The following is a 57003-nucleotide window of genomic DNA, read 5'->3' as shown; positions in this document are numbered from 1 at the left end:
CGTGCGCACCCACGCAGCCACGACTTTCGCACCGGCCGGCCCGGCGCGCGTCACGTGCGCGACGCCGGCCGGCAACCGGAACGTCTCGCCCGCGTGAAACGTCGCCGGCGGCTTGCCGTCCACCTGCACGACGACTTCGCCTTCAAGGACGTAACACAGCTCGGGCCCGGTGGCCGCATGACGCGGCTTGAGCGCATCGGGCGGGAATTCGGCAAGCCCCATCCCCATCTCGCGACCGGTGTCCGGCACGGGCACACGCTGCAGCACGACCGTTGGCTTGCTGTCGGGGGCCTTGCCGGCCGCCGGTACGGACTGCGCGAACGCGAACGTCGCGAACGCCAACGCGCCGCGCGCGAGCGTGCGCATCGCAGCCACACGTCCGTGGTCCGCGCCAGTCACCCACGTTGTCATGCTTGACGGCTTCATTGCCGAATTCCCTCGTCAGTGTCGATATCGAACAGCCGCTAATGTCGCGATTTCGGCGCAAGACGACAAGCAAGAATAAATTGCGCGCGACCCTGGATAAACTTATGGAAAGACAATCCGCCTTCATTCATTCGTTTCAAACGAATTCGGGAGATTCAGTCCTGCCAGTTCCCGTTGACGCCACGGCCCCATACGCCCACGTCGCTCTCCGGACGGTGTTGGTCCTTGTCGGGCGCGCCGCGTGATACGTCTGGGCCGCAACGACTGGGCATCGCCGTTGCGCGACTTCATGATCGTCGCATTTCATGCCAGCGTCCCCGCAATTGCGAATGCGCGTCCCTCAAAACGCAGCGGCCTACCCGGGCGGCGACGCTGCCCGTCACGCCCGCGCTTCGGGCTGCCGGGGCCAATTCCGGTCCAGCCGGTCGGCTTCGCGCGGCGACAGCTTCAGCGCGGCCACTTCATGCTCGCCGCGCGCGCCTTTCTGCACCGCGATCTGCAGCCCCAGCCGCAGCCCTGCCGTGATTTGCCGGTCGGTCGCCTGCACGGTCAGCAGTTCGGTCGGCAACCACGAGTCGGCGCGCCGGAGCAGCGCATCGCGCCGGTCGAGCAACATGTCGATGTCGTGCTCCGGCGGGTCGCCGCGATGCCGGGCGCGCAGTGACGCAATCCGGTCGTCGAGCGCGTCGGCTTCGCGGGCCGCATGATCGCGCAGGCGCCGCCGCAGCACGAAGCGCAGGTTCTGCACGCGATTTTCGGCGATCTGCGACAGGTACTGCTCGATGCGTTCGCGGCCGGCCGCGAGCGCCCGCTCGTAGTCGGCCGCCGCGGCCGGCAGCGGCTGCCCGGGCGTCGCGCCGAACGCGAGCAGCCAGGCCGGATCGTTGCGCAGCGCGTTCTTGTACTGCGTGAAGTTCGCGAATTCGGTGTCGGCATTCGACGCGCGCACCTGCAGCCTGCCGCGTTCACGCACGAGCGTCGCCTTCGCCTGATGGAACGAGTCGTGCACCGGTACCTCGACCCCGATCAGCTTCGGCGAGAAGATCGACACGGTCGCGACATCGGCGGGGTCGGCGCTGCCCGTCTGCGCGTTCTGCAACTGATCGCTGATGCTGACGTTGATGCCGGCCTCCACGCCGGCCCGATGGCCGCTGCCGACGCGATGGCCTTCGATCTTCGTCTGGCCGCTCGCGTCGACCGAATCGAGTTCGGCGCGGTGCACCCACTGGTAGGTGTCGCCGAGCGCCGCGGTCGCGCGCGCCGAGTACTGGCCCGCGCCGATCTTCACGCCGGCCCGCAGGTCGGTCGCCACCTGGACCTTCCGCAAACTGGCGGTCTGGTTGTTCCATGCAACCGAGAAGTCATCGTTGTCGAAGAAGCGGCTGCCGAGTTCGTTCCAGAGCGCCCGTTCGCCCTTGCCCCTGCCGGCGTTGTCGAACAGGTAGCGGTTGACCGACTTCAGTTGCCGCCTGCCGGCCGAGTCGTCATAGGCGTCGTTGACCGGATGCAGCCGCCGCGCGATGCACAGGTCGACCGTGCATTGTTCGGTGTCGTCCCACTCATGCCCGACCTCGACGTTGCCGGCCGCACGCACGATACTGAAGTTGTGCCCCACCTGAAGGCCGCCGCCGGCCTCGAAGCGGTTCCGGCGCTGCGTGCCGATGCCGATCTTGTAGGCGGCCGTGCTGCGGCTGAATTCGAGTACCGACTGACGTCCGTGCGACGCCTGCACGTTGAGCCGCGGTGCAATCCACGGGAACGATGCGGCGGTCGCGCTGACGCCGCGCGTACTCGCGCCGATCACGCCGCCTTCCGTGACGATCGCCTTGCCGCTGCCTTCGAGCGCGTCGATGATGCGATCGCCCGCGTCGCGGTAATCGTCCGTCGTCGTGCCGCGCGGCTTCACCGCTTTCCCGAGCGCGATGCGGTCGATCGTGTCGAACCGGGTGGCAACGGCCGGCGGCACGTCGTCGCCGACGTGTTTGCGCCACAGGCCGATTTTCTTCGCGTCGAGCACGTCCGAGCCGCCGATCAGATGCTTGCGCACGCGTTCGAGCGCATCGGCTCGCGCCTGTGGACTTCGGTCGGCGCCCGCCAGCGTGTCGCGGAATGCCGCGAGCATGCGCCGCACGCGCGCTGCGCGCAGCGTCGACCGAACGGAAACGGGCGCTGCGCGTGCACCGGGCCGTTGCACGGCGCGGCGCGCGAGCCGGTCGATGGCGGCGTCGTCGAGCGTGTGCACGACACGTGCGGCGATGAGGCCGACCGTGGCATCGTCGAATTTCATCCCGTACCCGACCGGTTGCCGGCCGGCGCCGGGCGTACGCGACAATTCGGCCAGCACCGCGAGTTCGGCCGCGCCAACCGTTTCGTGAATCGCGCGGCTGTCCTTCTTCAGCTTCGCGGGGCCAGCCGCAGGTTCGCGCACCGCGGGGTGTTCGTCCATCGCGACGAAGGCATCGCGAAGCGCGGCGTCGAGCACCTGTTCGTCCTTCGACCATGCGCCGAGGCTCGCGCCCGGCACACCGTCCTGCATCGCCGCGACGGCGCTCTTCCGGTACCCGAACGGCCGCACCGCGGCCGCGAACGCCGAGCGTTGCGCCGCGACCGGCACCGCCTCGTCGCGTTCGTCCTGCGCAGGCTCGAAGTGGTCCGACGTGGCGCGCGGAATCGTGTGGTTCAGGAAACGCGCGAGCCGGTTCTTCGTCGCGGCAAACGGCGTGCCGGGGCCATCGCTGAAAAAGCCCTGCCGGCCGGCGAGCAACGCGCCCTTGTCCGACGCGTTCAGCCCGTCCGCGTTCTGGCTGCGCCACAGCCGCGACGCCGCACGCACGAGCCACGCGGCATGCGCGGGCTTCGTGGCCGACGTATCGCCGGCCAGTGCCCGCGCGTGACGTTCGACGCCCGCGGGATCGGCATCGCAGCGCGTCGTGTCGACCAGCCGATCGGCGGCCTGCAGCCACACGCGCGGCGCATATCGCGCCGCGCCGTCCGCCGGCGGCCAGGTGCGACCGGCCAGCGCGTGCACGCAGTCGTAGCCGCTGGCCGTAACCGCGAGCTTCTGGGCCGTTCGCCACGCAAGCGCCGTCAGATGGTTGTCGATGAAGCCGGCATCGCGTGCCGGTTGCGACTGGATCGACAGGCCTTGCTGCAGGCGACGCAACACGTCGCGGGCGAGATCGGGCTGTCCGTAGCACACGTCGGCCAGCGCATCGATCAGCAGTTCCGCCTGACACGCGCGGCCTGCCGGCGGCAGCCCCGGCGCGGATGCGAGCGCGTGCCGTAGATCCGTGACGAGACGGTCGATGCTGGCCGGGTCGCGGCTGGCGAAACAACGGCGCGCGGCCGCGGCAGGATCGCCGATGCCGTCGTCGCCGCCAGCGGGTGTCGTGTCGGCCGCGTGCGCGCTGAAGCCGCCGAGCGCCTGCTGCATCGATTGCGCCGGTTTGCGCATCGCGCCTTCGGGCCGCACATAGGCGAGCGAATCGGGACGCGTCGCGCCGGACAACGCGGGCGGCGGAACGGCAACGTCGCGGGCGGGATCGTTCGTCTGATGCGGAAGAACCGGCCGGCCCTTCGTGCCGACCTTGAGCACCGACAGCGCGGTGAGCTCCATCGGGAGATTCGGCCGCTTCGGGTGGGCGATCGCGTGGCCCGCCGCCCTGGCGCGCGATTTCAGTTTCGACGTCAGGCCGGCCAGCACACCGGTGACCTGGCCGGGCGCCGGCGCCGGATCCGTTTGCGTCGACGGGCCCGGTGAGGGGGTGGCAGGCGTATCGGCCGCGTGATCGGCAGCCCGTGCTGGCGGCATGCCGTTCGATCGATTGAGCGCGGGAGTCGACATCTCGCTGGAGCGGTCACGTAATGGGATACGCCTACTATCGCTACCGGACATGAAACTGACGTGACTCGCCGGCATGAATTCTGTCGAACCATCCAGTTATTAAGGAAACCGATTTGATTGCGTTGACCGGCATGACTGTCGAATGCGCCGAGGCTCGCGCCATGACACGGCTGGACGTTCGGATTTCCGCACCGATGTTCGCGTGACGCGCGCGGCCTGCGTCGCGCCCGGCTAGTCTTTGAACCGTGCGCTGCATCTGGCGGGTACGCCGCTGCAGCGCGGCATCGACGCGTCCGGCGACCGAACGGCGAGGGGCGGCGTTCGGTGCGCAGACTTCGCTCACGGAGGCGTAATGATTTCGACCCGGTACCCCGATCCGGTTTCGATCGGCGCAACGTTTCGCAACGGCGAGACCGGCAAACCCGCCGACATTTCGTCCGTCATCAAGGCGATCCTGCAGGACATCGAGTCACTGCTTGCCACCGAGTCGGGCGGCTCGTCGCCGCCGATTCCCGAGGGCCAATACCGGCAGGCGTCGGTATCGCCGACGCCGGTCGACCTTCCCGTCAATTTCGCGCAGACGCAGACCGTGACGGACACGACGACATCTGCCGCCTCACCCGCGCCCGCCGAAAACCAGAAGCCGTGTGCCGCGTCTCCGGATCCCCGGATGGCGCCCTACGCGACACAGGCGCCGAACGACCAGACGAAGCGGCCGCCTGGCGACAACCGAACGGCCCAGCAGATCATCGACGACAACCCGCTGCTGAAAAACCTGGGCAACCAGGGGGGCATCAAGGACAACCTGAACAAGTTCGTCGGCGGCAACATGTACAACGATCCCGACCAGGCGTTCAAGGCGGCCGCGTTGCTCACGAACATCAAGAGTTCGGCAAACCGGAACGGCGACGCGCGCGATCCATCGCAGGTCGGCAACGGCAAGATCGACGGCTTCACGAAAGACGGCGACGCGCGTCACGGCACGGAAGCGGGACTGTTGCAGGACGTGGTCGGCGCCGGCGGGCATCCGGGAGGCGGCTGGGCCCACCTCGAGAAGACGGGGCACAAGCTCGACGAGACGAACGATTCCCACGTGAATCTCGACGGCACCAACAAGGACAATCTGCAGTGGGGGCTCGAGCAGGCCGGCAAGTATATCGGCGCCTTCTTCAAGGCCATCGGCAAGAGCGTCATCGACATCATCACGAAAGGCCGTCTCAATCCGGTATCGGCAATCCTCACGGTCATCAAGAACGTGGGCGTGTCGGAAGCCAAGACAGCGATCGAGAACAGCAACCTCGGAAAGGATGCGAAGCAGACGGCGGACAAGGTCTTCAGTGTGCTCGACAATATCTGATCGCACCACCGGATTGCCACGGCAATCCGTGAACGGTGCGATCAGGCAGGCGCCGGTCAGGGTCGCCGCGACGTGCGCGGCGTGATGCGAAAGACGATCCTGCCGTCGCTGGCCGGCACCCCGGTCCAGCCGTTGCGCGTCATGAATTCAAGGCAGACGCGATTGTCGGCTTCCACGATCCCCCATGCCTCCGGCGTCATGCGGAACAACCATTCGAGCGCGGGCTTCCAGAGAATGGCCCACCGCCCGTGGTAATCGGGCAGCACGGCCAGGTGCGCATGATCGCGATCGAGGATGATGCCGCCGATCGCGTTGCCGTCGCAGACGAAACCGATGGACGGGCACCCGCTGTAGTGAGAGACGAACACGTCCTTGCTGACGAGCTGAAGCATGTCCTCCCTGCCTGCGGCGCGAAAGCAGGCAGCATCGGCCTCGTAAAAGACCGCCAGGTCCGCGCGGTCTGCCAGTCGGAATCGCTTCATCGCGCGGCTCAGACGCCGTGGGCCTGCCGTTCGATCTCGAGCAGGCCGCGCATGGTCTTGCGGATGTCGGGATCCTCGCTGTCCTGATGCTCGAGCGCATAGCCGTGCCACAGCGGATCGCCGAGTGCATGCAGGCAAAGCGCCTTCAGATCCGGGCGGTCGTTCTCATGCAACCCGTTGACGAGATGCAGTGCATCCTGCGGGCGGCCGCGCCGGATCGCGATGGCGACCGGAAATATCACCTGGGACCGGGCGGCGGGATGCGCGACGCACAGCCGTTCCAGCAAACTCTCGGCTTCGTCGAAGCGATCCTCCATGATGCTGTCGATCAACGCACGTCCCAGCCGGGACACCTCTTCATGGTCGGGTTGCATGAGCGTCCTTTTCAGGGAATTGAATCGTTCAGGAAGACGAATCCTTGCTGGCGGAAGGCTGAGGTTCCAGCGCCTTCAGGCCGCCCCCCAGCAGGCTATGAATCAGCGCGTCGACCGGCGACGAGCCGCCGCCTCCTTCCTGGCCACCGATCCCGCCGATGGCTCCGATCACTTTCGATCCGATTTCTGCAATTGCGCCCATGTGACTCTCCTGATTCCAGTGTGATGCCTGATTGATGCGAACTCTGGCGGTATCTCGCTCTGCCAGATCGCAATGAAAAGACTAGGGCCCGGCGACATGCCGGGCACCCGCGGATCCGAAACGGCGTATGGCAAAGCGAACGTGTGCAGGCGCGTTGCCGGTGCGACTGGCTTCCCCGCGGGTCCGGTCAGAAATCGGCCTTCTGGTTCAGGTCGCCGACGCTCATGGTGAACTGCGACGGCGAGAAGACCGCGTTGCCGCCGGGGCCCTTCTTCGGGGCGAATTCGTCGGGAACGCCGAGCATGTTTCGGCCGCCCGTCATGAGCCGTTCGATTTCCTTTCCCGCACCGGAGTTGAACGAGAGCTGGCGGGTCTGCGGATCGTAACGGCCGACGGAATTGCCGCTGCCGTTGAACAGATTCCCGTTCTGGTCCATCTTGAGGTGCAGTGCCTCCCCGCCGGCCGGCGAGTTGAATTTGACGTCGCGCAGCCCCTGCCCCTGGCTTTGCCCGAAGTCGTCGCCCGGTACCTCGCTCCCGTAGTCGCCACCGGTCTGGAAGTTGTTCCCGTTCATGGCGCCGTCACGCTGCGGCATCCCGTTCCCGTAGTTGCCGCCCATGCTGTCGTCGACGCCGCCCGTGTTGCCGTCTGCGCCGCCGTTCATGCCGAGCATGTCGGTGATCAGTTTCTCGATGTCCTGTTTCAGCTTCCGCAGGAGCCCGATACCCCCCATGTTCCCGCCATTGGACATGCCTTGCGGCGACTGGGTCGATGAACAGCCGAAGAGTGAGCTCAGACAACCTGAAGTAATGTCGTTCATGTGTTTGCTCCCGGTGAAAAGTGTGGATCGCCAAGACGGATCGGGCGCGCGCTCGCGTACGGTCCGATCCACCGTCAGACTATGGGCAGGCATCCGCGAACCGGATGAGCGGTGCGAAGCCGCGTCACGCGAACCGAATCGGCCAGCCTTCCGGCGACGCGCCCGGCGGCGCCCGACGACGTATCGACGTGCGCGCTGCGTGACCGGCGCCCCGTCGCGACGCGCAGCGCAACCGTTCATCGCCGCGCAACATTCGTCGCCCCATTCAGCGCTTCGCGCACGCCGGAGGGCGCGCCCGCGGCATCGCCGACAATCCCGTTGCCGTCATGGCTGCGCGATCGGCGCATCGACGCGCCCCGTTCGTCCGCCGGATCCGGCTGCGACGCTCACTACGTCTTCGGAGCACACCTCATGTCGAACCCGCAAATCGTGTCGAATATCCTGCTGACGATGTTTTCCTGGGGCGTGCGCTGCGGTTCGCGTGCCGAGCTCGAGGAGATGCTGCCGGCGTTGCGCGTGCTGCACCCGCACGGCACGACCGGCGACATCTGCGAAGCGCGGCTCGAGATCGGCTCGTCGAACTGGCTCGCAGCGTCGCAAGTGCTGCGGCAGATCGACGAGCGCGGCGACGGCGGGCCGATTTCCTGGGCATTGCAGAGCTGGTGCCTGTACATGCTCGGCGATATCGAATGGCAGCGGTGCGCCCGCGCGGTGCTGGCGAACGGCCACCCGACCGCGATCGCGATCGTCGACCGCTTTCTCGCAGCGGCGAGCGACGATCAGCCGGCCGGCTACCGGAGCACCGACGCGTACACCCGGGTGATGGAAGCGCTGAGCTCGAACCGCGTGCAGGCCGCCTGATTCACGGCAGGCACGAACCGAATGTTCCCGCCCCCGTCCTCACGCTTCATCGAATCGCGAGCAACACGCATGCTGGCGTCGGCGATCGCGCTGGTCACGCTCGCGGCCTGCGCGTCTGCCCCGGTCCTGCCGGCCGATGACGATCTGCCGGCCATGCTGCGGGCCGGCCCGGCCCAGCATCTCGACCAGGTGTTGACCGCACGCGGCCAGACCGTTTATGAATGCCGTCGCGACGGCGCGGTGCGCCTGTGGGCGCGTGAAGGCGATCTCGCGACGCTGGTCGACCGGCAGCGCCAGAGCGTCGGCACCGTCGCACCGGGCGGCTACTTCACGGCCTACGACAGCAGCTACGTCGTCGTCCGCACGGACGCGGTCGCGCAGGTCACGGCCGGCACCCCCGTCTGGACACGCTACGTCGCGCGTCACCGGCCGGGCAGCGCGACGCGCACCGGGCGCTTCACGCGTACGTCGATCATCCAGCAGGTCGACACCCGCGGCGGCCTGCCGTCGGATGCGCTGTGCGATCGCGAAGGCAGCACGCTGCTGGTGCCCTATGGGGCGACCTATCTGATCTACAGCGCATCCGCCGTCGCCACATCGAATGCGCCGGCGCGATCCGGTCGCATCGGCGCGATGCCGCCGCCGTGGCATGCGCCCGCTGGACCGGCAAACGGGACGGTACCGATTCCAGACCACTGACCAATCCTCAATCAAAGTCACCCGTGACTTTACGGCCTGTAAGATTTCTCGGAAGTCCTTGCGGCACAAGGCCCGCACGGCCGATTCGTCTGACATTTTGTTCGTCAATCGAGCAATTGACCAAATATTGGGTGTTGCTAAAAACCGGGAATCGTCGCGCAATATCGCCCAATACGACCCAATTGTTCCGATCATTTTTTCAAGAAACGCACGGCTTCCGTCCTCGCCGCGTCATTCTGGCGGTTATTTAACAAAATGTTACGCATCTAGCGAGGGCCTCCCCCTACCTTTCGTGGGCCGGGACGGACGCGGTCGTACCCTCCCGGGCATCCAAGTAAAAGAGAGAGAGATGTCTTCGCGAGGTGCCCATTGAAACTGGCAATCTATACCCACGATTCGGCGTTGTTTCATCTGATTCAAACCTGCCTGGTCGGCGATAACGTGATCTGCACGCGCTATCGCGAGGACGTCGATCTGGCGCGTGCGTTGCATCGGGAGGAGTTCAGCGCGATCGTGTTCGACGCGTCTGCGGGCATGGACGCGTCCCATCCGGTCCTGGCACGGCGTGCGTGTTTCGGCGACCGGCGCGCGCCGCTGATCGCGATCGGCGATTTCTTCGCGCACGACCGGGCGATCGCCGCGTTGAGCGCAGGCGCCGACGACATCGTGCTGAAGCCGGTCGACCCGCGCGAGCTGCGCCTGCGCGTCCTGCTCGCGGTGCATCGATTCACCGGCGGCCCCGCGGAATCCGGCAAGCCGCAACCGGCCGGCGACGAGATCGGCATGGGCATCTACCGGTTGAGCCGCCGCAACGGCAGCGTGGAAATGAACGGCAAGGGCGTACGCCTGACCACCCGCGAATTTGCGATCGCGTGGGTGCTGTTCTCGCAGCAGGGCAACTACGTGACACGGCGCGCGATCGCCGCGACCGTGTGGGGCAGTTCCGAGGAAATCGTCGGACGCACGCTCGAGCAGCACATCTACAAGCTGCGCAAGAAGCTGCTGCTCGACGGCGCGTGCGGCATCGTCCTGCGTACGATGTACGCGCACGGCTACCGGATCGAGCGGGTCGTCGAGCGGGTCATGGAACAGGTCGTCGAGCCGGCCAAGGCGCGGTTGCTCCGTACGCCCGCGGCCTCGCCGTCCCGGCTGCTGACGAGCGATAGCGAGGCCGCGTGCAATACCTAGGCGGCGGGCGGCGTCAGCATGGCCAGACGCTGGCGGGCGGCGTCGATGCCGGCGGGGTCGATGTTCGACTCGATCTTGTCGAGCGAATCGTTCAACAGGGTGTCGACCGCCTGCCGGTCGTCCGGCGCCAGCCGGCTCGATGCATCGACGATCGCATTGAATGGAGACTGCCAGTCGCCGCCCTCCGACGCCATCAGGAAGAGCTTCGAATGGTTCGCGAGCCGTTCGACGATCGGCTTGAGTTGGGCCGGCGCCATGCCGTCGGTACTGTTCGCGAGCGTGATCGTGTTCGTTCGTGCATCGCGAAGCGAGTCGGCGCTCACCGGATCGGGACTTCGGAAAGTGGCCTCGGTCAGCGCGATCAGGATGCGGCTCCGGTGCTCCGGCGGGAAAGCGCGCGCCGCGGCGAGAGCGCGCTCGAAAACGGCTTGCTGGGCGCCTCTCGGCAAAGCGTTCACGATGGACGCTGCCGCGTAGTACACACCAGCCTCTGCAAGCTCGGGCGGCCGCATCTGGCTGAAACCCGCGATGTATTGCCCGAATTGCGCCGCAAGTTGTTCCGGCGGCATGCCGGCGCGTTGTTCCGGCGGCATGTCGACGATGTGCTTCAGGGCCACGTACATTCGCTCGCCGATCACGAAGAACAGCGGCTGCCGTTCGCCCGCGTGCGACTGACGGATGGCCGGCTTCCCCTCCCCGACCACTTCCGCGGCGACGCGCGAAGTCAACCGGTGCAGGCCCGCAAGATCCGACGTGTCGTCAATCTCCTTCCGCAACGAAGCGAATGCCCGGACTGCGCCGCCCAACCGCTCATGCAGTGTGCGCGCGGTTCGCGACAATCTGGACAGGTCCGCCATCGGCAACTGGCCGGCAATCGCCTGGTGGATCTCGGCCGGCAGACCGGCAAGGTTCGCCTTGTACCTGGTCAGGCCGCCAAGCGGCCCGTGCGGCGACGCATGGGTTGCGCCGCCGGACTTCACACGCTGATCGGCCTCGCTCCCGTCGTCAACCTGTGACGGGAGAATCGGCGGCGAAGACTTCGAATCGACAGAGGTCGGCATGGCTGGGAATCAACACGGCGGTTGGCATACCGGATTGGATCATGCAGGGAGCAAGCCGAAGCGGCAGCACGCGAGCGAATGTCCCGGATCGCGCAATCGCGGGGCGGCAGCGCGTGCCGCCCCGCCCGGCGCCGGCCGTCAGAACTCGATCAGCCGCGGCGACAGCAGCACCAGCCGTTCCATGTGACTGTGCTGGTTCTCGCGATAGCGGAACAGGCCGCCGAGCAGCGGGATCTTCGACAGCACCGGAATGCCGCTCTCGCCGTTCGACGTATTGTCCACGCGATAGCCGGCGATCAGCAGGCTTTCTCCCTGCGACACGACCGCCTCGGTGTTGATCGTGCTGGTCGTGATGACCGGAATGTTGTCGACCTTCTGCGGTGTCGTCATGCCGTCCTCGACGTGGACCTGCAGCTTGATCTGGGTCTTCCCGTCCTCGTCGACGACCATCGGCAGCACGCGCAGCGACGTGCCCGTCGAGATCGCATACAGGTCGCCCGACGTATACCCCTGCACGCGGACATAGAAGCGCTTCTTGTTGTCCATCACGGCTTCGACGTTGTCCAGCGTCGCGACCTTCGGGCTGGCATCGATCTTCGCGAGATTGCTGTCCTCGAGCGCGTTGACGCGCGCCATCAGGTAACGCCCGGCGTCGCCGAGCACGGCGGTCAGCGACAGGCCGGCCGGTGTCGCGTTCAGCAGCGTGCCGCCACTCGAATCGGTGCCGGTGAAGACGGGGTTCAACTGCCCGTTCGCATAGCTGTTGGCCGAGGTCGAGCCGGTGCCGGTCTGGATGTCGATGTGGCTGTTGTGCGCACGCCAGTCGACACCGAGCTGCCGCAGCGCCGTATCGTCGATCTCGATGATGTGCGCTTCGATCTCGACCAGCCGCCGCCGCACGTCGAGCTGATCGATCAGCGGCCGATACTGGCCGATCCGCTGCGGCAGGTCGCGGATCAACACGGAGTTCGTGCGCGGATCGGCCTTGATCACCGGCAGCATGCCGGCGCCGGCCGGCACCGCGCCCGTGCCGCCGCCGGCGTTCGCATAACCGCCGTCCGCCGTGCGGCCCTGCGCCGGCGGCTGCGCGCCGAACTGCGGTGCACTGCCCGCTCCGCGCCCGAAGAAGGCCGGCAACGGCGGGTTGACCCCGCCGCCGCCGGCGCCGCTGAACGGCGAGCCGCCGCCGGTACCGCCTGCCGCGTCGGTCATCGGCGTCTGGCGTTCCATGCCGGGCGTCATCGCGCTCGCGCCGAGCCCCGGGTTCCCGTTCGCATCGTCCCCGCCCGCGTGATACATGTCGGCCAGCACGCGCGCGACGCCCGGCACCGTGACGGTCTTGCCGTCGATCACGACGTCGTGGTCGGCCGCCCAGCCGTGTTTCAGCGGGAAGATCCGCACTTCGGTGCCAACCCGCCGGTTCGCGTTCTGATCGAGGCGCGACGCGAGATTGTCGACCAGCGCGACGTACTGGCTCGGGCCGGTGACCAGCGCCGCGCCCATCGACGGGTCGTAGACCACCGGGAAACGCTTGTTCTCGAGCCCCATCTGCGCGAGCGTCGAACGCAGCTCCCGCGTGCCGGCGAAGTCGAGATGAATCACGCGGCGCGTCACGTCGCTGGCGCTGCTGATCGACAGCACGCTGCCGTCATAGAACCAGACGAAGCCGAACGTCGATGCCAGCGTGTCGAGAAAGCGCCGCGGCGACATGTCGAAGCGTCCCGATACCGCGCCATGCACGTCGCCGGCCACCGACGCGACGACCCCCTGGCTCGCTGCGAAATCCCGCAGCACGTCTTTCAGGTCCTTGCCTTCCACCTGGATATGCACGGCCGACGTGCGGAACGGCACGTCGGCCGCCATCGCGGGGCGCGCGCCATCGCCGATGGCGAGCGAAAGGACCAGGCACAGCTTGAGGCTGGCGGCGAAGCGCCGTCCCCACGGATTGCGACGCGAAGTGACTGTCATGTGGATTGCCGTCTGATTTGAAGGTGATCGGGCCCGCACGGATGGCATGGCCTCGGTGGATTCAGCGCTTGAGCGTGTCCGACGGCGCTTCGTCGAACTGGCGCCGGTACCCGTTGACCAGCGTCGAGCGGCTTTGCACCCCCCAACGCGCTGCGGCAAACAGTACGCTCGGCGTGCCGAGCACGGTGTCGCTTTCGAGTTCCGCGCGAATCCGCTCCATGCGCTTCTGACGGATGATTTCGGTCGGCGTCGAGCCGAGGCTGTTCTTGAACGCGCTCTGCAACGCACGCTCGGTCACGCCGATCTCGGCCGCCACCTCGCGCACCGACAGATCGCTACGTTCGAGGTTTTCCATCAGGTAGCGATAGGCGCGCCGGTACTTCGCCGGCAATCGCGCGCCGACATCGTCGAGCTGCTCGGCGACGCGCTTCGCCCGATGCGCGAACGGCGCGAGCACCGCCGACGCGTCGCGCAGGCACTGCATCGCGACGAGGGCATAACGGCTGTACAGCTGCGCGGCATCGGCGTCGCGCCCCTGCGCGGCGCGCGTCTTCGCGAGGCAGTACAGCGACTCCAGTTTCCAGCGGCCTTGCGCGGCGCGCCGGTCGGCGGCGAGCGGCGCAAGCATGGTTTCCGCGAGCTGCGGCGCACCGCCGGCGAGGCTCGCGAACGCGATCTCGATCCGCACCGCGTACTGATACGCATAGAGGCCGTTCGCCATCGCCCAGTTCAGATGCGCAACCGCGGCCGGCGACGCTTCGCGCTGCCCGGCGGCAAGACGCTGCAGGTGATCCAGGTAATCGATCCGGCTGCGCAGCAACGGCGAGCGCACGCGAGCGGCGAGCGCTGAAAACGGCCCGGCATCGGGCACGTGCGTGCGCTTCCCGGCTGCCGGCCGCGCCGCCAGGCCCGACTGCCAGAACACGTGATCGGAAAGCTGCGCCGCCGTGCGCAGCGCATTCTGCACGCCGAGGTCGTAACGCAGCGTATCGATCAGCTCGCGCCACACCGGCAGCTGCGGCAACGCGGCTTGACCGCTCGCGGTCTGCTCATCGAGCATGACCTCGAGTTCGACGAGCAACCCTTCGGCCTCGTGCAACTGCCCCAGTTCGAGCAGCACGCACAGTGCGCCGAAGCGCCCTTCCATCGACTGGCGCGGTTCGAGCCTCGGATCGTCGACGATGGACATGAAGCACGACATCGCGGTGCCGAGCCGGTGACGGAAAAACGCCTGCCAGCCGGCATTGCGGCACGATGCGATGCGCAGGTCGCGGCGGGACGAGCGGATCATCTTCTGCGCTTCCCGGTACGAATCCTCCGCATCCTCGTCGATGCCGAGCATGGTTTGCAGATCGGCCTGGATCTGCATGCAGCCCGATGCGCCGCTCTCGTCGTGATCGCATTGCTCGGCGCAGCGGCTCGTGTACGACATCGTCTCCGCGATCCTGCCGTCGAGCAGCATGTCGAGATGGTCGGGCTGCGCGTCGTGACAGGCGAGCACCGAAACAAGCGGAAAATAGAGGCTTGAAAACATATCGGACTCCATATCGGTTTATCGTGAGCATCGACCTGAAACGATGATCGACACCCGCCGCCGGCGTGCCGCGCGCGCCCGTTCATGCGGGACGTCGTGCAGCGTGCCAGCGCCATGGAAGTAATGTAGACGAGGAAGATTTGTTGAACATTCAACAAACCTAACGCCGCGATCCGATTTGAGGAGTGTTGAAGTTCCGGTGCGTTGCGGAGGATCTAGCGGGCAGCCTGGCCTGCTCCGTGCGCGATGGCGCGCATCTGGCTGGCGAACAGGCGCAGATCGAGCTGATCGTGGATCTGGTTGACGAAAATGCCGCAGAACAGCGCGAGTATCAGCACCGCGACCGCGCCCTTGATTGGCTGGCTGAGCGCGCTGAGCTCGAGCTTTTGCGCGGACTTGGATGCCAGGTTGGCACCCAGGTCGATCAGCACCATCACGAACACCATCGGCGCGGCGAGCTTGGCGATCATCTGCATCAGCGTATCCGTCTGGTGCATCGCGAACATCTCGAGGAAATTCATGTCGACGGGCGTCTGCGCGGCTACCGGCCACCAGCGGTACGACTCGAACAACGCCTGCAACAGGAATTCCATGCCGCCGAGCGACCAGAAGGCAACGATCGCGACCTGACTGAGCAGCGTGCCCGACGGCGTCGATTTTTCCGAGCGCATCGGGTTGGTCAGCTGCGCGTTGTTGTAGCCGCTGAGGTTGTCGAGATAGGTGCCGGCGGCGTCCGCGACCCAGAACACCGTCGCGGCGGCAAACCCGAGCACGGTGCCGATCAGCGCTTCGCGCACGGCGACCACGATCAGCCCCGTACCGGCGAGCGATCCGGCGAACCCGGCCGGCTGCGCAACGGCGATGTAGAGGCTGAAGATCAGCGCGACGCCGTTGCGCAACGGCCCCTGCAGGATGCCGTCGGCGGTCGGCGGAAACAGCGTCAGGATCACGAGCAGACGGATCGAACACACGCCCAGCACCGTCAGGTCCTGGACCAGTTGCGGGCCGATCTGCAGAAACTGGTCGTTCATGCGCGGCCGCGGCGCGCCAGCGCCAGTTCTTCCGCCGCTTCGTCCTCGGCGTCGAGCTCGATCCGGTCGAGCGACCGTTCGAGCTGCGTCGTGCGCGTGCGGCACAGGTCGATGCGGCCGCGGTTCTGCGCGATCGCGCGGCGGGCCTGCGCGACCTGTTCGTCCTTCGCGGCCATCGCGTCGCGATGCGTGTCGAGTTCCGCCTGCGTGGCCCGCGCCTGCGTTTCGATCACTTCGAGGTAGCGGCGGCAGCCGTCGAAATCGTCGATCGCGAACGGCGCCGTGCCGGTCATCATGCCGGCGATCCGCGCGCGCTGCTGCGCGGCGATCGCGTCGAGTTCCGCGAGGCGGGCCATCGTGCGCTCGACGCACGCCTGCAGTTCCGCGTGCTCGCGCCGGTGTGCGTCGAGCGCGCCGCGCAGCTCGGGCTCCATGCGCTCGCGACGCGCGCCCGCGCGCTTGAGCGCGGCGATCCGGCGCGAGATCGTGCGCATCAGTACGCGCCGCCGGCGCGGGGCTGCGCGAGCTGCATCATCGCCATTTCCGTATCGGCGGGGTCCGCATAGTGATCCGTGGGCTGCGACAGGAACGCATGGATCGCGTCGATCTTCGCAATGGCTTCGTCGGACAGCGGATTCGAGCCGGGCTGGTATTCGCCGACCTGCAACAGCATCTCGACGTCGCGGTACCGGGCCATCAATTCGCGCAGCCGGGTCGACGCCGCGAGATAGCCGGGCGCGACGACTTGCGGCATCACGCGCGACAGGCTGCCCAGCACGTCGATGGCCGGATAGCGGTTCTTCGCCGCGATTTCGCGCGACAGGATCAGGTGGCCGTCGAGCACGCCGCGCACTTCCTCGGCGATCGGGTCGCTGCCCGTTTCGTCTTCCGCGAGCACCGTGTACAGCGCGGTGATCGAGCCGGTTTCGCCCATGCCGGCGCGTTCGAGCAGGCGCGGCAGCTCGGCGAAGATCGACGGCGGAAAGCCGCGCCGCGCGGGCGGCTCGCCGGCGGCGAGACCGATTTCGCGGCCGGCGCGCGCGAACCGCGTCAACGAGTCCATCATCAGCAACACGCGCTTGCCCTCGTCGCGAAAATGCTCGGCGATCGCGGTCGCGACATAGGCGGCTTTCGCGCGCTCGATGGACGAGCGGTCGGACGTTGCGCAGACCACCACCGAGCGCGCCATGCCGTGCGGGCCGAGAATCAGCTCGACGAACTCGCGGACTTCGCGCCCGCGTTCGCCGATCAGCGCGATCACGTTGATGTCGCACTGCGCGCCGCGCGCGAGCATGCCGAGCAGCGTGCTCTTGCCGACGCCCGCCGGCGCGAAGATGCCGATCCGCTGGCCTTCCGCGAAGGTCGTCATCGCGTCGATCACGCGTACGCCGGTCGGCATCGTGTCCTCGATCATGCGGCGCGTCATCGGGCTCGGCGGATCCGCGAAGATCGGCCGCGCCGGCGCGTCGTCCATGCCGAGCGGGCCGAGCCCGTCGATCGGCTCGCCGAGACTGTCGATCACGCGCCCGAGCAGGCCGTCGCCCACTTTGACGGAAAGCGGCCGGCCGAGCCCCACGACGCGCGTCGATCGCGAGATTTGCGCGAGCCGCGCGAACGGCGACACGAGCGCATGGTCGCGCGTGAAGCCGATCACTTCGCCGTGCTGCAGCAGCGTGCCGTCCGGCGTGCGCAGTTCGCACAGCTCGCCGAGCTGCAGGTCGAGGCCCGCGACCTTGATGAGCGTGCCGATCACCTCCGTGATCTTGCCGCTTTGATGCACGCGCACGCTCGCGCGCAGTTCCCGCTCGATCGCATCGGTCAGGTCGCGCAGCCGCGTGTCCCGCACGGGGGCGATGCGCTTGCCGGCGGTGTGGGCCGTCGCCTCTTCGGGCAGGTCGGTCAGCGCCATGTGCCCGCCTCTTCCGCTTGCGCGCCGGCAACGGGCGGCGCCGGATCGTCCGCGCCGCCCGTTGCCGGCATACCGACCGGGTCCGGCATTGCGCCGTCGCCATCGCCGTCGCCGTTGCCATCGCCGTTGCCATCGCCGTCGCGGTCGCCATCGCCGTTGCCGTTGCCGTTGCCGTTGCCGTTGCCGTTGCCGTCGCCGTTGCCGTTGCCGTCATCGTCGTTGCGGTCGTCGTACGCGGCAACCGGATCGTCACCGGTAGGGCCGCCGGCGTCCTGCACGGATGCTTTCAGCGCCCGGGCGATGGCCGCGCGCATCGTCCGCAACTGGGTCGACACGCTTGCGTCGATCAGGCCGACGTCGGATTCGCACAGACAACTGCCGCGTGCGAGCCGCCGATCCGCGGCCACGGTGACCGGCAATGGCCGCCCGAGTTCGCGCCAGCGGCTCGCGAGCCCGTCGAACGCGGCACGCGCATCGTCGAGATCGTCCGGATGAACCGCGATGTGCAGGCAGGTCGAGCCTTCGACGATCCGGTCGACGGCCGACAGCGCCCGCTCGAACAGCGCGCTCGCGCCTTCGCTGCGCACGATCTGCTCAACCGCGACGGCGACGATCTCGGCCATGCGGGCGCGCATCCGCTCCTGCGCCGCCCGCGCGTCGCTGCCTGCCTGGGCGACGTTGACGAGCCAGTCCGCCGCGCCGCGCGCGGTGCCTTCCTCGAAACCGCGCTGCGCGGCCGATGCGAACTCCGCGCGTGCGGCGTCCCGCAACGCGTCCGCGTCGGCACGGCCGGCCGCGACGATGCGCCGGGCCTCTTCGCGCGCGGCATCCAGCTCGGCGCGCGCATCCTCGCCGGCCTGCCGGTAGGCCGTTTCGATGTCGACCAGCGTGCCGAACGTTTCACGCGGCAGGATGTCGCCCTGCGCACCGAACCGCGGGTACGACTCTTCCGCTGACGAATCGGCCTGTCGCGGCTTGCTCAGCCAGATAACCATGCGTACTCCGGCAACAGATGAGGGAGTTCGGCAAACAGCGCGTCGGTGCCGTGCCGGTCGAGGTCGGCCGGAATCCGGTCGACCCAGTGAGGGGACGCGCCCGCGGCGCGCAACGCGTGGGCGTCGGCCGGCAGTGCGAGACGCAGCAACGGGCACGGCGAATGCGCATGACCCAGGTCGCGCCGGATCAGCGCATGCCCTTCCAGCGCGAGCGCATCGCCATCGACTGCCGTGACGGGCGGAACCGGCACGCGCCCGGCCATCTGTTCGATGTCGGGAATCGCGTGCCGTTTGCCCGGCTGCTCGGCGATCAGCCGGTCGAGCGCGAGTCCCGACCATTCGGCGACGCGCGCACGCATGCGCTTGTCGACGATCCGCCGGATCTCGCCGCGCCGGAACCGCAGCGCGCGAATGCGCAACACGCGCAAGCCGGTCGCCGGCGGCAACGCGTCGACGCGCAGCGCCCCCGGACCGACGACGGCCCGGATGTCCGGCAGCGGCAGCCCGACGCAGCGCAGCAGCGCCAGCGAACAGGCATCGACGCGCATACGCAGGCGGATCGCCGCGCCGCTGCCCGCATCCGCTGAGCCGTCGGGCGCGGCCAACGCGCGCGCCAACCCATCGGCCGCGGCCGCGTCGATACCGAGCGCACCGGCCAGCCACGACGGATGCGCCCATTGCAGCGCGCTCCGCGCGTTGCGCTGCCACGCCGCCAGCGCGGCCGCGGCCATTCGATACGAGAGATCGGTCATCGCATTCATCGACAAGACAGGATCACGACCGGGCACGCCCCGTCGCGCACGGCGGCCGGCACGTCACGGTCACGCCTGCGAACCGCGCTTGCGGCGCAGCGACGCGAAGCCGGCGATCCGGTCGCCCAGCACGTCGGCAGCCGGCTTGAGCCGCTGCTTCAGCACGCGATGCCGCATGGCCGCCGCCGCGCCGCCGATCGCCAGCAGCAGCACGGCGCCGCCCGCAGCGAGCCAGCGCAGCGGATGCGCCTGCGCAGGCGTCGCGGCCGCGATTTCCACCGGCTCGGCCGCGACTGCGGTCACGCTCACCTGGTCGTACGACAGCCCTTCGACGCTGTGCACGACGAGGTTCTTGATCTGCGGCACGAGCGCGTCGATATCGGATTCCGGCCGGTACTTGATGAACACCGCCGCCGATGACGGTTTCACCTGCTGGGCCAGCGGATCGTTGTTCGGCAGCACGATCTGCACGCGCGCGAACATCACGCCGTCGATGTGCGACAACGTGGCCGACAGCTCCTGCGACAACCCGTAGATGAAGCGCACGCGCTCCTCGGTCGGCGTGGACACCAGGCCTTCCTTCTTGAACAGGTTGCCGAGATCGTCGAACTTGCTGCGCGGCAGGCCGCGCATCCTGAGGATCTGCATCGCGCGCACCATGTCGCTGCTTTCGACCTGCAGCACGTAGGTCTTGCCGCCGTCCGCGCTCGCCTTGTCCGCGCTCACGCCGCGCTCCAGCAGCGCGACCGCCATCTCGTTGACGTCCTGCTCGCTGAGGTTCGCGTACAGCTCCTTCTTGCACGACGCCAGCAGCGCGCAGCCGGCCACCATCAGGGCAATGCCGGCCCGCCGCGCCGCGTCGCGCTTCCATCCTGTCCGGCGCGTCATGGCTACTGGTTCTTCATCAGCGTTTCGGCCGACGACCGGGACGACGACACCACGCTCATCTTCGCCTGGAAGTCGAACTGCACGCGGTACATCTCCATTGCCGCATCGGCCGATTCGGCGAGCACCTGCTTCACGTCCATGTGGGCGCTCTGCTCCGAAAACTGGCTGACGCGGTCCATCGCATGCTGCGCGGCCGCGTCGTGCGTGGTCAGCATCTGGGCGATCACGCTGCCGCCGTCGGCGCCGTCGTGATGCGTGCCGGGTGGAACCAGGTGCGGCTGGTTCATCAGCGCCTGGAATTTTGCCGCGGCGCCGGCGCTGGCCGCGTCGCCGCCCTGCGCGATATCGGTCAATGCCGCGTCGATCATCTGGCTTGCGATGGCTTGGCTCATTCACCCTCCTCGTTCTGCGATGTGGAACGCCGCCGGGAGCGGCATCGGTCAGGCGCGCAGGTAATTCAGCTGCGGGCCGGCTGCGGGCGGCGCGGCCCGGCTGTCGTCCTGCCGTGCCGGGTCGGCGTGCACGGCGACCGGGGACGGCTGGCACGACTCCGGAATCCGGAATTCGCCGCCGCGGTAGTCGCGTATCGCGTGGTTCAGGTCCTCGCGCGCCTCGAGTGCGCGTATCAGCTGCAGCGCCTCGCGGTTCGGCTTCGACTCGAGCGCGCCATGCGCCCATTGGCGCCAGCCCGGCTCGCCCGTCGACGCGAGGCAATAGGCCATCATCGCCTTTGCGTAGACGAAATCCGGCGCCAGATCGATCACCGTGCTCAGTGCGTGCTCCGCGTCGGTCCAGCGTCCGTGCACGATGTGCAGCACGCCGTCGAGCATGCCGATCTCCGCCACGGCCGGGCGGAACACGCGCAGCGCATCCAGCACGAGCTCGGCATCGAGCGTGTCGCCGGCTGCCTTCGGAAAATGGGCGAACAGCGCGGCGGATACGGTATCGATCAGGCCGCACACGACGTCGTGGCTGCATTGCAGATAGTCGGGAAGCGCGTTCGCGGAAGACGGCGCAGGCTGGCTGTTGAGCATGACGTTGACTCTCCATGGATACGGGCAACCGCCGTTGCGGCAGACGCGTGGCGTTGCCGACGGACCATCCCACCATAGCAACGGGGTGCCGCGTGGCCGGCGGACGACGCGAAGCGCTCCGTGCGCAAACGAAGCCGGGTACGCATCCCGCCGGCCCGGCCCGGCCGCCGCAGCCCGCTTCGTTTGCGCACGGAGCGCTTCGTGCCTGCCCGGCAGCCCGGCGGGCCGGCCTCTATGATCGACGCAGGATCCCGACCCAGGCCCGCGATGAGCGACGAGAAAACCGAACAGCCAACCGACAAGAAGCTGCGCGACGCGCGCCGCGACGGCGAGGTGTCGAAAAGCAGCGACCTGATCGACGGCGCGCTGCTCGCCACCGGCGCGATCGTGCTGCTCGCGTGCGGCGACATGATCGTCGACGCCACGCGCTCGTCGCTGCATATCGCGCTTGGCTTCGTGTCGTCCGGCCACGACATGGTCACGCTGGCGGTCGCATTGCAGCAGATGGGCGCCCGGCTGGCCGGCGCCGTGCTGGTGCCGGTCGCGGCCGCGCTCGTGGCCGCCGTGGTGGCGCTGGCGCCGCAGGTCGGCTTCCAGGTGTCGATGAAGCCGGTTGCGTTCAAGCTCAGCGCGGTCAGCCCGGTGGCCGGCATCAAGAAGATCTTTTCGGTGCGGACGCTGATCGATCTGCTGAAGATGATCGTCAAGGGCCTGATCGTGTCGTTCGTGATGTGGCGCACCATCGACGCGGTCATGCCGATGGTGGCCGGTTCGCTGTACCAGCCGCTGCCGCAACTGTCGAGGCTGCTCGCCGTCATCGTGCTGAAGCTGTTCGGCGTGGCCGCGCTGGTGTTCATCATCATGGGCGCGGCGGACGTGAAACTGCAGCGCTGGCTGTTCATCCGCAGCAAGAAGATGAGCAAGGACGAGGTCAAGCGCCAGCACAAGCAGGACGAAGGCGACCCGGTCATCAAGGGCGAGCGCCGCCGGATCGCCCGCGAACTGTCGAACGGCCCGGCGCGGCCGAAGGTCGGCGCGGCGAGCGTGATGGTCGTCAACCCGACCCACTATGCGGTCGCCGTGCGCTATGCGCCCGACGAAAACCCGCTGCCCGTGATCATCGCGAAAGGCTTCGACGCACAGGCCGCGCGCCTGCGCCGGGAAGCGCAGCTGGCCGACGTGCCGATCGTCGGCAACCCGCCCGTTGCGCGCGCGCTCTACAAGGTCGAGCTGGGCGCGCCGATTCCCGAGGAACTGTTCGAGACGGTCGCCGTGATCCTGCGCTGGGTCGAATCGCTCGGCACGGCCCGCGGCCGGCCCGATGCGGACGCCCGCGCCGACGCGCACTGATCCACGCAACCGGTTACGTCACATGGCTACCCTGCTCAAGTCGCTGAAACTGCCCGCCGGCGGAGAAATCGCGCTGCTCGCGCTGATCGTCGCGATGATCTCGCTGATGATCCTGCCGCTGCCCACGCTGCTGATCGACATCCTGCTGAGCTTCAACCTCGCGATCAGCGCGACCCTGCTGATGATCACGCTGTACGTGCCGAGCATCGTGTCGCTGTCCGCATTTCCGACGCTGCTGCTGTTCACGACGCTGTACCGCCTGTCGCTGAACATCGCGTCGACCAAGTCGATCCTGCTGCACGCGGAGGCCGGCGACATCATCGACAGCTTCGGCCAGCTGGTGGTCGGCGGCAACCTGGTCGTCGGGATCGTCGTGTTCGTGATCATCACGGTCGTGCAGTTCATCGTGATCGCGAAGGGTTCCGAACGGGTTGCCGAAGTGGGCGCGCGGTTCACGCTCGACGCGTTGCCCGGCAAGCAGATGAGCATCGACGCCGACCTGCGCGCGAACAACCTGACGCCCGACGAAGCGCGTCACAAGCGCGCGACGCTCGCGCTCGAAAGCGCGCTGCATGGCGGGATGGACGGTGCGATGAAGTTCGTCAAGGGCGATGCGATTGCCGGGTTGATCATCACGGTCGTCAACATCGTGGCCGGCCTCGCGGTCGGCGTCGCGTATCACGGGATGACCGCGGGCGAAGCGGCCAACCGTTTCTCGATCCTGTCGATCGGCGACGCGATGGTGTCGCAGATCCCGTCGCTGCTGCTGTCGGTCGCGGCCGGCGTGATGATCACGCGCGTGTCGGACGAGCGCGAAGGCAAATCGCTGTCGCTCGGCGCCGAGATCGGCCGGCAACTCGCGGCCAGCCCGCGCGCGCTGGCGTTCGCGTCGCTGTTGCTGCTCGCATTCGCGGCGGTGCCGGGCTTTCCGTGGCCGCTGTTCCTGCTGCTGTCGGGCGCGCTCGGCTTCGCCGCATACCGGCTCGGCAAGCGCAAGCCGTCGCGCGGCGCGTCCGTCGACGAACCGCTCGGCTCGATGCAGCGGGCCGGCGCGAAAACGGTCTCGCCCGCGATCCTGCCGCAGGCGCCCGCGTTCGCCGCGCCGCTCGGCGTGCGCATTTCCGCCGACCTGGTCGTGCGCATCAACCAGCCGGCGCTCGACCGCGCGTTCGAAGCCGAGCGCGCGCTGTTGCAGGAGGAACTCGGGTTGCCGTTTCCGGGCATCACGATCTGGGTGTCGGACCGCGTGCCGCCGTCGAGCTGCGAATTCCTGATGCACGACGTGCCGCAACTGTCGCTCGACCTGCCGGCCGGCAAGGTGATGCTGCCCGATCTCGGCGCGGCGGCCGCGCGCGGACCGGAACCCGGCGATCCGCAGACCGTGGACAACGAAGCCGCCAGCGCGATGATCGCGCAATGCGACGTCGGCATGCCGCTCGTCGCGAACGGCCCGCAAACCTACTGGATCGACGAAAAGTCGGTGCCCGCGAAGACCCGCGTATGGCGCGCGGAGCAGCTGATCGCGCATGCGTCGGTCGCGTTGCTGCGGCAGCATGCGGCGTTGTTCGTCGGCGTCCAGGAGGTGCAGTACATCTTCGACCAGATGGGTGGCGAATACCCGGGGCTCGTGGCCGAAGTGCAGAAGGTGCTGCCGCCGCAGCGGATCGCCGACGTGCTCCGGCGCCTGCTCGAGGAGCAGGTGTCGATCCGCAACGCCCGCAACATCATGGAAAGCCTGATCGCATGGGGGCCGAAGGAAAAGGACATGCTGATGCTCACGGAATACGTGCGCGGCGACCTGTCGCGCTTCCTCGCGCATCGTGCCGCCAACGGCGCGAAGCAGTTGCCGGCCGTGCTGTTCGACATGCCGGTCGAGCAGCATATTCGCCAGGCGATCAAGCAGACGCCGACCGGCAACTATCTGGCGCTGCCGCCGGAAGAAGCGAAGTTCCTGGTCGACAGCATCCAGTCCTTCGTCGGCCCGGTGCCGCGCACGGGCGTTGCGCTGGTGACGTCGATGGATATCCGGCGCTACGTGCGGCGCATGATCGAAGCGCAGCTCGGCTGGCTGCCGGTCTACTCGTATCAGGAGCTGGGCTCGCATGTCGATCTGCAGCCGCTCGGCCGCGTGATGCTGTAACGCGCGATGTCCAGGATCCACCGTCCCGCCCGGATCATCCCGCCCGCGACCGACCCTGTCGACGCGCCGGGTGCGCGCCGCGCGCGCCGCTTCGATTACGCGGCGCTGCTGCGCCGGCGTGCCGTGCCGCGCGTGGACGGCGCGGCATCCGAAGACGACGGGCACGATGCGTACGACGCACCGGATTCCGGTGCCGACGAGGATACCCGCGGCGATGCGCCAGGCGATGCGCGCGCAGGCGCCTCGCTGGCCGAGCGGATCGGCGCGGCGAGCGCGCCGGTCGTCGACGCCGTCTACCGGCAACAGAACCGGTTCATCGAATTGACCGCGCATATCGCGCGCGAGATCGCCGAGTTCTGCGCGAACCGGACGATCGCGCAATCGGGCAGCTGGGATGTGTGCCTGCCGCTCGACCCGGCGGTGCTGCCGGACACGACGCTGTACCTGTCGCTTTCGCCTCTCTGTCTGCAGCTTCGTTTCGACGCGCAAGACCCGTCGAGCAGACAGCTACTCTGGCAACACAGTCGCCTCCTGGATCGCGAACTGACCGGACTCCTCGACGCATGGGGCGAACCGCGGCAGATCGAGATCGTCATCGGGTGACGCGACATGAAGCGCGGCTCGTTTGCGGCACATCTGCAGACGAACACTCCGACACCGCCTGAACGGACAACCCTCGATCGCATCGTGCTCGACGAAACGGCATTGCTGAATGACGGCATCACCGGCGGCGCTTCGCAGCGGCCGCCCGCCCTTGCCGCAACCGACGCCCGTGCGCCGGCGCTGCCCGCCGATGCGCTTGCACGCGGCCTGTCGCGGATCACGCCGGCCGCCGCGCAAGCGAGCCTGGTGCTGTTCGACGCGCGTGTCGACGCGCTGGTCGCGCAATTCGGCGGCGTTACCGGATGGCGGCTGACACCCGCGCCGCGGGCGGCCGATCCGGACACGCATCGCGACGAACCGGGCCGGATCGTTCTCGCCCATGTCACGGGAAGCCTCGCGGTCGATGTCGATCTGGCGCGCTATCCGGCATTGCAGGCGCTCGCGTCCGATTCGCGCGGATCGGCACCGGCTGCCAACGCCGGCACGGTCCAGGCGCTGCGGCAATCGATCGCCGGCGTGCTGCTGGCGCCACTCACGGAGCGTCTGCTCGAAACCGGTATCGGCACGTGCCGGGTCGCCGACGTGCTGCGAACCGGCGGCGCGGCCGCCGCGCGGCACGGCCAGCAGCACGCCGGCCGCAACGCGCCCGGCACCGGCACCGATGCCGATCGACTCGTCGCCGAGGTGGCCGTCACGGTCGACGGATACCGTCACGACGCGACGCTGCACATCGGCGCGGCGACGCTCGCGCTGCTCGAACGGCGTCTGTCGTCGATGCAGGCAGGCCGCTCCTCCAACGCTCCGGCGCAGGACGCGCCGCATGCGCGAGCGGGCTCCACCTGCGGCCTCCATCCGCTGCTGCGCATGCCGGGCCGCATCACGATCGGCGCGCGCCGCATCGCGATCGCCGCGCTCGAGGCGCTGCGCCCCGGCGACGTATTGCTGCGCACGATGCCGACGCATGTCGAAACCGCGCTGGCCCGGGGCGACACATTTCTCGCGCGCGCCGCGTGGGGGACGCCGGGGTTGACCCGGCTTTGCACCGGCGTCGAAATCGACGGCAGCCGGCTTGTCATCAGCGAGGACCCCGTCATGACCGACGATCTGCACTACCCCGACGACGCGCACCCGCCGCTCGCCGACGATTTCCAGGACGACCCCGTCGACATCGGCGAGCTGGACCTGCCCGTGCAGTTCGAACTCGACAGCGTCGCGCTGCCGCTCGCGCAACTGTCGTCGCTGCGGCCGGGCTACGTGATCGAGCTCGATACGCGCGTGTCCGACGCACAGATCAGGCTGGTGGCCCACGGACAGACGATCGGTCATGGCGAGCTGATCGCGGTCGCCGATCGTCTCGGTGTTCGAATCCTGCGGATGGCGCACGGCGATGGTTCAGTACAGTGACCTCACCGGGCTGCTGCTCGTCGTCATCGCGATCACCATCGTGCCGTTCATCGCGATGGTCGTCACCTGCTACATGAAGATCGTGGTGGTGCTCGGGCTGTTGCGCAACGCACTCGGCGTGCAGCAGGTGCCGCCGAACATGGTGCTCAACGGCATCGCGATCCTGGTGTCCGCGTATGTGCTGGCGCCGGTCGCGATCGCCGCGTCGCGCAACCTGCCGAGCGACCCGGTCGCGGGCGCATCGAGTTCGCAGGCGGTGATGCAGGCGTTCAGCGCCGCGCGCGAACCGTTCCGCAAGTTCCTCGAAGCCCACGCGCACGAGCGCGAGCGGCGCTTCTTCGTCCGGTCGGCGGCGATGGTCTGGCCGAAGGATGTCGCGAGCGAACTGAAGGACACCGACCTGTTCGTGCTGGCGCCCGCGTTCACGCTCACCGAGCTCACGGAAGCGTTCAAGATTGGCTTCCTGCTTTACGTGGCGTTCATCGTGGTCGACCTGATCATCGCCAACGTGCTGCTCGCGATGGGGTTGAACCAGGTGCAGCCGACCAACGTCGCGATTCCGTTCAAGCTGCTGCTGTTCGTCGTGATGGATGGCTGGTCGACCCTGATCCACGGCCTCGTGCTGACCTACCGGTAGCGCGCCGCAATCGATATCGAATGCTTGCTTACGGGAATTCTCGATGGAAATCGACGCGCTGATCGGCGCCGCCGCCCAGGGGATGCTGCTGTGCCTCTACTGCTCGCTGCCGGTCGTCATCGTGGCGGCCGCGGTCGGGCTCGCCGTCTCGTTCCTGCAGGCGATCACGTCGATGCAGGACCAGACCTTGCCGCATGGCGTGAAGCTCGTGGCGGTGGTGATCACGATCATCATCGTGGCCCCGCTCGCGGCGTCCTCGGTCCTGCATTTCGCCAACCAGATGATGCGCACCGCGTTGCCGCAATGAACGGCATCGTCACGACGATCCCCGGAGCGGCATGTCGATGAGCCGGATCTCGCACAATCCTTATGCTGCCGCACAGGACGGGCTCGCGCAAACCGAGCGGACCCGCGCCGAACACGGACGCGACGACGCGCGCGCGAGCCATCAGGCCGCGCTGTTTCGCGGCCGCACGCTGTTCGCGCATGCGCGCAACGTGAGCGCGAGGCTGCTGGCGAACAAGCAGCTGGCCGCCCGGATGCGCGCGCGCCTCGCGCAGGCCCGGCGGAAAAACGCCGGCAAGCGCGCGCGCTTCGCGATGCCGCGCAAGGCAATCGCGCAACCGGCGCAGCAACGGGGTCCGCACGGCACGACCCGGCGGGGTACGTCGAGCCCGCTGTCCGGATTGCGCGTCGGTCGTGACGGCGGACGCGGAGGACAGCGCGGCGGCGAGCAGCAGTCGTCCCAGCAGGACGGGAATCAACAGCAGCAAGGCCGGCAACAGCAGCAGCGCGAACGGGAGCCTGGCACGCGGCGCGCGCCGGGCGCCCTGCGCGTCGCCCGGCGCGGCGCGGCGGCCGCCTTGCTCGACGACGCGACGGTACCCGACTGGCTGGCCGGCGCACTCGGTCATGACGCCGGCGGTGCGCGCGAACAGGCCGTTGCCGATGCGTGTTGCGACGCGTTGCTGGCGATGCGCGACGAGCTCGCCGCGGCCCCCGGAACGCCACTCGATGCACGAATGTATCGCGTCGCCCGTGAAGTCACGCTGTCACGCACCTGGCTCGGCCCGTCGAGCGCGACCGGTTTCGACGCGGTGCGCGCGCGGCTCGTCGAGCGGTCCCGGCTGCGCAGCGCCGCCACGGGCGCCGGAGAATCGCATCCGGCCGACCGGGCCGCACCGGCCGTCGAACCGGCCGCCCGCATCCGGCATTTCAACCTGTTGCTGGGATTGCAATTGCTTGCGCTCGAACGGCCGGCGATCGGCTCGCGCGCGGCGCGCGCCGACAGCATCCTGGCGTCGCTGGAAGCCGGTGCGCACGCGTCGAACCTTGACGCGCGCGACCTTCCCGGCGACGACACCCCGTCTGACCCGCCATCGACTCGCTAACCGCTTCGCAGACACGCACGCCGGTTCGCGCGTCTGCCGGGCGACGGAACCGACGGCCGTTACAGTGAAAGTATCGAAAGCACGCGACGCCGCTGCGATGCATGTCGCCTGCGTCACCGCACGGATCCGAATCGACCATGAAACTGCTGCGCATCCTCACGGGACACCACGCCGGCGCCCAGGTCCATCTGGAGCCCGGTGCGTATCGCGTCGGCGCCGACGACGACGCCGACATCCAGCTCACCGACTGGCGGGGTGCCGACGTCCTGCTGGTGGTCGAATCGAACGGCGCGGTCAGCAGCCAGCGGCTCGAGCATGCGGACACGAACGATTCGCTCGCCGCCTTCGCTGCACCGCAGGCAGACCTGCCGCACGACGGCGATGACGCGGCGTCGGCCCGCGCGGCTCGCGGCGACGCGTTCGCCGGGCAGGACGACGAACCGCCTGCGACGCTGGATCCTTGCAAGGTCTGGATGGTCGACTTCGTGCCGTTGCAGTTCGACGACATCGCGTTGTGCATCGGCTGGGCGGACGACACGTGGCCGAGCGACCTCGCGTTGCTGTCGACACTGCTGACCGGCCCCGCCCGCGCGTCGAACGAAGGCGACGACACGCCGCGCGGCGCCGCGCGCGTGAAACGGCTGCGCTATGCGGGCATCGTCGCCGCGTGTGTCGCCGTCGGCGCGGGCGTGGCCGGCCTCAGCTTCGCGCTGACGACCAACGTCAGCCGCGCCGCGCTCGCGCCGCCCGACGTGCTGCTCGAGCAACGCGTGAACCGCGCGCTGGCCGACGCGCACCTGAACGAGCTTCATGCGGCCCGCGATGGCGGCGACGGCGCCGCGCGCGCGGTGGTGACGGGGATGGTCCGCTCGGCGAACGACGATCATGTCGCGCGGCAACTGTTCGACCGCATGAAGCCGGCCGTCATCGTGCGCCGCTATCGGGTGGCCGACGACATCGCCCGCGGCATTCGCGATGCCGTCGACGTCGACGGCGTCCAGGTCGCTTACGACGGCCACGGCGTGTTTACGGTATCCGGCGCGGTGGCGGACCGGCAACGCGTCGAGAGTGCGCTGACGCGTATTCGCGGCGATTTCGACAAGAGCGTCACGCAGATTCGCGTCGCGTTGACCGACATCGACCTGCCGGCGCCGGCCCCCAAGCAGGGGAATTTCACCGCGCTGCTGTCGTCGGGCGACGTGCGATATGCCGAAACGCCGGACGGCGTGAAGCACATCTATCCGGTGCCCGACGCCGCTGACGACATCGCACCGGAAACGGCCGCCGCATCGGCGCCGGGCGCGGCATCCGCCACGCCGGCGGCGCCCGCCACACCGCCCGTCGCGCGGGTCGATCCGGTGCCGTTGCCGTCGGACGACCGGGCCGCCGCAGCGTCGATTCACTGAAGCCCAAGGGGAATTCGCATGTACGAAGCAATCGAACGCCACGCCGAGGATTTCGGCAACCTGCAGAACCTGCTCGCCGACCCGGCCTCGGGGCCGCGGCTGATCGAGCTCGAGCGCGCGCTGCAGCTCAGTGCCCAGGCGGTCGGCGACGCCCGGGGCGGGTCCGACCTGGACCGCAGCAACCGCTCGAAGATCTATCTCGGACTGATGGCGGCCAGCCGCCTCGTCGCGCAGCTTCGCGAGCAGGAACTCGCGAAGTAGCGCCCGGTTTTCGCGCTTGTGCGCGGAATCCCGCGACGCCGGGCGACCGGACCGTCGCGATCTGCAACGTACTGTCGAGAAAGTCGCCCGCATGCAATCGCGGCGGCGTTCGGACAGGCTCTTCTACACGTCGAAAGGAGTCGGACATGAGTATTGGCAACGTCGTCGGCAGCGTCGCGGGAGGCGCGAATTCGGCTGCCGCCACCGGTGGCATCATCGGACAGCTTGGGGCCGCCGGGAACGAACAACTGGCGATCGCAGGCGCCGTGTCGAACATGCAATTGAAGCAGGCGACCGGCGAGGCAATGAAAGCGGCCTCTTCGGGTGTCAAGGAGGCCGCGAAGCCCTCGTGATCGAGACGAAGGCAACCGGCGCCGCGACCCTTGTGCCGGTCGGGTCGCGGCGCGGTACGGCCGGCACTTCTTTCGACGGGTCGCAAGGTCGATGAGCATCGATATCTATACCGCGCTGGTCGGCGAACTGTGCGCCGCCGTCGGCTTGCCCGACGTCGACCACATCCTGCAGACGCGGACGATCGAGGTCGAGGGTTTCGACGTGCGGCTCGATTACTTCGACAACGACCCGGGCGCGCTCTACGTCAATTTTCATTACGGCACGGTCACGGCCGGCCGCACGTTGACGATCTTCCGGCTGATGCTGGAAGCGAACCTGCTGATCTATGCGCAGGACCAGGCACAGCTCGGCATGGACAGCGATACGGGCGGCATCGTGCTGATCGTGCGCGTGCCGTTCGCCGACGACGTGACCGGCGAGACCCTCGCCGACCTCCTCTCGCACTACGCCGAGCACGGCCGATACTGGCGGCAGAACATCATCGAATCGAACGACGACATGTTCGAAGGTATCGCGACGGGTGAATTCATCTGGCTGCGCGCGTGAAGCCTCGCCTGCCCCCGGCTCGCGCGGCGGACCGGCACTTCGCGTCCGCCAATCCGTCCTCGCATCGACGATGTAACCCGCGTGGCGGTGCGCCTGTGCTGGTTCCGGAACCCGTTGCCCCGGAGGTCACACGTGCGACGCACTGGAGCACCGGTCCGCAGCGTTCGACGTCGATCGTCATGCGATGGGGACCGATGGGGGCGAGCCCACGCGCGGATGGGCCGCGCATCGCGGGCGCGGTGCGCGTGTCGTTGAATGTCCTGCCGCGTCTGACCGCCCATTGTTCCGCGCTGATTGCGACGGTCGACGCAGGCGCATCCGTCATGCGCGCGGGGCCAGGCCGTACCCGATCGCGCAGCGTCAGACGGTCAGACGGTCAGACCGTCGGGTCGCCGCGCCACGCACGCGCACGCCACCGTGCCCCGGCATGCAACCCGGCCCCCGCCGCGACGAATGCCGTGCACACGGCCAGCACGCCCGGCCACCCTGCCGTCGTCCACGCCGGCACGGCCAGCGCCGTGCCACTGGTGCCGCCGATGAAGTACACGATCATGTAGACGCCGTTGATGCGCGTGCGCGCGGCCGGCCGCAGCGCATAGATCACGGTCTGGTTGCAGACCATCGCGGCCTGGATGCCCATGTCGAGCAACACGATCGCCAGCGCCTCGACGGCGACCTGCCCCGGCCACGCGGCGAACAGCACCAGTGCGACGAACAGGCAGGCCAGCGCGCGCCCGAACACGCGCTCGGGTCCGAGCACGTCGGCCGCGCGGCCGATCGCCGGCGCGATCAGCGCACCGGCGATGCCCGCGAGCCCGAACAACCCGTCCACGGCCGCGCCCCATGCCGGATGCGTGTGCCGCAGATGCAGCGCGTAGCTCGCCCACAGCGCGCTGAACGCGCCGAACAGCAGCGCGCCGCGCCACGCCGACAGCCGCAGGCGCGGTTCGTCGCGATAAAGCGCGTGCAGCGAGCGAAGCAGGCTCGCATAGGATTCGCCGGTCGTCGCCGGCGAGCGCGGCAGCCGGCGCGACACGAGCCACGCGAGGAGGGCCTGCGCGAGCGCCGCGAACGCGAACATCGCGCGCCAGCCGAGCGCGTCGGTCAGCGCGCCCGAAACCACGCGGCTCGCGACGATGCCGATCAGCAGCCCGAGCATCACGCGCCCCACGACACGGCCGCGCCGCGCGGGCGCCGCCAGCGTCGCCGCGAACGGCACGGTCAGCGACGCGGTGGTCGCGAACACGCCGCTCGCAAGGGTGGCGAGCGCCTCCAGCGCGAAGAACGGCGCAAGCGCCGCACCGGCCAATGCAAGCGCACCGAGCCACGCGAGACGCGCGACCAGCGAGCGCTTCTCGTAACGGTCGCCGAGCGGCACGAGCAGCACGAGGCCGGCCACGTAGCCGACGTGGCCGAAGATCGACAGCGTGCTCGCGGTGGCCGGCGCGACGCCGAAGCTCGACGCGATCGCAGTCGCCATGACCTGGTTGTAGTAGAGGCTGCCGGCCGAGAACGCGCACAGCGTCGCCATCAGCGCGACCTGCGCGCCGGTCACGCCGTCGGCGGCGGGCGTACCGGCCGCCGCCCCTTCGCGCGGATCAGCAGCCATCGCCGAGCGCTCCCGGGTTGACTCGCCGATCCGGATCGAGGCTCGCCTTGACACGCCGCATCAGGTTCCACGACCCCGGTTCCAGCACGCGCTCGAACGGATAGTCGCGCGACACCTGCCAGCTCGCACCGCCCAGTTCCGCATACGCGAGATAGGTCGCGTCGCGAATCGCCTGTACGGCGGCCCGCGCGTCGGGCGCGGCTGGCCGATCGGCCCACGGCGCCGTGACGTCCGCCCCGACCGTCGCGACGTGCAGCGGCGTGAGTTCGTCGCGCCAGTAGAACGCGGTCTCGAAGAAAAACTCGTTGCCGATGCACATCAGGAAATGCGAGCGGCTGATCCCGTGTTGCGTCATCAACGCATCGAACGTTTCAAAGTGACGCGCCATCGCATCGCACACGTACAACGCATCGGCGAGTGCGAACGTGGCGTGGCACGGTACCCAGCGTTCGCCGTTCAGCCCGAGCATGCCGCGCACCGGGCCGAACGGTTTCGCGCGAATCACGCGCGGCACCGAATCGGGCAGCTCGACGCCCTCGTACAGCACGATGGCGCGCACCTCGGCCAGCGCCTCGCCGAGGCGTCGCGCCGATTCGTCCTCGACCATCAGGTGCAGCGTGTACGGATACGCCGTCAGGAACTGCGTGCCGCCCGCGGCGACCGCCACCGCGTCCTTCACGCCGGCCGCGAGGCTCGTGCCGGCGCCGACCACCGCCAGCAGGTTCTTCACGCTGTCGGCCGCGCGGTTCACGCCGGCCGACTGCAGCGCCTTGTTGCGGTCGATGCCGAAGCTCTCCGCGATCTTGCCGGTCTGCGCCAGCCGCACCTGCGCGTCGACCATCGCCTGCATCGTCGCGAAGCCGGCCGACAGGTAGCCGACATGCGGCGTACGCTCGATCAGGCGCAGCGTCGCGGCGACCTTGATGCCGAACGCGCCGTTGTCGCCGAGAAAGAGCCCCGTGAAATCGGGGCCGCCGCCGTGGCGCGTGAACGGCTTCGCGCCGCGCCGCCCGCCCGACCCGGTGGTCACGCAGGTGCCGTCGGCCAGCACGGCCGTGACGCCGAGCACGCTGTCGGCCACCGTGCCGTGGCGGCTCGATCCGTAGAACGCGCTGTTCTGCGACAGTGCGCCCCCGACCGTCCCGCCGATCCCCGACATCGGCCCCCAGTACGGCGTGCGCAAGCCGGTGGGCAGCAGCGCCTCGTGCAGTTCGGCCCAGGTGCAGCCGGCTTCGACGGTGACGAAGCGGCTCTTCTCGTCGATTTCGATCACGCGCGACATGCGCCGCGTGTCGACCACGATGCAGTTGCGGTGCGGCGGCAGATAGCCCTTGCCGTACGACAGGCCGCCGCCGCGCGGAATCAGCGCGACGTCGAGATCCTGCGCGAGTCGCGCAAGCGCGACCACGTCGTCGGCGCTGCGCGGCAGCGTGATCGCCAGCGGCGCCACGCCCGGTTGCCAGAACACGTCGTTCGAATAGAACGCAAGCGACGGTTCGTCGGTCAGCACCGCGTCGGCGCCGATGAGCGCGCACAGCCGCTCGCCCAGGTCGCCGTGCGACGGCCCGTTGAATGCAATCTGCATGGTCAGGCCTCGACTGAAATCGGATGGAAGCGGAGCGCGTCGTGCCGTTCGGCGGGCTGCGACGGCACAGCCGGTTCGGGCGCCATCCGGCGCGCGAGCGAGAGCTGGAACGCATGCAGCGGCCCTTCGTGGAACGGCGAGAACGGGCCGGCGCGATAGCCGGGCGAGCGGCGGCACGCGTGCATGCCCTCGATCATCGGAAGGTCCTCGCGATTGATGCGATCCCAGTTCGCGCGCACGCGCTCGCGGAGCGCTTCCAGCGGATCGCCGTCGTCATTCGTGGCCGGTACGCCGGCGGACGGCGTGCCGACGAAGAAGAAGTACACGTGCTCGTCGGTGGTCTGCACGTCGACCGGATCGACCGTCAGCACGAACAGGTAGTCCGCATGCAGGCCGAGCATCAGCGTGGGGCTCGCGAGCAGGTACTCGGCGCCGCGCGCGCGTTGCGGCGACAGTCCGGCGAACGTCGGCAGGCCGCCGTGGCCGGCGGTCGCCGCATCGTAGATACGGGTGCCGACGCCGCAGACGTGCGCGTCCACGACCGGGTAGTGCTCGTTCCACAGCGACGCCTTGTTCAGCGCGGGATGCACGAACGGGTTGTGATAGCTGTCGAGAAAGTTCTCGACGACGAGCTTCCAGTTGCCGTGCACGCGATAGTGCAGCGCGCCGCCGTACTGCAGTTGCGAGAAGTCGTAGTCGTGCCAGCGGCGCTCGAGCGCCGCCAGCGTATCGGCGAGCGGCGCGGCACGGCCGCCCGGGTTCACGCAGACGAGACCGTTCCAGCTCGCGCTTCGCACGCGGTCGAGTTCGAGACACGCGCGGTGCGAAGCATCCACGTGGTGGTCGTGAATCCCGTTGAAGTGGCTCGCACGTTCCAGCGCGCCGTTCAATCCGTATCGCCACGCGTGATACGGGCACCTGATCGAATGGACGTCGCTTGCCGTCTCGCTCACGAGCGGCACGCCGCGGTGCTTGCAGATGTTGTGAAAGCAGCCGAGCATGCCGTCTCGATCGCGCGTGACGACGAGCGGCATGCCGGACAGCGTGACGGGCAGCACGTCGCCGGGCCGGGCAACCTGTCCGCCGGCGGCTGCGACGCGCCAGTGGCGTTCGTCGAGCACCGCGCGTTCGTGGGCGAAGATCTCGGGGTCGGTGTAGAACGCCGCCGGAAGCGACGTCGCGTGCTCGAGCGGCTTCGCGAGATGCTGTGTGAGGACATGTTGATAGCGCTGCGCAGCTTGCATGAAATTCCCCAGGGTTGGGCCGCGCCCATGCGGCCGTGACAGCGATCGTAGGAGAAGCGTGCCGTTGCGGCGGCCGCGATGCGAAACGGTGGCGGGCGATCCGCAGCGGACGGCCATGCGATTCAGCGCAAGATGCGTCGGATCCCGTCCCTCAGTGCCTGCAGTGGATTACGGTGCGCGTCGGCGCGTGCCGGTGCAGGATTGACCTGCGCGGGCACGCCGGGCGAACGATCGGGTACGTCCCGCAAGATGTGCGCCGTCGCATGGGGACGAACCGGTTTCGGCGCCTGCAGCGGAACGTCGGCAACGGCCACCGGCACGTGTCCCGCCGGGTTCGCGGGCAAGCTGTCCTGCACGCCTTCACGCGCCGCCGAATGGCTGCCTGACGGCTCGGTTGCCGCCTCCGGTTCCGTTGCATGCCCGGTGCGCGTCAGGAACGCGCGCCAGTCTTCGTGGCCCTCCGTCTGCGCAGGGCTGCCGGATGACGATGGCGGCGCCGCCGATCCAGGCGCATGCCCGGTACGCGTCAGGAACGTGCTCCAGTCTTCATGGCCCCCCGTCTGCGCGGGGCTGCCGGATGACGATGGCGGCGCCGCCGATCCAGGCGCATGCCCGGTGCGCGTCAGGAACGTGCTCCAGTCTTCGTGCCCCCTCGTCTGCGCAGGGCTGCCGGACGGCGATGGTGGTGCCTCCGACCCAGGCGAATGCCCGGTACGCGTCAGGAACGCGCGCCAGTCTTCGTCCGGCTGTTTCGGCGCGCTGGCCGGCGCTTCCGCATGCGGCGACGAATGACCGTCCGACGCAGCAGAAGCCGTTCTGCCCGGCTCCGGCAAGCTGCCGGGCGGGCTCGTGTTGCCGGCGCTTGCGGGCACGTTGCCGATCCGCCATGCCGCCGGCCGGCGGATGGGCGATGCCGTCTCCGGGGAGACGGGTCTTGGCGTGACGACGGACCTCATGTCGGCCTTCGTCAGCGGGCTGACGGGCCGCGGAGAAAAAGGCGTATCCGCCCGGGCGCCGATCGTGCGCAGCCGTTCGAGCACCGCGCCGCCGGCCGGGCTGGACGGCTGCGCTGGCGGGCTGTCGTGGCGCTCCGGCGCCGGCGTCGATGCGGGCGGACTTCCGAATGAAACCTGACGCGGCCCGCTGACCGTATTGTCCATGTGCTCTCCGATACCTGTTCGCTAGCATGGGGCTGGGGTGAACGCCCCTTCGGCAAGGCCGTGCTGACGCCGACTCCTGCAGAAATACCTCGGTCCGTCGATTGCGGCCGGACGCAATGCGAAGCGGCGCGCGCAAACCCGCAATCGATGCCGCCAGCGTCACGCTCGCTTCGCATCCGGCGACCGCGGTTCCGATGCGGCGACGATCGGCGCGCGAGGCCCGCCTACATTCCGTTAACCCGCCACTCATTTCCTGAACGCCATGCAAGTGACGCGCACCGCGAGTCCCGATTCCAGCCCGCGAAACAGCGAAAGCCCTGTCGACAGTTCGCACTGAGCGCCAGCGCCGGCGCCAACCGTCGATACTGCCGCGCAAGCCCAGATCCGATCGCAGTTCCCGCCCCCTTGTCCGGACAGCGCCGTCCAAGTACGGCGTCGCTGGAGAGCGCGGGCGAAGCGCCGCCGGCACAGCTTTCGCGCATCCGGCACTACGCGGACGGAACGACGATGGGAGCGGTCGACCCGCATGACGCGAACACCAGGGACGAACTCATCAGATTCCCGTTCGAAATAGACGCGGACGATCGTGGCGCACTTGCCGCCCGTTTCGAGGAGGATTACCCGCCCGGCGCATTCGACCCGCGCAACTATGACGGGGGGGCGTCGCGGTCAAGGACGACGTGATCACGGGTTTCATGGACGATTCGGAAACCGGGCTGCACGCGCCGGGACAAGTCGCCCGGATCAATATCCTGGTCGCCCGGGAACATCGGGGAACGGACGCCGCGAGAAACCTCGCGAAACAGGTCGACGACGCGTTGATCGCGAAGGGTGATCGATACAGGCTGTCTCGCGTATGGGACAGCAATACGGCGCAACTGGAGCGAAAGCAGGCGCGCGGCTGGCGCCCCGACCCGGCGCTGACCGAACCGGGCCGGACGCAAGCGTTCTGGATCGCGCTCGATCCACGATTCAAGGACATTCCGCCGCCGCGGCAAACCAGCGTCCGCTGAGCGTCCCGGAACCGCACGCGCGTTGCGTCGTCCGCCGCGCGCATGCGGCGGCGCCGCAAGTATCGGCGCAACGGCGGGCGCGTCGATTCGCGCACTGCCCGGATTCATCCGCGTGGTCGAGCAGACCGGCACGTGCCTGCCGCCAGGCGGGCCGCTGCGCAAATGGCCCGGGGTCCGTCAACGGACCCCGGGCCACCGGGCGATCACGGGTACCGGGCGCTGAATCCATGCCCCGGCGCCCGCACCGCTCAACGCTCAACGCTCAACGCTGCGCGACCTGCATCAGAACTGATAACCCGCGCCGACCACCGCGCCGAAGTCCGACCGCGTGTTGCCCGTCACCGACGCCTTGACGACCCAGCGGTTGCTCTCCGTCACGTACGAGTAGCCGGCCGCGAAGCCCTGCTGACCGTGATAGTTCGACGTCGCCGCCGACACCATCGAGCGCCCCGCGCCCGTCGGCTGCGGCAAACCGGCCACCGCCATCGCCGACGCGACGCCGCCGTACATGTCCTTCTTCAGGTCGTTGAACGCGTTGTACACCTGGCCGACGCGCTGGTCGGTGTAGCCCTTCGCCTGCGCCGATGCCGTCGACAGGTTGTCGTTCAGCTGCTGCACGTTCACCGCGTCGGTCGGCGCCGTCCCGGCCGCGACGTTCGTGACCTGGCGCTCGCTGCCCTTCGCACCGACCGAGAACGAATTGTCGCGATCGGCGACGGAGCCCTGGCCAACCGCCACCGCATTCTTGCCGGTCGCGGTCGCCGTCGACCCGATCGAACCCGCATCGGCACGCGCGATCCACGACGTGTTCGCATCGGTCGCCGCCGCGCGGATCTTGTCGTTGGCCGCGGCATTCTGCAGCGCGGTGTTGAACTGGCCCATGTTGACCGCGTCGTTGGCGTTCACGCCCGCCGCGACGCCGGTCAGCACGCGGTCGCCCGCCGTGCCGGAGAAGTTCACGCTGGTGCCGCCCGTGCCCTGCCCGACCGTGATCGCGCCGTTCGGATCCTGCTGCTGCACGAGGCCGGCCTTGCCGTTCGCGATGTTGGTGACGTTGCTCTGCAGGTTCGAGATGTCGGTCGTGTTCTTCGACACCTGCTGGTTGGTCGCGTAGAGCTGCGAGCCGTTCACCGCGTCGGTGCTGGTCGCGCCGAGCGTGCCTGCCTGCACGTTGGTGATGCGCGTGCCGCCGGCGCCGCCGAGCGTGATCGTGCTCTTCGAGCTGTCGTCGTACTGCACCGCGAGCGCGCCGAGCTGGTTGAGGCTCGACTGCACGCCCTTCAGCTGCTTCACGTTCACCGCGTCCGTATCGCTGGTGCCCGCCGCGACGTTCTTCAGCACGACCGCCGACGTTGCATCGCCGCCGACGAGCGACACCGAATTCAGCCGGTTGCCGTTCGTGTCGACGTCGTACTTGACGACGTTCTTCACGGCTTCGCCGGCCTGGTTCGACACCTGCGTGATCTGCTGTTCGAGCGCGGTTTTCACGCCCGACAGCTGGCCGCCGTTCACCGCATCCGTGCTGCCTGCGGCGACATTGCCGTCGGCCACGTTCGTCAGCTGCGTCGGTGCACCGCCGCGCGCCGCGCTGAACGCGCCGAGCTTCGGATCGAACTGCAGCGCGTCCTGCTGCAGCCCGGCGATCGCCGCCGTGTTGCCCGCGATATTCGTTTCGGCGTTGCCGATGCGCGTTTCGTGATTCGCGAGGGTCGTCGTGTTGCTGCCGACGCGGCCGTCTAGGTTCGTCAGTGCGTCGCCGACATTGTTGAACGCGCTGCCGCCGATCTTGTAGTTCGGAGCGGTGATCGAGCCGTCCGGATTCGACGTCGCGCCGCCGCCGAGTGCGGCCGCGGTACTGTCGATCGCGCTGCGCAGCTGTGCGCCGTTCACCGCGTCGGTGCTGCCGGCCGCGACGTTGCCGGCCGCGACGTTGGTCACGCGCACCGGGCTGCCGCCGTTGCCCGCGCCGAGCGAAACCTGCCGCTTGCTCGCGTCGTCGTATTTCACGGCCAGCGCATCGAGCTGGCTCGTGCCGTCGTGAATCGCCGCGGTCAGCTGGTCGACGTTGACCGCGTCGGTGCCGGCCTTGCCGGCCGCGACGTTGCTGATGAGCTGCGGGCCGTGGCCGCCGTGGCTCGCGTCGTAAGCGCCGATGCCCGGGTTCCACTGGAGCGCATCCTGCTGCAGCGCCGCGATATTGCCCGTATTCGTCGTCACCTGGTTGCCGACGGTCGTGATCGACTGGTTGAGCGTGCTGGTTGCCTTGCCGAGCTGGCCCACGTTCACCGCATCGTTCGCGGCCGTGCCGTCCGCGACGTTGTGCAGGCCGACCGGCGCCGCCGCCCCCGTCCCGCCCAGCGTGACGCCGCTGTGCGCGTCGCTGTCGTACTGCACGGCGTTCTTCGTCGCGCTGCTGATCTGGCTGGTGATCGACGTGCTCAGGTTGCCGAGCGTCGTACTGAGGTTGTTCGTCACGCTCGTGCTGAGCGACGCGAGGCCGCCGTTCAGCTGCCCGACGTTGACGGCGTCGTGTACGTCCTTGCCGTCGGCGACGTTGTGCAGCGTCGTGCCGTTGGTGCCCGCGAACGTCACCGAGTCGAAGCCGCTCGCGCCGTCGTACTTCACGTTGCGCGCATCGGCCGCCTGCAGGCCGCCGATGTTCGACGCCGCCGTACTCAGCGACGTGTTGATGCCGGTCACGCTGGTCTGCAGGTTCGCGATGTTCGACGCCGCCGTCGAAATGGACGTCTGAAGCGGCGTGACGCTGCCCTTCAGCTGGCCGACATTGACGGCGTCGGTATCGGCCACGCCGGCCGCGACACCGCCGATCGTCGTGCCGTTGACGCCGTCGAGCGCGATCGCCGCATGCGTGTTGTCGGTGTACTTCACGACGTTCTGCGTCGCCGTGACGATGCTCGTGCTGAGGCTGTTGCCGACGCTGGTCACGCGCTGGTCGACGTTCGAGATCGTGGTCGACAGCGAATTGCCGACCGACGTCACGCGCGCGTCGACATTGCCGATGCCCGTGCTGAGCGTGTTGTTCACGTTCTTCAGCTGCTGGACGTTGACGGCGTCCGTATCGGCCGCGCCCGCCGCAACGTTCTTGAGCTGGCGTTCGCTGCCGATTGCACCGAACGATACCGCGCCGCCGACCGGTGCGGCCGTGCCGCCGAACACCGGCGTGCCGCCGTTGTTCGCGCCGATGCTGCCCGACCCGATCGCCACCTGATTGTTGTCGTTCGTCTGCGCACCCGCGCCGATCGCCACCGATTGCGTGCCGCCCGCGCGCGTCTGCGTCGCCGCGTCGTACGACGCGCCGGCCGATACGCCATCGCTCGACGTCGGGTTCGCGCCGCCGATTGCGACCGAGCGGTCGCCGCTGGCCAATGCCGAGTGGCCGAGTGCGATCGAGCTGGTGCCGTGCGCATCCGCCACGTTGCCGAGCGCCATCGAGAAATCGCCGACTGCGGCCGACTGGCGGCCGATCGCCAGCGCGGTGTTGCCCTGCGCGACCGCCACCGTGCCGATCGCGGTCGCCGAGTTCGCCAGCGCCTGCGAGCCGACACCGATCGCAATCGCACCGCCGCTGCTGCTGCCGCCGTTGCTGCTCGCATTCGACTGGTCGCCGATCGCGATGCCGCTGGTGCCGGCCTTGGCATTCGTGCCCTGCGTCACGTTCGTGGTACTCACCGCCACGTAGGTCCCGTTCTTCGTCTTGACGCACAGCGGGTTGGTCCCGTCGATGCACTGCCCGTTCAGCGCGTTGTCCGGGTTGCCGCGGTCGACGAAATTGTCGGCGTGCGCGGCGCCGGCGCTCAGCATACCCGCGCCCGCGAACATCGCGGCGGCGAGCACCGAAATCTGCTTCCTCTTCATGGTCTTCTGCTCCGTTGTGTAGCGTCTGGTTTGAATATGGACTACTTACGTTTATTGACAGCTTCGACTTCGATTGCGATTGCGACTTCGGTGCGGAACCCGATTCCGTGATCCGGCGCTGCCACGTTGGAGGCGATCCGCATCGACCGTTCGTTTCCACCGGACGATCGAAGCCTCCGGGCCCGCCGTCTAGTTACGGCCCGTTCCGTTATTCATGAAACCTCATTAGGAATGCGTAATGCTATTTATGGACGAGCCTTTCCCCGACTGAATCCGGAGATTCAACCTGTCGTTATAAACACCTCTGATGTGAGGTCGCGCCGACCGCGACCAACCCCGCTTCTTTTATTTCATCTTCGGCAACCGGTGCTTTATTCCCGTGCCACGAGCATTTGCCCGGGCGGGCATCAATCGATGCTTCGGACTCGAATCGCACAACGTCCGGCGCACCTTGCGGCGCCTTCCGTTGCGCTGCGCCACCCGGCATTCAAAGTTCGGACGAATTATGGGACACGATCTTGAATTATTGAAGCCGACATTCTTTATAGATTGTGAAATTCAATATATTCAATGACTTACGTGAAATACCTACGCCTCGCAAACGATTTCGCGCTGCCGAAATTAATCGCAATGTTTTACAAGGCGGATAAATACTTTGCCAAAGCGGATTTAAATTAAAATCAATCCCGGGAAGACAATCCAGAATCTGGTCGATCGCGGAGCTGCGTGGCCGGCATTCGTGTAAACCATGAGTATTGACGCATATCAACACGCGGCGTTCCTGTCTCAATCCGCCATTTTAAATATCGGGAAAGCGGGATGACGCGAATAGAGCCGCAGTGTCTGGCGGGATTTGAAAGAAGCTCCTACAATTCCGCTCGCATTGATTCCTGCAGTCGCGATCTTCACGGCGCGAGCACGGCAATCGTCCGCGTCCTTACCGGCTCAGCGATCAAAAAAACGAATGCCGTGTCATGCGACGACCGGTTGTCCGTCGCGCAGTGCCGGCAACCTCTGGAATCGATGCGAGCGTGCGATGCGCTTATGCGTCGTCATAGAGCGGCTCACGACGTTTCCCCCGAACCGGGCAGGCCACCCGTGGAAACGCAGCCAACCGCCTTTTCCGAACAGGTGCACGATGCCTTCATCGATCTCCGCATTGAGCGACGCCCATCTCCTGGTCGTCGACGATCAACCCGACCAGCTGCGTCTGCTGATCGACATCCTGCGCGACACCGGATGCCGGATCAGCATCGCATCCGACGGCGCGCAAGCGTGCCAGCGCGCGCAGGCGCTGATGCCCGACCTGATCCTGATGGACGTGCGGATGCCGCGCATGGACGGCTTCACCGCGTGCCGCCTGCTTGCCGCCGATCCGCTCACGGCCGGGATTCCCGTCATCTTCCTGACCGTGGCCGGCGCATTGCACGAACGGCTCGAAGGGCTCGAGATCGGCGGCGTCGACTATGTGGTGAAGCCGTTCGAGCCGGAAGAAGTGGTCGCGCGGATTCGCGTGCAGCTCTCACGGACGCAGCGGGAACGGCCGGCCGGTCCGGAACCGGCGGACAACCTGTTCGCGGCCGGCAAGGACGACGACATCATCGTGCGGGCGGCCATTCGCCACCTGTCGCGCACGCTGAACGATCCGCCGACGGTGGAGGAACTGGCACGCGCAGTCGGCACGCACGAAAAGCGGCTGTCGCGCGCGTTTCGCGACAATCTCGGCCAGACGGTGTTCGAATATCTGCGGTACGAGCGGCTGCGGATCGCGCAGGACCTGCTGGATTCGACGTCGCTCAGCATCGCCAGCATCGCGAAGGAAATCGGCTTTTCCACGCCGGCCAATTTCGCGACCGCCTTCCGCGAGCGGTTCGGCATCACCCCGACCGAATGGCGGCGCCAGGGTCACGCGGGCGCGCGCACCGCCGCACGGGAGCCGCAACGCGGCGCGTAGCGCGCCGGTTCACGGCGTCCCGTCGCGCGCTGCCGGCTTCACGGGCCGCGGTTCACCGCAGGCAACCGGGCAACGGAATCGCCGGGCCCTGGCGCGCCGGCCGTCGTTGACCAATCGCGCCCGCCCGTTCGCCCAAACGAATCGAATCGGCGCCGCGCGAGCGCGCTTTTTTTGGCAAACTGCGCGCTTTCGGCCAAGAGCACGCCCCATGCGACGTCCACGTTTCCCGAACCATTCGATCGTCGCCTCGTTGATGCGGGCCAAACGAGGCATGCGGTCCGGCATGAAGCCACTTCTGCATGCAGGCCTCGTCGCGATGTGCCTGATCGCCCACTCCGCCGCCGCAGCGGGACAGGCAACGACGGCAACCCATCCGGCGTACTGGCAGCGCGGCAACGGCGAACCCTATGAGGTCGCGGACACCGAAGTCCGCGACGTGCCGGACCCGGTTTCCGGCCGCGACTATCAGGTATTCGTCGCGCTGCCGCCGTCCTACGGCAGCCAGCCGCAGCGCCGCTATCCCGTCCTTTACGTGACGGATGCCGACTATGCGTTCCCCCTCGTCAAGCAGATTGCCCGCCGTCTCAACGGCGAAGGGCCCGTCGTCGAGGAATTCATACTCGTCGGCCTGTCCTATGCGCGCGGCGAAAGCGGCATGCAGAGCCGGCGACGCGACTACACGCCCACGTCGGCAGGATCTCCCGACGCACCGGCCGATGCCGTTCACGGCCAGGCCGGCGCGTATCAGGCGTATCTCCGCAACCAGGTTCTGCCGTTCATCGCGAAGCAGTACCGGACCAACGAAAGCCGGCGATTCTTGCTCGGCCATTCATATGGCGGCCTGCTGGGCATGAGGATCCTGCTGACCGAACCTGACCTGTTCTCCGGCTATCTGATCGGCAGTCCGTCGCTGTGGTACGACCGGCACGCCATGTCGCGTGTCGAGGCCGCCTACGCGGCCAGCCACCGCGACCTGCCGGCGCAGGTGTTCATATATGTCGGCGAGTACGAGGAAGTCCGGAAGGGCGATCCGCGTTTTGCCAGGACCTACAACATGGTCACCGACACGCGGAAGATGGAGAAGTCCTTGCGGTCGAGGCAGTTCCGGTCGCTCCGGCTGCGCGTCGACGTACTCGACGACGAAAATCACCTGACGGTCGCGCCGCGCGGTTTCACGCACGGCCTCGAATATCTGCTGCCCGCCGCGGCACGATAGCGCGCGCTCACCAGTTGTATTTCGCGCTGGCCAGCACGGTCCGCTCGTTGCCGAACACGCACACGGCATACGACTGGCAGCCGCTGACATAACGCCGGTCGAACAGGTTCGCGACGTTCAGTGCGAAACGCCAGTGCGGCATGTCGTAATGCAACGCCAGGTCGTACAACGTCGCGCTCGGCACCGTCAACGAATTGTCGGGCGCGCCGGCCGACGCGCTTTGATAGCGCACGCCGCCGCCGATCCCGACGCCCGCCAGCGCGCCCGTCTGCCAGGTCCAGTCGGCCCACAGCGACGCCATCTGCCGCGGCAGCGGCACGGACACCGGCCAGTTGTTCAGCGACGCGTCGTTCGCCTGCACGTTCTTGACGTCCTGATATGCATACGACGCGACGATCGACAACTCGCGCGTCAGCTTGCCGACCGCGCTCAGCTCGATGCCGCGCGAACGCACCTTGCCGGTCTGCACGGACGTCGTGCCGGTCCGGTCGAGATTCACCGGCGTCGGCGTCACGACGTTGGTCTGGTCGATCTGGTAGACGGCCGCGTTCAGCATCAGGTTCCTGCCGGGCGGCTGCCAGCGCAGCCCGGCCTCGATCTGCGCGCCGCGCGTCGGTTTCGGCAGGCCGCCGCCGAACATCCGCACGCCAATGACCGGATCGAACGACGTCGAATAGCTCAGGTACGGCGACAGCCCGGCGTCGCCTTGATAGGTGAGCCCGACGCGCCCGGAAAACGCACTGACGTTCTGCTGCGCCTGCGTGCCGGCCGTCCGGTCGTCGAAGCGCGCATTCACGACATCCTCGCGGCCGCCGAGCGTCAGCGTCCAGCGTTGCCAGCGGATCTGGTCCTGCGCATACACGCCGACCGTGTTCATCGCGGTGTACTGGTCGATGTGGCCGAGCGACGTCGGACCGGAGAAGATCGCGACCGTCACCGGCCGGTAGACGGGGTGGTACAGGTCGAGCGACGGCGCGAGTGCAAGCCACACGCTGTTGGTCGTCGTCTGCCGGTCGAATTGCAGGCCGAACAGCAGCGTATGCTCGAGCGGCCCCGTGCCGAAGCGCGCCTGCGCGTGATTGTCGATGTCGAGCCGGCTGTAGTTGAGCTGGAACAGCCCCGCGAAACGCATCATGTTCGTCGTGCTGCGGGGCGCGAAGCCATTGCCGAACACCGTTGCATCGTCGAGCGACAGGTGCGACCAGCGCACGTCCTGGTGCAGCGTCCAGATCCCGTTCACGCGGTGTTCGAGCGCGTAACCGAGCGACCATTGCTTCTTGCGGTAGTCGTTGAACGACGGGTCGCCCATGTAGGTGTCCTGCGACAGGCGGCCGTTGGGGTTCGGCAATACCGTGCCCGACGCCGGCAGGAAGTTCGACGATATGTCGCCGCTGTCCTGCAGGAACGTTGCGGAGACCGTCAGCGACGTGTCGGCGTTCGGCCGCCAGCGGAACGACGGCGCGAGCGCGACGCGCCGGTCACCGTTCGGGCCGGTCACCGCGTTGCCGTCGCGCGCGACGCCGACGAAGCGGTATGCCACCTTGCCGTCCGGATCGAGCCGGTCGCCGACATCGAGCATGACCTGCTTGCGCGCATCGTTGCCGATCTGCACGCCGGCTTCGCGCACGCGCGCGCCGTCGGCGAGCTTCGTCTGCGCGTCGACGATCGCGCCGGGCTCGCCTGCGCCGTACAGCACCGACGTCGGCCCGCGCAGTACCGCGATCGAATCGATCGTGTACGGGTCGACGCGCCAGTTCGCGATCACGGCCGTATTCAGGGCCGGCACGCCGTCGACGTACAGCGTCGGCGTGAAGCCGCGCAGCGCCGCATACCAGTCGGTCCGGCTGTCGGCGCCGAACGTCGAGAAGCCCGGCACGTAGCGCAGCGCCTGGTTCAGGTCGGCCGCGCCGGTCATCTCGATCTGTTGTGCGGTCACGATATTGATCGTTTGCGGGATCTCGGCCACCGGCGTGTCGGTCTTCGTGCCGGCCGCGGTGCGCCGCCCGACGAGCCCGACGGACGCGCCGTCGGCCACGCCTTGCACGTCGATTGCCGGCAACACGGCTGCCGCCGCGCCGGCCTGCGGCGCGTCTCCCGCATCCGCAGCCTGCGCGGGCGCGCTGCCTGCCGCCGCCACGCACCATGCTCCGGCGGCCGCGATCGTCCTCGCGCGTCGCGCCGCACTCGTCCCCGTTACCATCGTTCCCTGCTCCGTCGTGCTGGTGGCCGATTCGGCCCGATCGTGGCGCGACGCATCGAACGGCGTCCGCCCTGTGTTGTCATGCCGGTCATGTCGATTGCGCGCGAGCCGGAATCCGATGGCCAGTGGCGTCGTTCGCGAGCGCAGCGATCATACCGGGCGAATGTGGCGCGGTCTTCAAAAAAAGTGCGCGGGCACGCGAATCCGGCGCTCGCGCGGCGAAAACGGCGCAGGCGCGCCATCGATCCGGTCGGCTGCCGCCGGGAAAGGCGGATGAAAGACGGGGACGCTAGACTGCGTTCGACCCGGAAACGGCCGCGGACCACGCGGCCCCGCACGATGCTCGGTACGGCGTCGACCGCGGGCACCCGGCGTCACGACCGTCACCACCGGGGACCGTATGCGCTGCCTGTCGACTCGACCGCTGTTCGCCGTGTTGCTCTCCCTGGGCGCGCTATTCGGCACCGTGCCACCGGCCCGCGCCTGCGACATACCGCCAGCCGTCACGACGATCGATCCGCACGGCTACTATGACGACGCCGCCGGCTATGCGCGCGCCGTGAAGCCGATGCGCGATTTCATTGCCCGGCTCAACACGGCGGCGGACCACGGCGACTGGTCGTGCGCATCGAGCCTGCTGGAAAGCTGGGCGCAGGCCGATGCGCTGATGGGCCGGATCTCGGGTTACCAGGGCCATTACGAGCGTTCATGGGCCGGCACCGATTTCGCGATGGTGATCCTGCGCATGCCGCGCGACGTGCGCGATGCGAATCGCGCGCGCCTCGATGCGATCGATCCGTGGCTCGAACGCATCGCGATCGCCACCCGCGATGCGGAAGCGATCAACCACCTGCACAACAACCTCGTGTATTGGGCCGGACTCGACCTGATCGCGATCGGCACCGCGACCGGCAACGCGAGCCTCGTCGATTCGGGGCTGCTGCGCGTTCGCGAAGGCATCCGCGACATCGGCCCGGACGGTTCGCTTGCACGGGAAGTCAAGCGCGGCAACCGTGCGCTGCACTACCACACGTTCGCACTGCTGCCGCTCGTGTTCGCGGCGGAGCTCGTGCAGCAGCGCCATATCGATCTCTATCGGGAAAACGACGGTGCGATCGGCCGTCTCGCGAATCTCGTGATCGCCGCGGTGGAGAATCCCGCGAGCTTCGCGGCCATCACGCCGGTCAGGCAGGACCTGTTCCCGTGGACGTTTCGCGATGAACTCAGTTGGGTCGAGCCGTACTTCGCGCGCTTTCGCGATCGTCGCCTGCCGGCAATCATCGCACCGCGCCGCCCGTTCGACGAATGGCGGCTGGGTGGCGACGTGACGGCGGTGTGGGGCGCGCCGCTGCCATAGGCCCGGCACCCCGCACGCGGCACATCCTCGGCGTTGACGTATCGTTGATCGGCCGTTTTTCGCGCGAATGTTGCAGCCGCCACTGCCGCTCGAAGCCCATCGGCACGGTCATTCGCGGTTTTCCGAATCGCCTGCGAGCCGCTCGTTCAGCACGCGCGCGTCTGCCTGCCGGTCCAGCGACAGGCACACGTCGCGCAACGCGTCGACGCGCGCACTGTCGAGCGCCGTGCTTGCCAGCGCACGATATTTCGCCAGCAGCGCCGCATCCGGCAGCGGATTGCGCGGATCGCCGAGTGCGATCGGAACGTGACGCGATTCCCGCGTCCCGTCCGCGCGCTGCAAGGTCACCGTCGGTTCGTCGAGATCGCCGAGTGCCGGATCGACGTCGACCGTGATGCGCGCGAGCAGCGCGGTCACGCGCGGGTCGGCGCGCCGGTCTGCGCGATAGGCGCCGAGCCCGGTATCGCCGAACACGAGCGCCGCCGCAACGGCATACGGCAGGCTCATCTGCGCGGACGACAGCGTCGACAGGTCGCGACCGCCACACATCCGCGCAACGAACGCGCTTGCGCGCACCACCACCCGTTCGAGCGCGTCGGCATCGAACGTGCGGCCGTCCGCGAGTTGCAACGTCGCGTCGACCGCCGCATGGGCGCTGCGGCACGACGCGTGCGGCTTGATCGAGCAGCGCATCAGCTTCCAGTGCGCACCAAGGCCGTCGGTCAATGCGTCGGGCGCGTGCGATTGTGCGGCGAACGTATTGAAGAAACCGCCCCACACGTCGTCGAACACGCGGGCGGGGCCGCTCACGCCTTCCCGTGCAAGCAATGCTGCCAGCACGCCGCCTTCGGCCGCACGCCCGGCGTGCAGCCGCTTGGTCTGCGATCCGTCGTGAATGAAGCTCCACAGGCCGCCGGCGAAGCTCGCCGCGTGGCCAAGCGCGTCGCGCGTGCGTGCGGTGTCGAGCCCGAGCACGCGTGCGCTCGCGGCGGCCGCACCGAACACGCCGCAGCTGAGCGTCGAATGCCAGCCCGCTCCGTTGTGGGCCGAGTAGCCGCCCGCCGCCTCGAGCACGCGCCGACCGACGTCGTAACCGAGCACGATCGCCGCCACGCATGCCCGGCCGGTCACGGGGTGGCCGGCGCACGACAGCGCGGCGAGTACGGCAGGCAGCACGACCGCGCCCGAATGATCGCAGCCGCCGGAATCGTCGAGCTCGAGCGCGTGCGCGGCAATGCCGTTGACGAACGCCGCGTCGCGCGCGCTCGCGCGCCGTCGCGTGCCCCATAGCGACGCGCCACCCTGCTCAACGGCGCCGGTCAACGCACGGGCACTGCGTGTCTCGACGGCCGACGTGCCGGCCAGCGCCGCACCGAACGTGTCGAGGACATGACGCTTGGCTTTCGCGACGACGTCGTCCGGCATTGCATCGGCGGAGGTCCGTGCAACGAATGCCGCGAGCCGGGTGGCGCGCGCTTGCGTCTCCGTTGTCATCGCGCCGCCTCCTCTGCCACGCAACGCGCGAACACGTCGACCGGATGGCCCGGGGCGTTCACGGGGGCCTGCGCACGCCACCAGCGCGCGATGTCGCGCCCCGTCGCAAACCACGCATCACCGGTGCCGCGCAGGTGCGCGAGCAACGCGCGCAGCAGATCGATCCGCCCGGTCGTGCCGATGATCTCGGGATGCAGGCGCAGCACGCAGCACAGCCCGAAACGCCTGAACCCGTCGACGTCGCGCCGCCAGTTGTCGAGCACGTCCCGGTACGCCGCGATGCGCGGCTGGCCCGCCGGCACGGGCGGCGACAGGTTGAACTCGAAGTACGGTTCGTCCTCGAGTTCGTAGTGCAGCGGCAGCTCGACGAGCCGCGCGCCGTTCGCGTCGCCGTCGTTGCGCGGATGCACGTAAGGCAGATCGTCGCCGCGCCACGACGACGACCACGTGAAACCTTCCGCAACGAGACAATCCGCGAAACCATCGGCCCAGTTGCCGGTGAACGAGCGAAAGCCTTCCGCGTCGCGACCGATCGCGTCCGCGAGCGCAGCACGCCCGGCGCGGCACGCGTCGGCCTGTGCGGCAAGCGACAAGGCATCGAAATCCTCGCAGCGATAGCCGCTCACGCCGAGCTCGTGGCCGGCGGCGGCAATCTCGCGCACCGCGCCCCCGTGCGTTTCGGCGACGGCGCCGGGCACGAACCAGCTCGCCGGCACGCCGAACGCGTCGAAAGCTGCAAGCAGCCGGTCGACGCCACGTGTCGCGCCGTAACGCCAGACCGACAGCGATTTCTCACGGCCGACGATGCGCGGTTCGCGCGTCTGGATGCCATGAATGTCGTTGAAATCGACCGTGATCGCGACCGCGTATCGCGCGCCGCCCGGCCATGAAGGAAAGTAGGTCACATGCCGCTCCGTTGCATGGGTTCCGCATCCCGCGTGGCCTGCGCGAGCCACCAGTCGGCTAGCGCGTGGCAGCGCGCGAACCATACGCCGTCCTGCGCGCACATATGGTCGAGCCATGCCTCAAGCAGCGCGATGCGTCCCGGCTTGCCGCAAACCTTGGGATGAAGCAGCGTCGTCAGGCACAGCCCGTCACGGTACACGCCGTCGAATTCGCGCGTCCAGTTGTCGAGCGTCGCACCGTATCCGGCGATCCGGTCGAGCCCGGCCGGGTAGTCAGGGTTGCGGTGGTACGCGAGCGACGCGTAATCGTCGGTTTCCCAGCGGCCGGGAATCTCGACGAGCGGCGGTTCCCCGGCCTCGCCGTGCAGCAGGTACGGCCGGTCGTCGCCGCGCATCGAGCTCGAATAGCGCACGCCCGCCTCGCGCAGCACCGCCACCGTCGCTGCACTCCAGTCGCCGGACGGCGTGCGGAACCCGACCGGCCGCACGCCGAGCGTGCGCGCGAAGACGTCGGCCGACTGCGCCATGATCTCGCGCTGCCGATCGGGCGAGAGCGTCCAGAACGCTTCGTGCCGGTAGCCGTGATAGCCGATCTCGTGGCCGCGCTCGACGATCGCCGCGCATTGCGCAGGCCACGTCTGCGCGACCCAGGCGGGCACGAAGAAGGTTGCCGGCAGCCCGAACGACGCGAGCATGTCGAGCAACCGGCCGAGCGCGCGCCACGGCCCGTAGCTGCCGAGCGTGAAATACGCGGGGTTGCGCCAGATCGACCCGTTCAGCATCGCATCGCCAGTCGGGCCGTCGAGGTCGAACGCGAGCGCGACGCATGCACGTTTCGCATCCGGCCAGCGGGGAGCCAGCTCCGTCATCGCGCGCTCAGTGGGTGCCGTTGATGGTTGCCTTCGCCACCGCGTGCTCCTGCAGCCCCCATTTCGCGAGCAGCTTCTGGTACGAGCCGTCGGCGATCATCTGGTTGAGCGCCGTCGTCAGCGCGCTGCTCAGCGCGGTGTTGCTCTTCGCGACGCCGATGCCCGTGTATTGCGACAGGAACGGCTTGCCGACCGGCGCATACGCGTTCTGCTCGAGGCTGTTCTGGTACGGCAACGTCTCGCCCCCCTGCACGGCCGCGTCGATGCGGTTCTGGCGCAGCTGCATCCGCGCATCCGACGAGCCGTCGGTGCCCACCACGACGATCGCGGGCTTGCCGGCCTTCACGCAGTTCTCCGCGCTCCACGCGGTCGTGTTGTCCGGGAACGACGTGCGCCGGCTCGACCCGACGCGCTTGCCGCACAGCGCGTTCATCTGCGCGAATTCGCCGGCGCGCGCCTTCAGCGTGTAGAACTGCGGGCCCGTCTCGATGTAGTCGACGAACGTCACCGCGTCGCGGCGCGTCGGCAGGTCGGTCATCCCGGACAGGATCATGTCGACGCGTTGCGTCGCGACCGCGCTCATCATCTGGTCGAAGCTCGTCTCGACCCAGTTCAGTTTCGCGCCCATCTTCGCGGCAATCGCTTCGCCGAGATCGACGTCGAAGCCCGCCAGCTTGTCGGTGGCCGGATCCTTGTACTCGAACGGCGGATAGTTCGGCACGATCGCGACGTTCAGCGTGCGTTTCGCGCTCGCGGATTGCGCGACGGCGAACGACGCATGCAGTGCGAGTGCGCCGAATGCGACGGCGGCCAGCGTGCGGGTCAGGACGGATGCTTTCATGGGGTGTCGCCTTGTCATGGTGGAGTAATGGGGTGCTGCGCCGCTCGGGCCGGCGGCTCGATCGCTCGGGCGCTGGGATACGGGGCGCCCGGCCCGCTTATGCAATCACCGCTGAAATGAAATCGCGCGTGCGCGCGTGCGTCGGCGCGGACAGCACCTGATCGGGCGTCCCGCTCTCGACGATCCGGCCGCCGTCCATGAACACGACGCGGTCGGCCACCTCGCGCGCGAATCCGAGCTCGTGCGTGACGACGATCATCGTCATCCCGCTCTTCGCGAGATCGCGCATCACGGCCAGCACTTCGCCGACGAGTTCGGGATCGAGCGCCGACGTCGGCTCGTCGAACAGGATCAGTTGCGGATGCATCGCGAGCGCCCGCGCGATCGCGACGCGCTGTTGCTGGCCGCCCGACAACTCGACCGGAAACGCATCGCACTTGTGCGCGAGCCCGACGCGGGCAAGCAACGCACGCGCCTCCTCCTCCGCTTGTGCACGGCGGCGCTTGAGCACCTGCACGGGCCCCTCGATCACGTTTTCGAGCGCGGTCTTGTGCGGAAACAGGTTGAAGCGCTGGAACACCATGCTCGTCGCCAGCCGCTGGCGCGCGACCTGGCGCTCCGACAGCGCGTGGAGCCGGTTGCCGGTGCGGCGGTAGCCGGCCAGTTCGCCGTTGACCCACAGCGCACCCGCGCTGATCGTCTCGAGCTGGTTGATGCAGCGCAGGAACGTGCTCTTGCCCGAACCCGACGGCCCGATGATGCACAGCACTTCGCCCTGCTCGACGTCGAGCGTGATGCCATGCAGCGCCTGGAAATCGCCGTACGATTTGCGCACGTCGACCGCGCGAACGACTGCGTTCGTCATGACGTTCTCCTGATGATTGAGGGTCGTGGCGTTCATTTGCGGCCCGCCGCCCGGCCCGCGCCGCGTGCGAAGCGCCGTTCGACGCGTGCCTGTGCGAGCGACAGCACGGTGACGACGGCGAGATACCAGATCCCCGCGACGATCAGCAACTCGATCACGCGGGCGTTCGCGTAGTAGATGTTCTGCGCGTTGTGCAGCATCTCCGCGTACTGCACGACGCTCGCGAGCGACGTCAGCTTGACCATGCCGATCAGCTCGTTGCCGATCGGCGGCACGATCACGCGCATCGCCTGCGGCAGGATGATCCGGCGCAGCGCCTGCAGGCCCGGCATGCCGATCGATTTTGCAGCCTCGTACTGGCCGGTGTCGACCGACAGCAGCCCCGCCCGCACGACTTCCGACGTATACGCGCCTTGATTGATGCCGAGACCGAGCACTGCCGCGAGGAACGGCGTCATCACGTCGACGGTCCGGTATTCGGCGAGGCCCGGGATGCCGAGCGTCGGAAACACCAGCGCCAGGTTGAACCACAGCAGCAACTGCAGGATCACCGGCGTGCCGCGGAACAGCCAGATGTAGCCCTGCGCGACCGCGCCGAGCACCGGGTTCGACGACAGCCTCATCACCGCGGTGACGACCCCGAGCACGACGCCGAGCGTCATCGCGAGGACGGTCATCACGATCGTGTTGGCAAGGCCCGTCAGGATCGAGTGCGCGGTCAGGAACTGGCCGACGACGCGCCACTCGATCTGTCCGCGCGCGAACGCGGCGGCGATATAGGCGAGCGCGGCAACGAGCGCGACCGACGCGACGTAGCGGCCCCAGTAGCGCCGGCGTACGCGCACGAGGCCGGCGGTCTCGTCTGCGGCCGCGTCGGTCGGCCCCGGCGCGCCATCGAGGCGGCGAGAATCGGATGCGCTCAGCATGACGGCCCCCGGTAATTGGCTGCCCACGCCACCTGGCGTTCGATCGCATCACTCAGGCGGCCGATCTGTTCGCGCACGCGTGCTGGCGACGTGCCGCCCGCACCGCCGCGGGCGGCGACGGCTGCGTCGAGCGTCAGATGCGCGCGCACTGCCGGTGCGAGGCGCGGATCGACGGCCTGCAACTGTTCGGCGCTCGCGTCGGCCAGCTCGATGCCGTCCCGCTCGCACGCACGCACGAGCGTGCCGGTGATCTCGTGCGCTCCGCTGAACGGCACGCCGGTCAGCGCGAGCCAGTCCGCGACCTCGGTGGCGAGCGTGAAGCCGAGCGGTGCCTGGCGACGCATCTCGTCGACGTTCACGCGCATCGTGCGGATCATCCCCGCCATCGCGGGCAGCACGAGTTCGAGCGTATCGATCGAATCGAACGCGGCGATCTTGTCTTCCGCGAGATCGCGGTTGTACGCGAGCGGCAGCGACTTCAGCGTCGCGAGCAGCCCCGTCAGGTTGCCGATCAGGCGCCCGGCCTTGCCGCGCGTGAGCTCCGCGATGTCCGGGTTCTTCTTCTGCGGCATGATCGAGCTGCCGGTCGCGTAGCCGTCGTCGAGTTCCACCCAGCGGAATTGCCGCGACGTCCACAGGATCACCTCTTCCGACAGGCGAGACAGGTTAACCGCCAGCATGCTCGTGACGAACACGAATTCGGCGACGTGATCGCGCGCGGCCACCGCGTCGATCGAGTTCTCGCACGGCGCGTCGTAACCCAGCTCCTGCGCCGACAGCTCGGGCCGCACGCAGATCGCCGAGCCCGCGAGCGCGGCCGCGCCGAGCGGCGAACGCGCGGTGCGACGGTCCCAGTCGACCAGGCGGTCGGCGTCGCGATACAGCGACTGCGCATGAGCGAGCAGCTGATGGCCGAACACGATCGGCTGCGCGGGCTGCAGGTGGGTGAATCCCGCGGTCACCGTGTCGACGTGCCGGCTCGCCTGGACGATCAGCGCGTCCTGCAGGTCGAGCATGCCGCGCACGAGCTGGCGCGCCTTGTCGCGCAGGTACAGGCGCAGATCGTTCGCCGCCTGGTCATTGCGCGAGCGCCCGGCGCGCAGCTTGCCGCCGAGCGCCGGCAGCCGTTGCGTGAGCACGCGCTCGAGGAAGGTGTGCACGTCCTCGTCGGCGAGCGATGGCGCGATCGCGCCGGCCGCATAGTCGCGTGCGATGCCGTCCATCGCGCCCAGCAGTTGCGCGAGGTCGTCGTCGTTCAGGATGCCTGCGCGGTTCAGCTCGCGTGCATGGGCCCGGGAGCCCGCCAGATCGTACGGCACGAGACGGAAGAAACTCGGATCGGAGCGGGACAGGTTCTGCAGCGCGTCGGACGGCTGCGACTGGAAGCGGCCGCCCCACAGGCGTTCGATCGGTTCGGTAAGGCTCATTGCGGTCGACCTCGACTCGGTTGGATTGCCCCCACTGTAGGCATTCAATTTTTTTTGTTGTAGCGAGAAATTGAATCCGTTTTAATGAAATTTTTCTCAGTACCGTCGCTTGCGACGCGCCCGCCGATGCGCAACCGTCTGCCGCCGCTGAACCCGCTACGTGCATTCGAAGCCGCCGCCCGGCGCGGCAGCGTGTCGGCCGCCGCGGATGAACTTCACGTGACCGCGAGCGCGGTCAGCCACCAGATCCGCATTCTCGAGAACACGCTCGGCGTCGCGCTATTCGTCCGATCAAAGGCCCGCGTGAAGCTCACGCCCGAAGGCGAGGCGCTGCTGGAACCGGTCGGTACCGCGTTCGACATGATCGCGAATGCCACCGTCCGGCTGGATTCGCCGGCTGCCGCCGGCGATCTCGTCGTGTCGACGCCGCTGTCGCTGACGTCGCGCTGGCTCGCCCGGCACATCGGCGATTTTCTGGAGCGCTATCCCGGTATCCATCTGAAAGTGATTCCGTCGAACGACGATCGCGAAACCTATTCGCCGGACGTCGACGTTTGCATTCGCTACGGGGAAGGCAACTGGCGCAACCGGCGCGTCGAGCTGCTCGAGCATCCGGCACTGTTCCCGGTCGTGAGCCCGGCGTTGATGAACGGGCCCGATGCGATCCGCAAGGTGCAGGATCTCGCGGGACGCACGCTGTTCTGCGAGCATGCGGGCTCGTGGATGCGGTGGCTGGCGGAAGCGAACGCCGACAAGCTGCCGGGCATCCGCATTCTCGAAATCGGCAACGCGCACATCGGCGTCGAGGCCGCGGTACACGGGCAAGGCGTCGCGCTCGGCGACAGCCTGTCGGTGCGCGACGACCTGATCGACGGCACGCTCGTGCGGCCGTTCAGCGCCACGGTGCCGTCACGCCATGCGTACTATCTCGTCACGCGTCATGAG

The 57003-nt window shown here is 68.2% G+C and carries 51 protein-coding genes (2 of these 51 running past the window's edge); 21 read left to right on the top strand and 30 right to left on the bottom strand.

The annotated features are described in order from the left end of the window. On the bottom strand, positions 1-411 hold the 5' portion of the coding sequence (locus BLA15945_RS11700; protein ID WP_226196031.1) for a cupin domain-containing protein. The gene continues 36 nt to the left of window position 1, outside the view; only the first 411 of its 447 coding nucleotides appear in the window; its start codon is at positions 409-411; its stop codon lies off the left edge, out of view. 394 nt (positions 412-805) lie between these two features. After that, the gene (locus BLA15945_RS11695) at positions 806-4237 is read right to left on the bottom strand and encodes a hypothetical protein (RefSeq protein WP_174992404.1); all 3432 of its coding nucleotides are present in this window, start codon (positions 4235-4237) and stop codon (positions 806-808) included. Positions 4238-4508: 271 nt separating this feature from the next. On the opposite strand from BLA15945_RS11695, the gene BLA15945_RS37650 reads away from it, so the two are divergent. Beyond that, positions 4509-5627, top strand: coding sequence for a hypothetical protein (locus BLA15945_RS37650; RefSeq protein ID WP_233464200.1), 1119 nt, complete (start codon positions 4509-4511; stop codon positions 5625-5627). A gap of 56 nt (positions 5628-5683) precedes the next feature. On the opposite strand, the gene BLA15945_RS11685 is transcribed toward BLA15945_RS37650, so the two are convergent. The 4 genes from BLA15945_RS11685 to BLA15945_RS11670 all read right to left on the bottom strand — a co-directional run bounded on the left by BLA15945_RS11685 (position 5684) and on the right by BLA15945_RS11670 (position 7505). Further along, complete coding sequence (locus BLA15945_RS11685) at positions 5684-6109, bottom strand: N-acetyltransferase (protein WP_059241478.1); 426 nt, start codon at positions 6107-6109, stop codon at positions 5684-5686. A gap of 8 nt (positions 6110-6117) precedes the next feature. Further along, positions 6118-6483, bottom strand: coding sequence for an HrpB1 family type III secretion system apparatus protein (locus BLA15945_RS11680; RefSeq protein ID WP_059241476.1), 366 nt, complete (start codon positions 6481-6483; stop codon positions 6118-6120). A 28-nt stretch (positions 6484-6511) separates the two neighbouring features. Next, positions 6512-6685: a hypothetical protein gene (locus BLA15945_RS11675; RefSeq protein ID WP_155627329.1), complete on the bottom strand. Its 174-nt coding sequence runs from the start codon at positions 6683-6685 to the stop codon at positions 6512-6514. Positions 6686-6872: 187 nt separating this feature from the next. Next, positions 6873-7505 (bottom strand): hypothetical protein, encoded by a 633-nt coding sequence (locus tag BLA15945_RS11670; RefSeq protein ID WP_155627328.1) that lies wholly within the window; start codon positions 7503-7505, stop codon positions 6873-6875. Positions 7506-7916: 411 nt separating this feature from the next. Between BLA15945_RS11670 and BLA15945_RS11665 the strand changes: the two genes are divergently transcribed. From BLA15945_RS11665 to BLA15945_RS11655, 3 genes are all read left to right on the top strand, one after another. Next, a complete protein-coding gene (locus tag BLA15945_RS11665; RefSeq protein ID WP_081052154.1) occupies positions 7917-8366 on the top strand; it encodes an HrpB1 family type III secretion system apparatus protein in 450 nt (149 codons plus the stop codon). 69 nt (positions 8367-8435) lie between these two features. Further along, positions 8436-9065 (top strand): DUF3455 domain-containing protein, encoded by a 630-nt coding sequence (locus BLA15945_RS11660; RefSeq protein WP_174992403.1) that lies wholly within the window; start codon positions 8436-8438, stop codon positions 9063-9065. Positions 9066-9467: 402 nt separating this feature from the next. Further along, positions 9468-10253: a response regulator transcription factor gene (locus BLA15945_RS11655; protein WP_226196035.1), complete on the top strand. Its 786-nt coding sequence runs from the start codon at positions 9468-9470 to the stop codon at positions 10251-10253. Here BLA15945_RS11655 and BLA15945_RS11650 read toward each other — a convergent pair. The 11 genes from BLA15945_RS11650 to BLA15945_RS11600 all read right to left on the bottom strand — a co-directional run bounded on the left by BLA15945_RS11650 (position 10250) and on the right by BLA15945_RS11600 (position 21425). After that, positions 10250-11314, bottom strand: a complete 1065-nt coding sequence (locus BLA15945_RS11650) for a hypothetical protein (protein WP_174992402.1) — start codon at positions 11312-11314, stop codon at positions 10250-10252. The two genes, BLA15945_RS11655 and BLA15945_RS11650, sit on opposite strands and share 4 nt — an antisense overlap. A 138-nt stretch (positions 11315-11452) precedes the next feature. Further along, the gene (sctC, locus tag BLA15945_RS11645; protein WP_174992401.1) at positions 11453-13282 is read right to left on the bottom strand and encodes a type III secretion system outer membrane ring subunit SctC; all 1830 of its coding nucleotides are present in this window, start codon (positions 13280-13282) and stop codon (positions 11453-11455) included. 61 nt (positions 13283-13343) lie between these two features. Continuing rightward, on the bottom strand, positions 13344-14816 hold the full coding sequence (locus BLA15945_RS11640) for a helix-turn-helix transcriptional regulator (protein ID WP_174992400.1): 1473 nt from the start codon (positions 14814-14816) through the stop codon (positions 13344-13346). A 215-nt stretch (positions 14817-15031) separates the two neighbouring features. Further along, a complete protein-coding gene (gene sctT, locus BLA15945_RS11635; RefSeq protein WP_174992399.1) occupies positions 15032-15847 on the bottom strand; it encodes a type III secretion system export apparatus subunit SctT in 816 nt (271 codons plus the stop codon). Beyond that, complete coding sequence (locus BLA15945_RS11630) at positions 15844-16341, bottom strand: type III secretion protein (RefSeq protein WP_174992398.1); 498 nt, start codon at positions 16339-16341, stop codon at positions 15844-15846. Before BLA15945_RS11630 ends, sctT begins: the two co-directional genes overlap by 4 nt. After that, the gene (sctN, locus tag BLA15945_RS11625; RefSeq protein ID WP_174992397.1) at positions 16341-17756 is read right to left on the bottom strand and encodes a type III secretion system ATPase SctN; all 1416 of its coding nucleotides are present in this window, start codon (positions 17754-17756) and stop codon (positions 16341-16343) included. The genes BLA15945_RS11630 and sctN overlap by 1 nt, the downstream gene beginning before the upstream one ends. Next, positions 17747-18751 carry a type III secretion system stator protein SctL gene (sctL, locus tag BLA15945_RS11620; RefSeq protein ID WP_174992396.1) on the bottom strand — a complete coding sequence of 335 codons (1005 nt, stop codon included), beginning with the start codon at positions 18749-18751 and terminating at the stop codon, positions 17747-17749. The genes sctN and sctL overlap by 10 nt, the downstream gene beginning before the upstream one ends. Beyond that, on the bottom strand, positions 18736-19503 hold the full coding sequence (locus BLA15945_RS11615; RefSeq protein ID WP_174992395.1) for a type III secretion protein HrpB4: 768 nt from the start codon (positions 19501-19503) through the stop codon (positions 18736-18738). Before BLA15945_RS11615 ends, sctL begins: the two co-directional genes overlap by 16 nt. Positions 19504-19572: 69 nt before the next feature. Then, entirely contained in the window at positions 19573-20334 is a 762-nt protein-coding gene (gene sctJ / locus BLA15945_RS11610) for a type III secretion system inner membrane ring lipoprotein SctJ (RefSeq protein ID WP_155627374.1), read from the bottom strand. A gap of 59 nt (positions 20335-20393) precedes the next feature. Beyond that, the gene (locus tag BLA15945_RS11605) at positions 20394-20783 is read right to left on the bottom strand and encodes a hypothetical protein (protein WP_059241459.1); all 390 of its coding nucleotides are present in this window, start codon (positions 20781-20783) and stop codon (positions 20394-20396) included. Between the two features lie 48 nt (positions 20784-20831). Next, complete coding sequence (locus tag BLA15945_RS11600) at positions 20832-21425, bottom strand: HrpB1 family type III secretion system apparatus protein (protein ID WP_059241456.1); 594 nt, start codon at positions 21423-21425, stop codon at positions 20832-20834. A 267-nt stretch (positions 21426-21692) separates the two neighbouring features. Here BLA15945_RS11600 and sctU point away from each other — a divergent pair, with 267 nt between their 5' ends. From sctU to BLA15945_RS11545, 11 genes are all read left to right on the top strand, one after another. Then, the gene (gene sctU, locus BLA15945_RS11595; RefSeq protein ID WP_059241455.1) at positions 21693-22775 is read left to right on the top strand and encodes a type III secretion system export apparatus subunit SctU; all 1083 of its coding nucleotides are present in this window, start codon (positions 21693-21695) and stop codon (positions 22773-22775) included. Between the two features lie 22 nt (positions 22776-22797). After that, complete coding sequence (gene sctV / locus BLA15945_RS11590) at positions 22798-24915, top strand: type III secretion system export apparatus subunit SctV (RefSeq protein WP_174992394.1); 2118 nt, start codon at positions 22798-22800, stop codon at positions 24913-24915. Positions 24916-24921: 6 nt separating this feature from the next. Further along, the gene (sctP, locus tag BLA15945_RS11585) at positions 24922-25518 is read left to right on the top strand and encodes a type III secretion system protein SctP (RefSeq protein ID WP_174992393.1); all 597 of its coding nucleotides are present in this window, start codon (positions 24922-24924) and stop codon (positions 25516-25518) included. 84 nt (positions 25519-25602) lie between these two features. Beyond that, positions 25603-26922 (top strand): type III secretion system cytoplasmic ring protein SctQ, encoded by a 1320-nt coding sequence (gene sctQ, locus BLA15945_RS11580; RefSeq protein ID WP_174992392.1) that lies wholly within the window; start codon positions 25603-25605, stop codon positions 26920-26922. After that, a complete protein-coding gene (gene sctR / locus BLA15945_RS11575) occupies positions 26906-27559 on the top strand; it encodes a type III secretion system export apparatus subunit SctR (RefSeq protein ID WP_059241449.1) in 654 nt (217 codons plus the stop codon). The genes sctQ and sctR overlap by 17 nt, the downstream gene beginning before the upstream one ends. A gap of 43 nt (positions 27560-27602) precedes the next feature. Then, positions 27603-27866 carry a type III secretion system export apparatus subunit SctS gene (gene sctS, locus BLA15945_RS11570; protein WP_059241447.1) on the top strand — a complete coding sequence of 88 codons (264 nt, stop codon included), beginning with the start codon at positions 27603-27605 and terminating at the stop codon, positions 27864-27866. A gap of 37 nt (positions 27867-27903) precedes the next feature. Then, on the top strand, positions 27904-28950 hold the full coding sequence (locus tag BLA15945_RS11565) for a hypothetical protein (RefSeq protein WP_174992391.1): 1047 nt from the start codon (positions 27904-27906) through the stop codon (positions 28948-28950). Positions 28951-29087: 137 nt separating this feature from the next. Further along, positions 29088-30356 carry a secretion protein gene (locus BLA15945_RS11560; RefSeq protein WP_174992390.1) on the top strand — a complete coding sequence of 423 codons (1269 nt, stop codon included), beginning with the start codon at positions 29088-29090 and terminating at the stop codon, positions 30354-30356. A gap of 18 nt (positions 30357-30374) precedes the next feature. Then, the gene (locus tag BLA15945_RS11555) at positions 30375-30617 is read left to right on the top strand and encodes a type III secretion protein (protein ID WP_174992389.1); all 243 of its coding nucleotides are present in this window, start codon (positions 30375-30377) and stop codon (positions 30615-30617) included. A gap of 146 nt (positions 30618-30763) precedes the next feature. After that, positions 30764-30970, top strand: a complete 207-nt coding sequence (locus BLA15945_RS11550; protein ID WP_059241440.1) for a hypothetical protein — start codon at positions 30764-30766, stop codon at positions 30968-30970. A 91-nt stretch (positions 30971-31061) separates the two neighbouring features. After that, positions 31062-31517 (top strand): CesT family type III secretion system chaperone, encoded by a 456-nt coding sequence (locus BLA15945_RS11545; RefSeq protein ID WP_059241437.1) that lies wholly within the window; start codon positions 31062-31064, stop codon positions 31515-31517. Positions 31518-31893: 376 nt separating this feature from the next. Here the strand turns inward: BLA15945_RS11545 and BLA15945_RS11540 are convergent, their stop codons facing one another. From BLA15945_RS11540 to BLA15945_RS11525, 4 genes are all read right to left on the bottom strand, one after another. Continuing rightward, a complete protein-coding gene (locus tag BLA15945_RS11540; RefSeq protein ID WP_174992388.1) occupies positions 31894-33126 on the bottom strand; it encodes an MFS transporter in 1233 nt (410 codons plus the stop codon). Then, a complete protein-coding gene (locus BLA15945_RS11535) occupies positions 33116-34711 on the bottom strand; it encodes an FAD-binding oxidoreductase (protein ID WP_059241433.1) in 1596 nt (531 codons plus the stop codon). The genes BLA15945_RS11540 and BLA15945_RS11535 overlap by 11 nt, the downstream gene beginning before the upstream one ends. 2 nt (positions 34712-34713) lie before the next feature. Continuing rightward, a complete protein-coding gene (locus BLA15945_RS11530) occupies positions 34714-35955 on the bottom strand; it encodes an aromatic ring-hydroxylating oxygenase subunit alpha (RefSeq protein ID WP_174992387.1) in 1242 nt (413 codons plus the stop codon). A 122-nt stretch (positions 35956-36077) separates the two neighbouring features. After that, positions 36078-36827 (bottom strand): hypothetical protein, encoded by a 750-nt coding sequence (locus BLA15945_RS11525; protein WP_174992386.1) that lies wholly within the window; start codon positions 36825-36827, stop codon positions 36078-36080. Between the two features lie 82 nt (positions 36828-36909). Between BLA15945_RS11525 and BLA15945_RS11520 the strand changes: the two genes are divergently transcribed. Continuing rightward, a complete protein-coding gene (locus BLA15945_RS11520) occupies positions 36910-37089 on the top strand; it encodes a hypothetical protein (protein ID WP_174992385.1) in 180 nt (59 codons plus the stop codon). 721 nt (positions 37090-37810) lie between these two features. Next, a complete protein-coding gene (locus BLA15945_RS11515; protein WP_174992384.1) occupies positions 37811-38128 on the top strand; it encodes a hypothetical protein in 318 nt (105 codons plus the stop codon). Between the two features lie 282 nt (positions 38129-38410). On the opposite strand, the gene BLA15945_RS11510 is transcribed toward BLA15945_RS11515, so the two are convergent. Further along, positions 38411-42004: a YadA family autotransporter adhesin gene (locus BLA15945_RS11510; protein WP_174992383.1), complete on the bottom strand. Its 3594-nt coding sequence runs from the start codon at positions 42002-42004 to the stop codon at positions 38411-38413. A 1138-nt stretch (positions 42005-43142) separates the two neighbouring features. Between BLA15945_RS11510 and BLA15945_RS11505 the strand changes: the two genes are divergently transcribed. Both BLA15945_RS11505 and BLA15945_RS11500 read left to right on the top strand, forming a co-directional pair. Beyond that, positions 43143-43958, top strand: a complete 816-nt coding sequence (locus BLA15945_RS11505) for a response regulator transcription factor (protein ID WP_059241424.1) — start codon at positions 43143-43145, stop codon at positions 43956-43958. Positions 43959-44064: 106 nt separating this feature from the next. Further along, entirely contained in the window at positions 44065-45174 is a 1110-nt protein-coding gene (locus BLA15945_RS11500; protein ID WP_233464199.1) for an alpha/beta hydrolase, read from the top strand. A gap of 7 nt (positions 45175-45181) precedes the next feature. Here BLA15945_RS11500 and BLA15945_RS11495 read toward each other — a convergent pair whose 3' ends face one another. After that, complete coding sequence (locus tag BLA15945_RS11495) at positions 45182-47374, bottom strand: TonB-dependent siderophore receptor (protein WP_174992382.1); 2193 nt, start codon at positions 47372-47374, stop codon at positions 45182-45184. Positions 47375-47774: 400 nt separating this feature from the next. Between BLA15945_RS11495 and BLA15945_RS11490 the strand changes: the two genes are divergently transcribed. Then, complete coding sequence (locus BLA15945_RS11490; RefSeq protein ID WP_174992381.1) at positions 47775-48731, top strand: mannuronate-specific alginate lyase; 957 nt, start codon at positions 47775-47777, stop codon at positions 48729-48731. 108 nt (positions 48732-48839) lie between these two features. Here the strand turns inward: BLA15945_RS11490 and BLA15945_RS11485 are convergent, their stop codons facing one another. The 7 genes from BLA15945_RS11485 to argH all read right to left on the bottom strand — a co-directional run bounded on the left by BLA15945_RS11485 (position 48840) and on the right by argH (position 56058). After that, a complete protein-coding gene (locus BLA15945_RS11485) occupies positions 48840-50225 on the bottom strand; it encodes an MmgE/PrpD family protein (protein WP_174992380.1) in 1386 nt (461 codons plus the stop codon). Next, positions 50222-51130 (bottom strand): polysaccharide deacetylase family protein, encoded by a 909-nt coding sequence (locus tag BLA15945_RS11480; protein ID WP_233464197.1) that lies wholly within the window; start codon positions 51128-51130, stop codon positions 50222-50224. Before BLA15945_RS11480 ends, BLA15945_RS11485 begins: the two co-directional genes overlap by 4 nt. Further along, positions 51127-51999, bottom strand: coding sequence for a polysaccharide deacetylase family protein (locus BLA15945_RS11475; RefSeq protein WP_059241418.1), 873 nt, complete (start codon positions 51997-51999; stop codon positions 51127-51129). The genes BLA15945_RS11480 and BLA15945_RS11475 overlap by 4 nt, the downstream gene beginning before the upstream one ends. 7 nt (positions 52000-52006) lie before the next feature. Next, positions 52007-52840 carry an ABC transporter substrate-binding protein gene (locus tag BLA15945_RS11470; RefSeq protein WP_059241417.1) on the bottom strand — a complete coding sequence of 278 codons (834 nt, stop codon included), beginning with the start codon at positions 52838-52840 and terminating at the stop codon, positions 52007-52009. A gap of 97 nt (positions 52841-52937) precedes the next feature. Next, positions 52938-53741 (bottom strand): amino acid ABC transporter ATP-binding protein, encoded by an 804-nt coding sequence (locus BLA15945_RS11465; RefSeq protein WP_275054994.1) that lies wholly within the window; start codon positions 53739-53741, stop codon positions 52938-52940. Further along, positions 53738-54631: an amino acid ABC transporter permease gene (locus tag BLA15945_RS11460; RefSeq protein ID WP_174992377.1), complete on the bottom strand. Its 894-nt coding sequence runs from the start codon at positions 54629-54631 to the stop codon at positions 53738-53740. The genes BLA15945_RS11465 and BLA15945_RS11460 overlap by 4 nt, the downstream gene beginning before the upstream one ends. Next, a complete protein-coding gene (gene argH / locus BLA15945_RS11455) occupies positions 54625-56058 on the bottom strand; it encodes an argininosuccinate lyase (protein ID WP_174992376.1) in 1434 nt (477 codons plus the stop codon). Before argH ends, BLA15945_RS11460 begins: the two co-directional genes overlap by 7 nt. 126 nt (positions 56059-56184) lie before the next feature. On the opposite strand from argH, the gene gcvA reads away from it, so the two are divergent. Next, positions 56185-57003, top strand: the 5' portion of a protein-coding gene (gene gcvA, locus BLA15945_RS11450) for a transcriptional regulator GcvA (RefSeq protein WP_059242440.1). It continues 60 nt past the right edge of the window; only the first 819 of its 879 coding nucleotides appear in the window; it begins with the start codon at positions 56185-56187; its stop codon lies off the right edge, out of view.

The organism is Burkholderia arboris, assembly GCF_902499125.1.
GTDB lineage: Bacteria > Pseudomonadota > Gammaproteobacteria > Burkholderiales > Burkholderiaceae > Burkholderia > Burkholderia arboris.
The sequence above is the reverse complement of the archived record's forward strand: the minus strand, read 5'-3'. Positions and strand labels throughout refer to the sequence as shown.

Coding starts and splice junctions, on each gene's coding strand:
- sctT (WP_174992399.1), bottom strand. CDS start 15,847: ATGAACGACCAGTTTCTGCAGATCGGCCCGCAACTGGTCCAGGACCTG.
- BLA15945_RS11680 (WP_059241476.1), bottom strand. CDS start 6,483: ATGCAACCCGACCATGAAGAGGTGTCCCGGCTGGGACGTGCGTTGATC.
- sctL (WP_174992396.1), bottom strand. CDS start 18,751: ATGGTTATCTGGCTGAGCAAGCCGCGACAGGCCGATTCGTCAGCGGAA.
- BLA15945_RS11495 (WP_174992382.1), bottom strand. CDS start 47,374: ATGGTAACGGGGACGAGTGCGGCGCGACGCGCGAGGACGATCGCGGCC.
- BLA15945_RS11565 (WP_174992391.1), top strand. CDS start 27,904: ATGAGCCGGATCTCGCACAATCCTTATGCTGCCGCACAGGACGGGCTC.
- BLA15945_RS11605 (WP_059241459.1), bottom strand. CDS start 20,783: ATGAGCCAAGCCATCGCAAGCCAGATGATCGACGCGGCATTGACCGAT.
- BLA15945_RS11695 (WP_174992404.1), bottom strand. CDS start 4,237: ATGCCGCCAGCACGGGCTGCCGATCACGCGGCCGATACGCCTGCCACC.
- BLA15945_RS11510 (WP_174992383.1), bottom strand. CDS start 42,004: ATGAAGAGGAAGCAGATTTCGGTGCTCGCCGCCGCGATGTTCGCGGGC.
- BLA15945_RS11640 (WP_174992400.1), bottom strand. CDS start 14,816: ATGTTTTCAAGCCTCTATTTTCCGCTTGTTTCGGTGCTCGCCTGTCAC.
- BLA15945_RS11530 (WP_174992387.1), bottom strand. CDS start 35,955: ATGCAAGCTGCGCAGCGCTATCAACATGTCCTCACACAGCATCTCGCG.
- sctU (WP_059241455.1), top strand. CDS start 21,693: ATGAGCGACGAGAAAACCGAACAGCCAACCGACAAGAAGCTGCGCGAC.
- BLA15945_RS11560 (WP_174992390.1), top strand. CDS start 29,088: ATGAAACTGCTGCGCATCCTCACGGGACACCACGCCGGCGCCCAGGTC.
- sctN (WP_174992397.1), bottom strand. CDS start 17,756: ATGGCGCTGACCGACCTGCCCGAAGAGGCGACGGCCCACACCGCCGGC.
- BLA15945_RS11555 (WP_174992389.1), top strand. CDS start 30,375: ATGTACGAAGCAATCGAACGCCACGCCGAGGATTTCGGCAACCTGCAG.
- BLA15945_RS11670 (WP_155627328.1), bottom strand. CDS start 7,505: ATGAACGACATTACTTCAGGTTGTCTGAGCTCACTCTTCGGCTGTTCA.
- BLA15945_RS11600 (WP_059241456.1), bottom strand. CDS start 21,425: ATGCTCAACAGCCAGCCTGCGCCGTCTTCCGCGAACGCGCTTCCCGAC.
- BLA15945_RS11470 (WP_059241417.1), bottom strand. CDS start 52,840: ATGAAAGCATCCGTCCTGACCCGCACGCTGGCCGCCGTCGCATTCGGC.
- BLA15945_RS11520 (WP_174992385.1), top strand. CDS start 36,910: ATGTCGGCCTTCGTCAGCGGGCTGACGGGCCGCGGAGAAAAAGGCGTA.
- BLA15945_RS11650 (WP_174992402.1), bottom strand. CDS start 11,314: ATGCCGACCTCTGTCGATTCGAAGTCTTCGCCGCCGATTCTCCCGTCA.
- BLA15945_RS11630 (WP_174992398.1), bottom strand. CDS start 16,341: ATGCGCACGATCTCGCGCCGGATCGCCGCGCTCAAGCGCGCGGGCGCG.
- BLA15945_RS11490 (WP_174992381.1), top strand. CDS start 47,775: ATGCGCTGCCTGTCGACTCGACCGCTGTTCGCCGTGTTGCTCTCCCTG.
- BLA15945_RS11515 (WP_174992384.1), top strand. CDS start 37,811: ATGGACGATTCGGAAACCGGGCTGCACGCGCCGGGACAAGTCGCCCGG.
- BLA15945_RS11465 (WP_275054994.1), bottom strand. CDS start 53,741: ATGAACGCCACGACCCTCAATCATCAGGAGAACGTCATGACGAACGCA.
- BLA15945_RS11660 (WP_174992403.1), top strand. CDS start 8,436: ATGCTGGCGTCGGCGATCGCGCTGGTCACGCTCGCGGCCTGCGCGTCT.
- BLA15945_RS11675 (WP_155627329.1), bottom strand. CDS start 6,685: ATGGGCGCAATTGCAGAAATCGGATCGAAAGTGATCGGAGCCATCGGC.
- sctC (WP_174992401.1), bottom strand. CDS start 13,282: ATGACAGTCACTTCGCGTCGCAATCCGTGGGGACGGCGCTTCGCCGCC.
- BLA15945_RS11535 (WP_059241433.1), bottom strand. CDS start 34,711: ATGCAGATTGCATTCAACGGGCCGTCGCACGGCGACCTGGGCGAGCGG.
- BLA15945_RS11665 (WP_081052154.1), top strand. CDS start 7,917: ATGTCGAACCCGCAAATCGTGTCGAATATCCTGCTGACGATGTTTTCC.
- BLA15945_RS11485 (WP_174992380.1), bottom strand. CDS start 50,225: ATGACAACGGAGACGCAAGCGCGCGCCACCCGGCTCGCGGCATTCGTT.
- argH (WP_174992376.1), bottom strand. CDS start 56,058: ATGAGCCTTACCGAACCGATCGAACGCCTGTGGGGCGGCCGCTTCCAG.
- BLA15945_RS11540 (WP_174992388.1), bottom strand. CDS start 33,126: ATGGCTGCTGATCCGCGCGAAGGGGCGGCGGCCGGTACGCCCGCCGCC.
- sctV (WP_174992394.1), top strand. CDS start 22,798: ATGGCTACCCTGCTCAAGTCGCTGAAACTGCCCGCCGGCGGAGAAATC.
- sctP (WP_174992393.1), top strand. CDS start 24,922: ATGTCCAGGATCCACCGTCCCGCCCGGATCATCCCGCCCGCGACCGAC.
- BLA15945_RS11615 (WP_174992395.1), bottom strand. CDS start 19,503: ATGACCGATCTCTCGTATCGAATGGCCGCGGCCGCGCTGGCGGCGTGG.
- BLA15945_RS11460 (WP_174992377.1), bottom strand. CDS start 54,631: ATGCTGAGCGCATCCGATTCTCGCCGCCTCGATGGCGCGCCGGGGCCG.
- BLA15945_RS11550 (WP_059241440.1), top strand. CDS start 30,764: ATGAGTATTGGCAACGTCGTCGGCAGCGTCGCGGGAGGCGCGAATTCG.
- BLA15945_RS11505 (WP_059241424.1), top strand. CDS start 43,143: ATGCCTTCATCGATCTCCGCATTGAGCGACGCCCATCTCCTGGTCGTC.
- sctS (WP_059241447.1), top strand. CDS start 27,603: ATGGAAATCGACGCGCTGATCGGCGCCGCCGCCCAGGGGATGCTGCTG.
- sctJ (WP_155627374.1), bottom strand. CDS start 20,334: ATGGTGGCCGGCTGCGCGCTGCTGGCGTCGTGCAAGAAGGAGCTGTAC.
- sctR (WP_059241449.1), top strand. CDS start 26,906: ATGGTTCAGTACAGTGACCTCACCGGGCTGCTGCTCGTCGTCATCGCG.
- BLA15945_RS11475 (WP_059241418.1), bottom strand. CDS start 51,999: ATGACGGAGCTGGCTCCCCGCTGGCCGGATGCGAAACGTGCATGCGTC.
- BLA15945_RS11545 (WP_059241437.1), top strand. CDS start 31,062: ATGAGCATCGATATCTATACCGCGCTGGTCGGCGAACTGTGCGCCGCC.
- BLA15945_RS11685 (WP_059241478.1), bottom strand. CDS start 6,109: ATGAAGCGATTCCGACTGGCAGACCGCGCGGACCTGGCGGTCTTTTAC.